Source organism: Aquirufa sp. HETE-40SA, from assembly GCF_054558635.1.
The window spans coordinates 55,556-112,836 of the sequence record NZ_JBPXKN010000002.1 but is presented as its reverse complement, the minus strand read 5'-3'; the positions used below and the strand labels follow the sequence as shown (position 1 = coordinate 112,836).

The following is a 57,281-nucleotide window of genomic DNA, read 5'->3' as shown; positions in this document are numbered from 1 at the left end:
TCACGGAATACATCCGCCATGGCCACTAATTCTATATTTTCTTTTGTGCTCAAAGCTTGTGAAATGGCACCTGTTCCGCGGCCACCACAGCCGATCAAAGCCACTTTGATGGTGTCGTTGACTAAACTTTGGCCTGCAAATGCACTTGCTGCCCAAGGAGCTAAAATCAATCCGCTTGCCGTTAATCCGGTTTGCTTCACAAAATCTCGTCTCGTATTTTTCATATTTTAATGAGGTTTAGTTTAAATATTTTTCAAAGAAGGAGTTAATTTCTGCTGCTGATGGTTGTTTAGCGGGTCGCATAATGCGAAATCCCACAAAAGGAGCATCGGCATTCCACCAGATACTTTTGGGAACTTGTGGATCTCGTCGATTCCATATGGGATCCGCTGCCAGGCGGTAAGTAGAGCGAACTAGATTTGCTGGATCCTGGTAATTTCCTCCGCGTACTACGGCATCCGCATATTTATCGATGAACACGGGGCTAATAGTGGCCGTGGGATCTGCCTCAAAATGATCTAGTACCCATTCTGATACGTTACCTAGCATATCGTGTAATCCCCAAGCATTGGGTTTTTTAAGCCCCACTGGGTGGTATTTTTCATTTGAATTGCCTTGAATCCAGGCATAATCGGGTAGTTTTTCGGAAGGGATTTCGGCGCCAGCCTTGCAGGCATATTCCCATTCAATTTCTGTAGGGAGACGGTAAAAAACGCCTGTTTTCGCATACAACCATTTACAATACATGATAGCTGCATATTGCTGCATGGAATTAGCGGGGAATCCGCCTACTTTCCCCATTCCTAACGTAAAATCAATATAGGGTGGGCTCGGTCTGGTGATCGCATCTGGGCCGTCTTTAGGGGGCTTCGGTTCTGGATCGCGCGATTCTTCGAAGAATAATTGGTATTCATCATATGTCACCTCTGTTTTACCCATCCAGAAAGCAGGAACCTGTACCTTTTTTGTTTGGCCAAAAACAAAATTTCCAGATGGAATAGCCACCATTTGGAATGAAACGCGTGTTTGAGGAATCGTTTGTTCATAGGAACGTAAACCCTGCGCAAAAATCGGATGCGAAAACAGTAAACTAATGAGGACGAGGCGTCTCATGTGGGATCAGTTTATGGTTAAATAGGATTTTAGGCTCACCAGATTCATTTTCGAATACCATCAGCCGAACATTTGTCAATTTTACTAATAATTCTTCAATTTCTTGCATAGTCATCACGGTTGCTGCGGTCGCTAACCAGTCAGCTAGAGTCCCATCTTCCGCGATGGCCGTGGCTGATCGTGAGTGAGTTAACGCCATTCCCGTTCTCGGGTCTATCACATGGGAATAACTCTGGCCCCCTAAACGTACGGATTGATACGTTTTTCCACTGGTCGCTATAGAGACGTTTTTTAGTGCCAAAACCTCCGGCAAAAGCGCTTTAGATACCGGAGATTCTATACCTACTTGCCAAGGCATATCGTTCGGTCCTTGGCTCGTCATCACGATTTTTCCACCGGCATCCACCAGTACATAGGGGAAGCCATCTTGCTTTATTTTTTCCATCACTCTTTGCGCGACAAAGCCCTTACCTAAAGAACCTAAGTCTATCTGACAAGCTGAATTAGTTAAGCGAATGCGTGTAGAATCGGCTGAAAATTCCAAGCACGGTCCTTGTATTTTTTGAGCAATTTGTTGCAAAGCCACTACATCAGGCATTTGCTGAAGCTTTCTAGCCTCTCTCCATAATCTGACCGGTCGACCGACAAATACATTTAAGGCGCCAGCGCTTTGTTTTTGGGCGAGTAAGGACTCTTTCAATATCGCTAGAAACGGTTCGTGAATAGGGTAGAATGTGCCTGTCCCTGCTAGGCGATTGACTTGGCTGAGAGCTGATTGTGGTTGATAATCGCTCAGTTGACTTTCTAGCTGGGTGGCTAGCTGGAATGCCTGTTTTACGGCTTTTGAAATCCCAGTAGAATCTGTACACGAGATGGTGATTCGAAACGGGGAGCCCATTCGCTGGGTTTCGTAGGTATATTTTTTATACTGCGCGTTTACATCGCTAATGAAAAAAAGAACTAGTAGCCCGAGGATAATTTTAGCCATCAGCCTATTCTTTCGATAAATCTAGGAGCTCAATGTTTCGGAAGTCAATCTCTTGTCCTTCGCTTTGGAGGGCAATAAATCCACTCTTTAATAATTTGCCATCGATTTTAAGTGCGGGGTTGTAGCGATTCGCAACGCCGCCACCTATTTGAGGCTGGGTATATTCTAACACCGTTTTTCCGTTGATCTTGTGGGTAACTAAGGAGTCTCCGCGAACAATTAATTCTGCCGTAATCCAACGTTCATTTTCGTAGGTTTCTGAGCTTGAATTGATGCAATGGCGGGGATCAATTCTGCCATTATAAACCACGTCAGTTCCCGGGGAGCACATGTTTCCGGTAGGTCTTGGCTTGCCATCTGCTAACACACCGAGGAACTGCATTTCGACTGAAATAGGCCAATCCTGCTCTTTAGGCATGGTATGTGGGTCTTGTGAATGAAACATTACGCCGGAATTTCTCTCAGTATAGCTAGGCGCATCATTTCGCCAAAGTCCCGTAAAGCGGTATTGCAACCGAAGTATATAATTAGAAAAAGGTTTGTTGAAATACAGGTGCCCATAGCGCTCATTGAACTGGTCGTATTGGTCGTAGCGCACTTTGATTATCCCATCCTCTGCTCGAAAGGTGTTTCCGTAGTTATCGCCCACTTCATGGTGGTGGATTTTAACGGTCCAGTTTTTCAGGTTTTTGCCGTTGAAAAGTGGAATCCATTTTTCTTTTTTTGGTTTTGCATCACATAGGAATGCTAAGCTAAAAAGCGCGATGGTTAGGAATAGTTTCATCTAGAGGTATTTTTATATCACCCATTAAAGTAAGTGAAATACAAGTAAAAATGAAATTAAGTTGCTGAGTTTCTGAACTATTACCTGGACTTGCTAGTTTAGGTCAAATACGTGCTAAACTTATTCTATCATGAAAGCAATTTACGTCGTTGGGGGCATCGCCTTTTTATTCTTATTAGTGCAGTCTTATAAATTAGTGAGCAGCAGTCTGACCACTGAAAGTCAAAAATACAGGCTCGTTCGCACAGAATCTCAATTCGAAATCCGATTTTATCCAGCAGCCACCTTTGCTAAAATTTACAGCAAAGGGACGGATTATAAGTCGGTCGCGAGTAGTGGGTTTAGGAAGTTAGCGGGCTATATTTTTGGAGGAAATGACCAAGGTAAAAGTATTGCCATGACATCGCCAGTACGGATGGAAATGGGTTCTCAGGGTTCCACGATGAGTTTTGTGATGCCGGAGAAATACCAGGAATCAGATTTGCCTAAGCCTAAAGATGCCAGGGTTCATATCGTGAAATCTTGCCCGCAATACGTGGCAGCTATTAGTTTCGGTGGCTATGCAGATGATGAGACAATTAGAGAAAAGCGGAATGTATTGTTGAAGGCATTGCGAGAGAAAGGTATTAAAGTAGTGGGAGAATATACATTTCTAGGTTATAATGCGCCCTATCAATTTTGGAGCAGAAAAAATGAGGTGGTTATTCCCATTGAATGGAAGGAGTAAACTTTAATGCTCCAGTTCTTCCTCTAAAAGCTTGATTAACTCCTTTGCTTTTTGTTGCTGCATTTTAGACATCAGGATATAATAGGAGATGTATCCTTTCATGGTACCAGTCGTGTTTGCATATTCGTAAAAAGCATTTTTATTGGATGATAGAAATGCGTTACCTGTTTGTTTTTTGATTTTGTCTAAACCGACTTTATCATAACCAACTTTTCCGATGGTCTCTTTAGTGGAAAAAACGGTCGTTTGAAGTAAGGCATTTTGAATTCGATGGACATTTGCGCCTCGTTCTAATAATTGATCTAATTGAACCATCATGGTTACTTTTCCTTTTTCGTATTCTGAAATTTTACGAACAATTTCTTCATTTTTAATCAGTCGGAATCCACCTGCATTGCGTAATTGATCGATAGTTCCAGATGAAAAATCGATGTTATAAACTCTGGATACCATGATGAGACTATTTATGTAAATGGAATCGATATCAGCCTCATTCCAAGTAGGTTTAAAGATTACTTCATTGAGTTTATTGGCGGCATTAACCATTTCTCCCATTCTGAATTCTTTTATATCCATTTCACTTAAATCCGCTTTCAGATCTTTATTCATGCTCACTAAATAATCGTGCTCCTTATGTCTCTCCGCTCTGTATTCGAGGTAATATTCAGCCATGAAGCCAAGAAAGACGGCGAAGAATAGCATTAAGAATTCTTGAACGTATTCTTTCCAGGATTTAGGGTGGTGGCTGTGGTGGTGTACTTCCATGGGTAATGTTACAGGATTATATTTCCTTGAAATTATCAGTTTTAAATGATTATGCCAAAGCTAGCCTTTATCATAAAGACTTATAGCAATCTTCTCTTTCGCTTTCAGGTTCGAATTTAATCCTCACCCCGCTCGTTCAAGGCTTTTCTTTGAATTTTCCGGATGGCTTGTTCAATTGATTTTTCGGGTTCGATGATATTGTATTTACCCCAAAAATCAGGGTCCGCTAAACTCTCCACCTTATCCGACATGATTACGTTAGAGGTCAATTCTTGGGTAGTTTGAACCTCTTTGATGTCCTGTTTTTTCAAATCGGTTACGGCCATTTCAATTGTGGAAGTGTAGACGGTGTTGAATATTCTTTTGGCCCAATTCAATTTAAACGTCAAATCCCCACGAGAATAGGCAAAAATCCATTTACCATTTTGTTGTCGGTAGTTAATTTGATAGCTGACCTCAGTAGGGTAAACGTCAAGGCCAGCAGGTTTTTTGCGCGTAAATAGAAGACCTGCCTTGATTTTATCCTCTACATTTAAGGAGAAAGTAGCGCTTACGACCGCTAGGCTTTTTGCATCGATATATAATTTCCCATAATAGAGCGGGTTTTCGTAGCCTGGTTTTTGTTTGAAGGCTAAAACCAACACTTGTTTGTCATTAATTTGGGTGTTTTCCTTTAAACTGAAATCGTAAATTTCTAAGGCATTTTTCGAGAATATGAAGCTGGGATATTTGATTACATCGACATATAAGGCGGAAAAAGGACCTCCCTGTAATTTGAAATTGACGGTATCTAGTTTAGTATAATCCGTGTTTTTTCTACCCTTGAAAAGACTGATTTGGTCTGGCAAATTACCTGCGAAAGGCTGCTTTTGAATACTAAGTATGGATTCAGAAAGGGAGACATAGGTACGTCGTTTGCGAATGGTTTCTCGATAAAATCCTGTCATTTCGATGGGGTCATCTCCATAATTTTGTAAGCGATTATTTAATACCCCTAAAAATAGCGTATTCGCATCTGACGTGTTTACAACCACTTCAGCGAGCATCGTAATGCTGGGTTCTAAATACAGTATATTCTTGTCTGGCTTTAATTCTTTGATGGAAACAACCTTGTTTTTATATCCTAAAAAGGAAATTATCAGGCTAGCGTTCTGCTTTTCTGTAGGAATTTTAATGGAGAATTTACCCTCACTATTACTGATGGTGGAGATGCTTGTTCCTGAAACAGTAATGCTTGCATAGATGAGCTCATTCTTTGTCTTACTATCTAAAATAGACCCTTTGAATTGATCGAATGAACTAGAATCTGGACTAGAGTAGCCGGAGAAATGAGCTTCTACTTGCATTTGTGCAAGCATGATGAAGAATAATCCCAGGATTGCTCGAAAATAGACGTGCAGGTTAGTTTTCATATCTAGGACTCCATTATTTTTCGTGAAGATATCAAATAAAACAGGCTATTGATGGATTTTGTTTAAAAGTAGTAATTAAATAACGCCACTCCAGCTTATAAAAAAAAACCACCTCAAACGAGGTGGTTTCTACGACCGAGGTATAACTTTTTACGATTTTATAATTTAGGCTCCCAACCCTTTTCGTATTCTCTACCCCAAAGTTTCATGCCTTCTTTGTCCAAAATATGGCCATCCGCAGGGTTCACTTGGAATGATTTGCCGATCCGGTATGAAATGTTCGCATAGTGACACATCATTTGGCTGATGGCACCTTCTTCGATAGGGGAGTTTAATTTAGTCTCTGTGCCCCTGATGACATGGAAGAAATTCGCGACATGTGAATCTGTCATGTCACCGCCGCCGCCTAGGGTATTGCCAGCTTCCGTTCCACTCGATTTACTGTCTTTGATTTTTTTACCGTTGCGATCAAAAAGCGTGTAGCCCTCTCTGTTAACAAAAACAGAACCTTCGCTTCCATAAATAATGGTTCCGCGATCGCTACCGTACGTTTTATAGCCTGAACGGCTTTTGCCGTCCCATTGGATCACCTTATTTTCTGGGAAGCGGAAAGTCGCATCCATGGTGTCGTACATTTCCCAGCCGTCATTTTTGAAATGACGTTTAGCCGCTTCTACTTCTACTTTTTCTGGGTATTTTACTTGTAGTGCCCAACGAGCGACGTCTAATTCATGGGTCGCATTGTTGCCAGTCTCTGCTGTTCCCCAGTTCCAACCATACCAGTGCCAGTTATAATCCCAGGTTTCCGACGTGTATTCCTGATGTGGTGCAGGACCTTGCCATAATTCCCAATCTAAACCTTCAGGAACAGGTGCTTTTTTTTGATGTGGAACTTCTCCACGCTGGTTCGAATAAAAGGCAAGGGCTTTGTATACTTCTCCAATGGTACCTTTGTGAATCTCGGAAATGATTTCTTGCGATTCTTTAGAGGAGCGCTGCTGGTTCCCCATTTGGACCACTTTACCATATTTTTTTTGAAATGCTACCAGTAATTCCCCTTCGCGCGGATTTTGACTACAGGGTTTTTCAATGTAAACGTGCTTGCCAGCTTGCATGGCCATCCAAGTACCTGGTGCATGCCAGTGGTCCGGAGTCGCATTAAATATCGCATCGACGCTTTTATCATTCCAAACGTCATGAATATCATTCACTAACGTCGCCTTTCCGCTGACCTTTCCTTGTAAATCACGGCCTACCTTTTCGCGTTGCTTTTTCATCACATCGCAGATATAGGCCACATCCACATTGTTTTTTTTGTCTTTTAAAGCATCATAATAGGCGCTAACTCGACGTCCACATCCCATTAAGGCTACATTTAAACGGTCATTTGCTCCCAAAATTCGGGAATAACTTTTTGCACTGAAGGCATTGTGAATATTGCCAAAACTTATGCCAGCGGCACCTAAGGCAATTTTTTGAATGAATTCTCTACGATTATTTTTCATGGTAGTATAATAGGTTTTAGAAGCACTTAAATTGAAATAGAATCAGTATGCTTTATAAAAACTAAAAATAAGAATATTTTAATTAAAATCTAATGGGGTATCTTTAGTTCGAAAATTTGGAAATAAAACATGAAGCAGCTTCTCTATTCAATTACCCTAATTCTTTCGCTTATTAGCTGCGATCTGCAACCCATCGATTATTCGAAGAAAACGCGGAAATCCTCTTATGCGCGAGCAAGTACTACTCAATCGGGTCAAAGAAGAAAAGCCCACGCCAGATTAGGAGTGAGCTCTTCTAAAAGAGCATTCAAGAATCGCATTAATTCGAGGGGATATTATTACCGAAATAAGAACCGCAGGAAGTTAAGAAAAGGGGATTAATCCCTTAAATCAAATCAAATTCTTGCGGTATATACTTATAATATATACCTTAGCCTCATGAAAATATTATCATTAAAGTTAGACGATGAAATCTTCGACGAGGCTGAAGAAATCACGGGCGCGCTGAAGGTAGCTAGAAATAGGTATATCAATGAAGCTGTCAGCATATACAATCGGGAAAACAAGAAGCGCCTGTTGAAGACGCAACTGGCTAAAGAATCTTCCTTAACAAGACAAGATTCCATGGATATTCTTCATGAGTTCGAAAAGTTGATCGATGAAAATTAATCAATACGACATTTGGCTAGCAGACTTAAATCCTAGTAGAGGGACGGAAGCTGGAAAGACGCGACCTATCGTGGTCATTCAGACGGATTTATTGAATGACACGCACCTTTCGACGATTGTGTGTCCTATTTCTACGAATGTATTTCCTGATGTTGAGATATTGCGGGTTCATTTGCACGAACATCAGCTAGACAAGTTAAGTGATGTTTTAGTGGACCAAATCCGTGCCATCGATAACAAAAGACTCATCACTAAACTGGGAGAGTTGACTAAAGAACAGCGGGAGAAGTTGAAAGAGAATATGAGGGTTGTACTAGATTTGTAGGTTTTGGTCAAAAGTAACTTACCGTGAAAAGTGGTCAATTTTTGTAACATTTCACGGTAAGTTGGTTTAGCGGGAAATGCAAAAATGGACAGTAGTATAAGTCAAATGATTATTGAACTGTTGCATTTAATGCAACAGTTCAATAATTTGTCAATCTCTTGCTACTCTTTAATTCGTTTACTCTCCTGCTTTTTTTTAATCTTGTTTAAGCTGAAAGAGGCTGCCTCTTTTATCCATTTCAAGCTCGAAATTCTAAACATCTACTAAAGTGAATAGGGATATAATTATATACCAAAAGTCTGAAGGAAACATTAAGATCGATGTTCGTTTAGAAGATGAAACAGTTTGGTTGACTTAAGTCCAAATGGCAGAATTGATTGGTAAAGCTAAGTCTACCATAAACGAATATATCAAGAATGTTTTTACGGAAGGTGGATTAGATGAAAAAGTGGTAGTTCTGAAATTCCGAATAACCACTCAAATTTGCGCTATTGTAGGGAAATTCGAAGAAGTTGAGGCGTTGGAAATGAGTTTGATTCAGTATCGTATTAATTTATCAACATATCAAATTGATTAAATCTAGTTTGTTTTTTTATAACTTTAAGAATAATCTTAGTGGAATGTTATATAATCAACAATACTTTTAACCATTAAAATTTGTAGACATGAAATCGAAATTTCATATTTTAATGAAAGCAATGTCACTTATTGTTTTGCTTTTGTCAACTGATTTATCAGCACAAAGGAAATCAAGTTTCGTTAGGCCATATATTACCCGAAAAGGGAAATTTGTTAGTGGTCATTATAGAAAATCCTATAATACGAGACCCGGTGCTTTTAAAAGTAGAATAAGGAGTAAAGTATATTATCATACAAAAGGTAAATATTTAAGGAAATTAAGATGGTAAAGAAAGATTCAAATAATGAAGAGGTTGTATTTGGTGGGCTTAGTTTAATGATTTTGATTTTATCATTTTACGTACTTATCTCCCTAGTTGTTACAACCTTTTTTAGTGTCACTCCTGAAATTCAAAAGATTTTATCCCAAATTGACAACTTTATATGTATCGTCTTTTTAATCGAATTCTTTTACAGATTTTACAAGGCACCTAATAAATTACAGTTTTTAAAATGGGGTTGGATTGATTTAATCTCCAGTATACCTTTTATCGACTTCCTGAGGGTAGGTCGAGTATTAAGGCTTTTAAGGTTACTTAGAATATTGAGGGCTTTTAAATCAATGAAGCATATTGTAGAACATGTTTATAAAGATAAATCCAAAGGATTACTATCAACTGTTGGTGTAATTGCTTTTCTTGTGGTTTTGTTTTCGTCAGTAACTATTCTTCAGGTAGAAACTGCACCTAATAGTAATATAAAAACAGCAGAAGATGCATTATGGTGGTCATATACTACTTTGACCACGGTTGGTTATGGAGATAAATACCCAGTAACCACTGAAGGTAGAATCATAGCCGCCATTTTAATGACCACTGGGGTAGGGCTTTGTGGGACTTTCGCAGGTTATATTGCCTCTATTTTACTGGCTAAAAATGAAAAATAGCTTGATGATTTAGAAGTTGATATCTTCCTTTTCAATCGTAGTAAGTAGCTCTTTTGTGATTTTATCACTTTTAGCAATTCTATTTGATAGGTTTTCTATAGACTTCTCGAATGTGTTTCTAACAAATCTGCCGTTTCCAAAACTTTCATCTCTTGAATTATAAGCTGATTCAAATTGTGATTGGAGATATTGTTCAGCCTCATTACTAATCGTGTAATCAGAACCTTGGCACATTTTATGATAGATACTAATCATGTCTTTAGGTGCAAAATCTTCAAAATGGATGTATCGATTGAATCTTGATTTTAAACCTGGATTCATGTCAATGAAGTCTTTCATTTTATCGGAATATCCGGCTACAATGACTATTAAGTTGTCTCTGTTGTCTTCCATTCTTTTCAATAATGTAGCTATTGCTTCTTTACCGAAATCCTCAGAACTTCCAGTTGATAGGGAATATGCTTCATCAATGAATAAGACTCCTCCCATTGATTCATCTACAAGTTTATCAACTTTTACTGCAGTTTGACCTACATATTCTGCTATCATGCCAGCCCTGTCTGTTTCTACCAATTGCCCTGTATCAATCACATCTAATGACCTAAATATGTTGGCCAAGACCCTTGCAACAGTTGTTTTTCCTGTACCAGGTGAACCAGTAAAAACGCAGTGGTAAGAGATGTCATTTTGTTTTAGACCATGTTTTTCTCGTTCTTTTTGAATCTTTACAAAGTTTATAAGCGAGTTAACTTCTTGTTTAACACCTTCAAGTCCTACCATGTCATTAAGCTCCTTTAAAGCTGCTTCCAATGTAGGCTGATCCATTTTCTTATCCATTTTCTTCTTTCCTGTTTTCTGTGTGCTTTTCGGATTAAGCATCTTGAAAATTCCATTTAAAGCCTTTTCTTCCTCTGGGGTTACCACATTATCAGATTTAGTTAATACTGATGCTACCCTATATAAAAAAGCACTGTACTCGTCACTTTGGCTAAAGTTTGAAAGTCGTAAAATGGATGGTAATGAGAATACCTCTTCTTCCTTTTTATTGTTGATACTAACATTGATTGGATTGCTATTTTTACCAAAGCCCAAACATGATGAATATACTTTAGCGAGTTTACTGTTATTAGAATCTCCTATTAATTTATCATAGGATTGATTATTGATGAAATCAGCATCTTCGCCAAGTAATTCTGCTGAAATTGAAACCAGTACTGCCTTTTGGATCTTATTATCTCCAAATTCTTCAAGAAGTAGATTGTAGACCTTTGAAATATCAAACAACAAACAAATTTGAAGGATTTCTTTATAATCTTGAATTTCACTCTCTTTTGAATGTTTTTTAAGAAACTCATTTACCTCTGAGCTTTCTAATAAAAGGTTATAGAGTTTAGTAATTTGTACTTTAAGGTCACCTATAAGACTCCAGTATTCGTCTTTATTAGTTAATTCTGTTTCAGTGCTGGTCGAATTTATTCTAGGATTTACAATTATTGAATTCGATGACATCAACTTGAAAAGGGAATTCTTGTCATGAATCAATTCATATTTAGAGTACAAACAAATAGGTAAAGCAGGATTATAAGAATGCCTTTGGTCAGCACTTCCATCTTTGTTTGCATATTTATAAGTATAGCTTTCAATGGTCAAGTTTGAGGTATCTTTCTCAGTTTCGATGAAACGAGATTGATTACTTTCTAACACTAAACTTTTGTAGTCAATAAGTTCATATTCTTTTGAATTAACGATTAACAATGCATCGGGGAAAAAGAAGTAACCAATGTTATTGATGTTAAGATTGGGTATCTTAACATTGCAACTTATGTTTGGATAAGGTAAAGAGTCAAATGTAGGTTTAATTTCAACTCTATTTATTGAGTTATCTGCTCCAGAACTCTTTTTTAGATTATGATTTTTTGTCTCTGAGGCAATAACCCACACAAAGTTATTGGTAATAATTTGTTTGAATTCTTCAACTGTCTTTTCGAATGTATTGACTGCTTCCTCCTCATATTCAAGGATTACTTTCCTTAGTTTTGATATGTAAAATCTGAGGACAAAAGTTGATAAAATTAAAATCCCTATTAAAATTGCGAAACCTGTTTTATGGTTTTCTGAATTGAGAGAATACCTTTTGATAATTGTCTCTTTAACTAGAGTTTTGTCTAAAATGCAGTCACTTTTCTTTACGATTCCAATTTTTCCTTTAACTGAAATTTGATACCATTTTGAATCTAATGAGTCAATTAGATCATACTTTTGACCATATTCTAAGGTACTTAATAAGTCTTTTTTATTCAGTTTTCGTTTTGCCGATGCTTTCAATTTGTAAAAGCTGACATCTACTTTATTGATGTTTACAACAGTTTTGAATGATTTTTCAGATTTTATAATCGTGTTCTCATATTTAATTATGAGAACGATTATTCCAATTATTAATAAAATCCAGACTGGTAATACCCATTGAAATTTATTTTTCTTTGCAATGATCTCTTCAATCGAATTACTTAATGTCATCTTAATGTTAAATGAAATTTCATTGAATAATGACTTAAGCTATGCTTTTAAAGCAATAATTGCAAGCATTACTAATTACTTTTTTAAAGTAATGACTGTTTAGATTTAAAGAAAATGTCATCTGAAATCCCCTCTCGTGCTACCCACTTTGCTACTCTTGCCGTAAAATAAAAAAACCACCTCGTTTGAGGTGGTTTCTGTGGTCCCACTAGGATTCGAACCTAGGACCCCCTGCTTGTAAGGCAGGTGCTCTGAACCAGCTGAGCTATAGGACCATTTTCTTGAATTGGTTTGCAAATATCTTATTTTAATTTAAAATATGCAAATGGGGCTTTGAAAAAAAATGATTTTTTCGTGGCCTGAGGCACATTTCGTTGATTATCTGCCTGAAACACACCATCTTTGCGGCAGAAAAATATTTTTATGGAATCATTGCTTACAGTGGATAGTATTGTCAGTTTATTGACATTGACGTTTTTGGAGATCATATTAGGAATTGATAATATCATCTTTATTTCGATTACGGCCTCGCGCTTACCTAAAGAGGATCAAGGCAAGGCACGCAATATCGGTCTTTTGCTAGCGATGGTTTTCCGCATTATCCTGTTGTTCGGTATTTCGATTTTGATTTCCCTCCAAAAACCGTTCATGCACATCGACTCCCCCTGGTTTAAAGCCGCGCCATCAGGTCAGGCCATTATCCTCTTTGTGGGTGGCCTATTCCTACTTTACAAAGCCACAAATGAAATCTTCCACAAACTAGAAGGAGAGGAGCAAGAAATCTCCACCACGAAGAAAGCCGTTAATTCAGTAGGCAAGGTCGTAACACAAATCGCCCTCATTAACCTGGTCTTCTCCATAGACTCCATTCTAACCGCCATAGGCCTAACCAATAACACGCCGGTAATGATTATCGCCGTCGTCGTATCTGCATTGATTATGATGGGATTCTCGGGCCCTGTAGGCCGTTTTGTGAACAATCACCCGTCCTTACAGGTTTTGGGACTATCCTTCTTAATCATGATCGGTTTCATGCTCATCGCAGAAGCGAGCCACGACTCCGAACTATTGATCCTAGGCAACTCCATAGGCAGCATCCCTAAGGGCTACTTATACTTCTCCATCGCATTCTCCCTATTCGTAGAATTCATCAACATCCAGATGCGCAAGCGCAGCACGAAGAAGGTGGCAATAAACGATATGAAGAACCAGGCGGAACGCGAGGGTATCATATAACAAAAAAGCCCCAGATCGGGGCTTTTTCTATTTAATGCTTTTCGCAATTGCTAGCAGCTCTTTCGCGCCACCCTGCGGCAGGCCTAAGACCTTCTTCTTCACCTTGCCAGCGGCATCTAAAAAGAAGATGGTAGGATAACCCTCTAATGGATACATGTTCGCTAAGGCTGGGCCTTCTCCCGCTTCCATGTCCACACCTATGGAAATATAGTTTTCGTTGATGTAAGCGCCTAATTCTTTATTAGGAAATACATTCGTCTTTAATACCTTACAAGGTCCACACCAAGTCGTATACGCATCGAACATGATGCCTTTGTTCTCTTTCTTGGCTTTGGCCATCGCTTGTTTGAATGTTCCTTCGAAGAAACGTACACCAGCGGGTTCGTCTTGTGCGGTGCTAGCAAAAGAAACAAATAACAAGGCAAAAACGAATGATTTCATATTTCAAAATTTAGTCCGAAGGAAATGAGTCCGAAGGATATTTATCTTTACTCTTTTATCTCTACTCTCTACTCTATACTCTCTAATCTATACTCTCTACTCTATTCTTAGTTATAAGAATTCAACATCACCGGCATAACCAAAAGCAACACATCCTCATTCTCATCTTGATCCGAAGGAATAATCAAACCAGCCTTATTCGGCTCGCTTAATTTAATGTCCACGAATTTCGCTGATAAGTTGCTTAACAATTCAGAAACTAATTTCGCATTAAAACCGATCTCCATATCTTTTCCTGCGTAGTCGCAAGCAAGCACCTCGTTCGCCTCGTTAGAGTAATCCAAGTCCTCTGCTGAAAGCGTTAGCTTGTTAGCGGATAGCTTTAAGCGGATTTGGTGGGTTGTTTTGTTTGAGTAGATCGAGATACGTTTTACCGAGCTCAAGAACTCTAAACGGTTGATCGTTAAGATCTCGTTGTTTTCTTTCGGGATCGCGTTCTCGTATTCTGGGAAGCGCTCGTCGATGATGCGGCAGATTAATGAGAAGCTTTGGAAGCTGAAGAAAGCGTTTGATGCGCTGAATTCAACCGTAACGTTGGTGTCATCTGCAGGAAGAGTGGATTTTAATAGGGCCAAAGCCTTCTTTGGCAATATCAAACTACTCTGTGCATCCGGACGAATATCATTACGACGGTAACGCACTAGACGGTGACCGTCAGTGGCTACGAAGTTCGTGTGATCGCCCATCATTTGGATTAAAACACCGGTCATCGCTGGACGCATATCGTCGTTAGAAACCGCTAATAAAGTATTCGCAATCGCTTCTCCTAAAACCATAGAGGTCAAAGAGATCGTTTGATTCTTCGCTACTTCTGGGATACGTGGGAAGTCGATTGGGTTTTCACCTGATAATTTGAAACGACCATTTTGAGTCGAGATCTCAGCGCCAAAAGTCGCCTGATCCGCCGAAATCGTCACCGGTTGTTCTGGTAAGCTACGTAAAGTCTCTAACAATAAACGCGCTGGTAAAGCGATCGATCCATTTTCGAATCCTTCCACTTCTAAACGCGTCGTCATCACCGTTTGTAAGTCTGATGCCGTTAAGATCAAGGTATTGCCCTCTAATTCCACTAAGATGTTCTCTAAGATAGGAATGATAGGATTGCTAGCAACCACACCATTGATGGCTGATAATTGCTTTAATAAGATATTAGAGGCTACAAGAAACTTCATTATAATTTAGCTTTAAGATACGTGTAAAAGGGTTTTCGACAGGCTGTCGTTCAAACCTTGAAGTTAAAATAATTTAGGCTTTCTACCAAAGCTTTTAGCGATTGTATTTGCGCTTTCTGTAAAAGACTACGGCTAAACTGAGCAGTGTGGCAAAAAGAAGCGGCACTGCGATGTTAATCACTTGGTAGAAGGTGCCGTCTGCTTGGATTTTGGCCTTATCCAAAGGACGAAGCTGGATCGATTTAGACCGCGCTAACAGGGGCGAGTTATCATCTAACAAATACGTGAACGCATTTAATAGGAAGTCTTTGTTCGAGAAGGTGTTCTTTAAAAACGGGTCAAAGCCTAAAGGCAAGGCCTGCTTCGCCGCATAATCCACTCCATTCAACGCGATGTCCCCATCGCCCACTAAGATGATCGCACTGGAAGTTTTCCCTTGCGCCACAAAGTTCGTGTCCTGGCTCGTATACGGAAACGCAGACCGGAACATGCCTTCCACCAGGTAGCCTGTCGTCTGAACCCCAGCCGTATAGGCTTCCGGGTCAAAATCCTTGCCCGCTGAATTCACCGATATCATCGACGGCGATTGCGACACCTGGGTGTATTGACTCGTCCGCAACAAGGGTGTTTTATGTAGCGCCACCCCAGCTATGGTGTCGATCGTCGAGGTAAACTTCCCATAGATGGCATCTAGATTCTTCGTTAAAATAAAATCAGGATTGCCCTTCAACAAGGGATAAGAGGGCCATGGCATCAGCTGGATGTTAGGCTTATCTCCCAGGTTCCCCACATTCAAGGGAATCATGCCGGATAGCTGACCATCTTTTACCAGGTTCGTATTTAAGCGCAAGCCGTAATGGAATAACATGTTTTCCAGGCCGTTTCGTTTAGGGCTGATGAATAGTCCCTGCTTTTCAACTGTATCTATTTTCACCCCGTCCATCAGGAAGATGGCCTTACCGCCTTTGACAATAAACTGATCTATTTTATAGGCATCCTCCTCGCTGAATTCGCGGTTAGGTTGTAGCACGCAGATCCCGTCTAGGCCATCTAAGGTCTTAGAGGCGGCCAGGTCTACCGGGAATAGGTCATATTTGCGTTTTAAGCTATTGATGAAATCAATCTGGGCAATCGCCGGGGTGGACGAATATTCGACGAAGAAACCGATCTTCTTGCGCTCCTGCGGTAGCAATTGCTGGATGCCTTGGATGATCTCGTATTCTAATCCTTCGATCGACTGATTAATCGCTTCCTCTGGGCTCGCTAATTTGTTCCCTTTCAGCAATAGAACACCTGTTTTTAAAGCGCCTTTTGAAATCACTAAACCCGGAAATACTACTTGCTGCACCTGCTTGCCATTATCCTTGTGCACCAAGTTCGTGGGCGGGATGCCCAAGGAATCCAGCTGGCGGGTTAAGGCAGCCCGAGCTTCGTCGGTAGGATATTCGTCGTAGACATCAATGAGCTGTACTTCGATAGGGCCTCCGGCACTCGACTGCATGTCAGACAAGAGATCCAATGTTTCCTTTTTCAGCCGCTCAAATCCGCCAGGTAAATCATCGCCGCCTAAATAGACTTGCACTAAAAGGGGGGCATCGATGCTTTCCAGGATGGCCTCACTCGATTCACTCAGCGTATACTTACCATCCTCGCTGAGATCCAAACGCCCGCCCACATAAGGACTCAACGCAATCAGTAAAATACCGATTCCGATCAAGTAATAGGAGCTAAAACGTTTCAGATGTTTCATTATTCTGTTAAACAAGAAAAGCATCCCTTGCAGAATGCTTTTCTAATCGAAATGTATCAATCTTAATAGAACTTGTAACGCTTGTCTACAATGTTCGCATTTTCTTTAATCGCTTCGTTGATGTAGAATGAAGAACGTTGTGTGTTCATCATTTGGATTTGATTCTTGTATCCAGAGTAATCGGCTAAAGCTGGAGCCGGAGCACCGCTTAATTTCTCCGCGATAAACACCCCATTTTCTCCTACGAATACCTTCGAACGCTTACCGTTTTTCAAACCAGCGATGTGACCTAATGCGATCGCATCTGGACCTGCTGTGTTTAACATACCGCTAGCTAACGTAATATCTTGAACGTTTTCAACTAATGCACCCGCACCGTAAGCCTGTGCGATTTGCTCTAATGAACCTTTCTTGTTTGCTAATTTCTTAACTACGAATTCACCTTTCAATTGATTGCGAACTAAAGAGGTTAATTCCTGGCGGAAGTCCTCTACTTTCACGTTATCTTTTTCGGTCTTTCCGATCAAGTAAGCCACAATGTATTGCGAATCTTGCTCAAATACACGCTTAGAACCATCGCCTACCGCTGTTTTGTCATCAAATGCCCAACGTACGATTTCTCGTGCGCTCGTTAAGTTATTCACCGCAGAAGCATTTTCTGTCAAACGATCCGCACGCATCATGATTAAGTTTCTGTCTTTTTTCAAAGCCACTTCGAACGAAGCTAAGTTGCCATTTGCATTCGCAAACGCATCTGCTGTCGTAAATACTTTATCCATTGTCGCTTGAGAAGGAGCGATGGTCTTATTGATGGCCGCTAATTTGTAGCTCGTGTTTGACTTTGCATCAGTCACTTTCACGACGTGGAAACCGAATTCTGTTTCTACAATACCTGGCATTAAACCAGCGCCATTGAAACCGAACAAGGCTTTCTCGAATGATTTAGCCATTCCACCGTTGTTTTTAAAGTAACCTAAGTCACCACCTTGTTGTGCGGTGCCGTCCATTCCATTCATTTGGGCCAAAGTCTCGAAGCTCGCGCCTCCCTTAATTTGTGCCAAAATTCCTTCTGCACGTGTTTTCGCTTGCGCCTTCGCTGAATCCGACTTGTCCGCTGGTGCGATCAAGATGTGGCTAGCACGCATCGTAAACAACGTATCTTTCTTCACTCCACCGTATTTATAGATCGAATAAGTCAAGCCATTCTTAAATGGTCCATAGACACCACCTACTTGGAAAGTACCTAATTGTGCTTTCACATCCTCTGGAATTTCTGCATAAGAAACTAAATAAGGAGTACGTACATCTGAATTCAATACGGCGAAAGCGGAATCATTTTGCGTTATCGCTAAATCCTTCGCTAATTTTTTAATCGAGTTGTAGAACTCTACCGTATCTTGTTTCGTAGGAATCACTGGGAAGGTTGCGTATTGAATCGAACGCGTGTTCGTTCCTTTGAACTCATCCTTGTGCTTCGCTAAATATTCCTCTAATTGAGAATCTTGTACCTTAATGCTTGAATCTGAGACAGAGAAGAAAGGAACAAACAAGAATTTCGCATTAAACTTCGCCGTCTGCGATTGGTATTCTTTCGCTGCATCTGCTTGAGTTACGTAATTAGACATACGCATCAAAGCCTCATATTTCGAACGAACACGATCTTGAGCGATTGATTTCTCAAAACGATCCCATGATTGTTGTTGGTCGATAGGCAAGTTCTTCAAATTCTTTAAGAATTGAACAACGAATGTCTTGTCGAATTGACCAGTTTGAGGATTTGTGAATTGCTGACGAACAGATGGGTGGATATTATTTCCTTGCACCATATCGATTAATTCTTCATCAGAAACCTTGATTCCTAACGCATCGAATTCTTTCTTGTAAGCGATGTCTAAGATTAATTGGTTCCAAACTTGATCCCGAATCATGCTAGCTTCTTGCTCAGATGGACCTTTGCCTGTTTGAGCGGTGTAATTTTGAACCTGCTCTTCTACTTTCTTCTGGAAATCTTGGATCATAATGCTTTCTCCAGCGATTTCACCCACTTCTTGTGAGCTAGACCCGAACAAAGAAGATTGACCTTGGAAAATATCACTTCCCACTAGGAATAAAACTAAACTGATAGCAATCGCTGCCGCCGCTATTCCTGACTTCTCTCTAATTTTTGTAATTAATGCCATTATAAAGGATAAATAATTGTTTTTACTCTATTTTTTGCTCTTGTGTTTTGAACAAAAGAAACGCAAAATAATCACATTTCTAGTTCAAAAGCAAGGGTTAATTTGCTAAAACCGTTTTTAAACTTTGTAAAAATTGATCCGCAATTTTCTGATCGATCGCTAAGCTCGGCAAAAGACGCAAGGTATGCTTTCCTGAATAACCGCAGAAGATGTGCTCTTTAAACAATAAAGCATCTCTCACAGTCCCCACAGGCTGTTCCACCTCGATCCCGATCATCAAACCGCGACCTCTCACTTCCGTTATTCCTTTTAAACCTTTTAGCTCCTGTTGAATATAGTCACCTATCTTCGACGCATTCTCGATCAACTTTTCTTCCTGAATCACATCTAACACCACATTCGCCGCCGTACACGCCAGGTGATTCCCCCCAAAAGTCGTCCCCAGCAAGCCATAACTCGCCTGTATATGCGGCGCGATTAATACGCCACCAATAGGGAAGCCATTGCCCATACCTTTGGCAGTCGTCATCATATCCGGATGAATCCCCGCAAACTGATGCGAAAAGAATTGTCCAGAACGACCATAGCCACACTGCACCGAATCCAAAATCAATTGTGCCCCCGTCTCATCACAACGCTTTCTCAACGCCTTTAAGAACGCATCACTCGCCACCTGAATACCACCCACACCCTGAATGCCTTCCACAATCACCGCCGCCGTTTCTTCCGTAATCCCCGCTTCCAATCCCTCAATGCCATTAAATGGCAAGAAACTCACATGAGACGTGTCATTAATAGGCGCCACAATGCTCGGATTATCCGTCACAGCCACCGCCCCAGCCGTTCTCCCGTGGAATGCCTTCGAGAACGCCACCACCTTCTTACGACCCGTATGAAACGACGCTAATTTCAAGGCGTTCTCGTTCGATTCCGCTCCAGAATTGGTTAAAAACAAGGTATAGTCTTCGTAGCCAGAAACGCGACCCAGCTTCTCAGCTAATTCTTGTTGACCTGAAATGATAATCGAATTCGAGTAGAAGCCAATGTTGTTCAGCTGCTCAGTCATTCTTTTCACATAGGTGGGATGCGAATGCCCGATGGAAATCACGGCGTGACCACCATATAAATCCAGGTATTCCTGGCCGTTTTTGTCCCACACAGTACTTCCTTTGGCTTTTACAAGCTCAATGTCGTAGAGGGGGTATACGTTGAATAGTTGCATTTATTAATTCTTTTTAAACTCATTTAAAGAATAGAGCACAAAGCATAAAGAATAAAGATGGTATCCGCTGCGCGGATGAATTCATGAAGTATTTTTCTGAAACCTAAAAAATAGAGCCGCAGGCTTATTTTTTAACGTACTTTGTTCTTTATGCTTTGTGCTTTTTGCTTTAATTTTATGCTTTACGGAAGATTTAGGATTAAAGCTAAAATCCGATGGATTTAAGCTTTAATCCTAAATCTTCCTGCCACCCCAGCATCAAGTTCATATTCTGAACTGCTTGGCCGGACGCACCTTTGATCAAGTTATCGATCACGGAGCTGATGAGGATTTGGCCCTCATGGACCTGTAAATGAAGAAAACACTTGTTCGTATTCACCACTTGTTTCACATCCACCGCTTGTGGGCTGAGGAAAACGAAGGGCGAATTCGCGTAAAAATCTTCGTATAGTTTTTCGGCCTGTTCCTGCGTCCCGCTGTATGGCGTGTACACATTCGCCATAATCCCGCGCGAGAAATTACCGCGGTAAGGGATAAAATGGATGGCCTTTTTTGTACCTAAAGTCTGTTTAATTTCTGCCAAATGTTGGTGCGTAAACGTCTTATACACACTCACATTGTTATTTCTCCACGAGAAATGGCTGGTAGGGGAAAGCGATTGACCCGCGCCAGTCGAACCAGTGATGGCTGAAACGTGCACGTCTTCTTTGATTAAGCCTGCAGCCGCTAGAGGCAAAAGGGCTAATTCGATCGAAGTGGCGAAGCAACCAGGGTTTGCGATTTTGGTCGCGGATTGGATCTTTTCTTTTTGGAACTCGGCTAAACCATAGACAAAGCCTTCGGATTCATCGCGGAAGTCCGTGCTTAAATCGATGATTTTCGTGTGCCAAGGAATGTCGTTCGCGGCTAAGAATTTCTTCGATTCCCCGTGTCCAGAACATAAGAAGAGGACATCTACGGGTGTTAGGTCTTTGGAAAAACGTAAATGCGTAGAGCCCAATAAATCCGTGTGCACATCCGAGATCAATTTTCCCGCCTGTGAATTCGATAATATACAGGTCAAATGCACATCCGGGTGATTCACTAAGATTCTTAGTAATTCGCCTCCAGTGTAGCCTGCGGCCCCTACGATTCCGATCTTTGCCATCTTATTGTTCGTTAACTTTCCGGTGGATCATCGTTTGGTTCGACGCGATTTTCGAGAATCCTCTCACATCGTCACCCGTCCACGCCTTGTTCATTTCTCCGTACGCCCCAAAAACAGACGACATCAAATCATATTTCGATTCCATTCCCGTCACCATAAATTGGTAAGGAGATAAGGTCACATAAACCGTACCCGTCACGTTGCCTTGCGTATCCGCTAAGAACGTTTCGAAATTACGCATCACGGGCTCTAAGAATTGGCCTTCGTGCAATAGCGTTCCGTACATATCACCGATGTTTTGTTTCCAATACAATTGGTGCTTTGTCAATACGTGTTTCTCTAATAAATGGTGTGCTTTAATGATGATCAAAGGCGCCGGAGCCTCGAAGCCCACACGTCCTTTAATCCCGATGATCGTATCTCCCACGTGGATGTCACGTCCGATTGCGAAAGCACCCGCTCTTTCCGTTAACTCCCGAATTGCAGCCACGGTAGATGGGAATTTCTTGCCATCTAGACCCACTAATTGACCTGCTTCAAATTGCAAGCTGATTTTCTCAGGAGTCGTCTTCGTTAATTGCGTAGGCCAAGCCTCTTCCGGTAAATAGCCGTCTGAAGTCAAGGTCTCTTTTCCACCCACGGATGTGCCCCAAAGGCCTTTATTGATCGAATAAGTCGACTTGTGCCATTCTTGCACGACGCCTTTCGATTTTAAGAATTCGATTTCTGCTTCTCTAGATAATTGCAAGTCACGGATAGGCGTGATCACCTCGCACTCCGGTGCTAAGATTCTGAACACGACATCGAAACGAACTTGATCGTTGCCCGCGCCTGTACTTCCGTGCGCGATGGCTTTGGCACCTAATTTGGCCGCATATTTAGCGACTGCCGTAGCTTGAAAAACGCGCTCTGCAGATACAGAAAGGGGATAGGTATTGTTTTTTAATACATTGCCAAAAACCAAATACTTCAAACAATCCTGGTAGTATTCCTCCACCACATCTAGCGTCACGTGTGAAGTCACGCCTAGCGAATAGGCTTTCTCCTCGATCGTTTTCAACTCCGCCGGAGAGAAACCGCCCGTGTCCACCAAGGCCGAGTGCACCTCCATGCCGCGCTCTTCCGTTAAATATTTCACACAAAAGGAGGTATCTAAACCACCACTAAACGCTAGAATTACTTTAGGCTTGCTCATATATGCTCTATTTTGCCTTCTTTTTGAAAGGCAGTAATAATTTTTCTTTAAACTTCTTTAGACGGGTAAAATCGGCGATATTCTTCAAGAATAGCCATTTTTCGTCTTTTTCTTCGGGTGTTTTCTTGTCCGGATTCTCTGGGTCATAAATCATCCCCGTGCACAAACAGATCTTACGTTCGGTTCTGGTCAGGATGTCAAAATTCACACAGGATTCGCAACCCTTCCAGAAATTATCGTCTACCGGCAATTCCGCAAAAGTCGTAGGCTCATAGCCAAGGTCAGAGTTAATTTTCATCACCGCCAAAGACGTCGTAATACCGATGATTTTGGCTTCCGGATAACGGGTGCGAGACAACTCGAAAGCACGTTCTTTCACCGCTTTTGCCACCCCAAACTGGCGATAACTAGGCTTTACAATCAATCCAGAGTTCGCTACAAACTTGCCATGTTGCCACGTTTCCACGTAACAGAAACCCACAAATGAGCCATCTATGTCATCTGTAGCAATGATGGCCTTTCCTTCGGACATCTTTTCTTGAAGGTATTCAGGAGTACGTTTGGCAATTCCGGTTCCGCGTGCTTTGGCTGATTCAGCCATCTCATTGCAGATGGATTGGGCTAGGTCGAAATGGTGCTCGCTAGCCACTTGAACGGTATATTTATTCATGAAGGGACGAAAATTAAAGAATGAGACAAATTACACACACCTTCAGGGTATCAGACCCGAAAGATGAATCGTCTCCTTCGTCGGAGCATAGATGCGAGGTAATAATTTGAATTAATAAAGGTCATTCCTTAGTTTTGTCAAAAGCAATGTCAACAGTTGTTGACATTTAAGGGTCGAATTTCGGTAAATCTTCGTTTAAATCCCAATAATCAATTAATTATTTCATGGAAGCCTCCACTCCCCTCACCGCCGAAACCCTCGTTTACGCCTATGCGTCAGGGATGTTTCCCATGGCGGAGGAGACCGGAGAGATCTTTTGGTATAGTCCAGACCCACGTGCGATTATTCCGATTCAAAGTTATAAGCCTGCCAAATCCCTCAAGCCGATCATCAACCAAAACCGCTTTGAAATCCGCGTAGACACCAGTTTCGAACAAGTCATGCGCAACTGCGCCTTGCCTCGAGCTACAGAAGATGAAACCTGGATTTCAGAGGAATTAATCGCCGCCTATTCCGAATTGCATCGCATGGGTTTAGCGCATTCAGTGGAGGCATGGCAGGAAGATAAACTAGTAGGGGGTCTATATGGAGTCTCTTTAGGGGCCGCTTTTTTTGGCGAATCCATGTTTTCCCTAGTCTCTAATTCCTCGAAAGTGGCCTTTCATTATTTGATCCAAATCTTGCGCGAACAAAAATACCAACTTCTCGACTCCCAGTTCATGAACGATAACGTTTTGCGTTACGGAGCCATCAATATTCCCCGTTCAGCCTATATAAAAAGACTCGCCAAAGCCTTAAAAAGCACTTGCGACTTTCAAAAACCCGCAATTTAAACTAAATTGCGGCATGTCTAGGCCCATTCTTGTCATCAAATTCGGTTCCTCCTCCATCACCCACAAGAACGGGGAGGTGAATGAGCAGACTTTGGAGAAAATAGCCTCTCAGGTTTCCAGCCTCACAAAAGCGTACGACATCGTCCTGGTTTCCTCCGGAGCCGTGGCCGCAGGTAAGGCATTTTTAAGCAATTACAAAGGCACCCTTTCCGAACGGAAAGCCGCCGCCGCGATCGGAAACCCCATTTTGATCGCAAAATACAACCACTATTTCTCGAAATACGGCATCGCCATCGCCCAATCGCTTTGCGAACGCCACCACTTTTCCCGCCGCGAATCCTTCCTTCAATTGAAGGAAACCTACCAGGAACTTTGGAAAAGCAACGTCATTCCCATCGCAAACGAAAATGACGTGGTCTCAAACACCGAACTTAAATTCTCCGACAACGACGAACTCGCGACCCTAATCGCAACCGGCTTTGGCGCAGAAAAACTTTTAATATCTACCTCAGTAGGTGGCCTTTTAGACGCAAACGGCGAAATCATCCGCCACGTCCCTAAAATCGACGCCTCCACTCTATCCGTCGTTTCCTCCGACACCTCATCAACCGGCTTAGGCGGAATGATCTCGAAACTCACCTTCACCCGCCTTGCCATGCGCTTAGGTATCAAGGTCGTGATTTTCGGGTTAGATAATGCAGGAGGAATCGTGGACGCCCTTCACGAAAAAATAGGTACGGTCTTCGAAGCAGGCAAAGCCAGCCTAACCGCCCGCCAAAAATGGCTCGCCGCCGGCAGCCTCATCACCGGCAAAGTCGTCCTAGACAAAGGCGCCGTCAAAGCCATCAACTCCCGCAAAAGCCTACTTTCCGTAGGTATAACCGAAATCCTAGGCGATTTCATGAAAGGCGAGGTCATCGAATTATTGGATCCCACTAAAACACCATTTGCTATTGCTCGGGCTAGATGCTCGAAGGCGGAGCTGGAGGGGGCCGGAAAAGGGGTGGAGGTCGCTAACGCCGACGACATCGTTCTTATCTAATTTAAAGCATAAAGCACAAAGAATAAAGCATAGAGTTTGTATCCGCTTCGCGGATTCGTATAGAAATGTTTTTTCCATAAAGCAAAAATGGGACCTGAGTCCCATTTTTAACCAACTTTATTCTTTGTGCTTTATGCTCTATGCTTTAATCAAGGCGCGAAGCGACTGTCCACTGACTACTGTCCACTAGCTAAATTTAGATTTATGGCTACTGCCATAAATCTAAATTTATGCTATAACCACCGCTCTCCCATTCTCCACATCCTGTTCCACCGTCTTGTATTTCACATCTTCTTTGATGCTTCCGTCTACGTATTGAACAGTCACGCGTTGGTTGCGGTCTGCAATTTTGATCGCTTGGCGAGGTGCCGCACGCTCCACAGAAGGAGTGGACGGGTCGTGGTATTCCTCTTGTGCGCCGGCTAGGCCACCTAATAAAGAAGAAATGGCATCGTCTTTGCTCATTTGCAATTTAGGTGCTTTCTCTTTGGGTGCTTTGGCAGCGGATTGATTCGTTTGTTGAACCGCTGGAATTTCGGCTTTGATCACGAAGCTGATCGTATCCATGTTCACACGCGCAACGAAGCGTTGGAACAAGTTGACGGATTCGAATTTGTAGATCAATAAGGGATCTTTTTGTTCGAAAACGGCGTTTTGAACGGATTGTTTCAAGTCGTCCATCTCGCGCAAGTGCTCTTTCCACTCTTGGTCGATCAGCGATAAGGTGATGAATTTCTCCATCTCTTTCACTACTTCCTTTCCTTGAGTAGAGATCGTTTTGTCTGCATCTACAATGATTCCGGTCGTCATTTGGCCATTGCTAATAGGCACTTGAATGCCAGAATAGCCGTGTTGTTTCGCTTCTTGAGCCACCTGAATGACTTGAGAGGCGATGACCTCGTTTTTCGACTTGTAATGTTGTTCTGCTGCAATGAATAATTGTTCCGTTCTTTGGTCATTATTCAATTTAGTGAACGCAGACGCATCGAATGGCGGCTCCATTCCTAATAACTCGATCGTTTTCAATTCGAAATCGTCGTAGCTCGTATACTGCGTCGCGATGTCGCGGCATACATCGAACAAGATGTTGATGATATCCAATGATAGACGCTCGCCTAAAAGGGCGTTTTGGCGACGCTTGTAGATGGCGTTACGTTGGTAGTTCATCACGTCATCGTATTCCAATAGACGTTTACGAATGCCAAAGTTATTTTCCTCCACCTTCTTCTGTGCTCGCTCAATCGATGAGGTAATCATCGAGTGTTGAATCACTTCGCCTTCTTCCATTCCCAGACGGTCCATCACTTTCGCGATACGGTCTGATCCGAAAAGACGCATTAAGTTATCTTCTAACGATACGAAGAATTGAGATGACCCCACATCTCCTTGACGACCCGCACGACCACGTAACTGGCGATCGACGCGACGAGATTCGTGGCGTTCGGTACCGATGATCGCTAGACCACCTGCCGCCTTCGACTCAGGGCTTAGTTTAATATCAGTTCCACGACCCGCCATATTGGTAGCGATCGTTACCTTGCCTGACTGACCCGCTTCTGCGACGATTTCTGCCTCGCGAGCGTGTTGTTTGGCATTCAATACATTGTGTTGAATCTTACGAATGGTCAGCAAACGACTTAGTAACTCCGAGTTCTCCACCGAAGTCGTACCGACTAAGACTGGACGTCCGCCAGCTACTAATTCCTGAATTTCTTCAGCTACGGCGTTGTACTTCTCACGCACCGTGCGGTACACTTTATCTTCGTGGTCCTTACGTTGAATGACACGATTGGTAGGGATTGAAACGACATCTAGTTTATAAATTGTCCAAAACTCACCCGCTTCCGTCTCCGCCGTTCCCGTCATACCCCCTAATTTGTGGTACATGCGGAAGTAATTTTGGAGGGTAACGGTGGCATAGGTTTGGGACGCATCCTCTACATTTACGCCTTCTTTCGCCTCAATCGCTTGGTGCAAGCCATCCGAATAACGACGGCCTTCCATCACACGACCCGTCTGCTCATCCACGATCTTCACCTTGCCCTCTACAATGATGTATTCGGTGTCCTTCTCGAATAGGGTATAGGCCTTTAATAATTGGCTAACCGTATGAATACGGGAGGCCTTCTCGTTATAATCTTGGATCAGTTGCTCCTTCGCAGCAAGACGATCAGCGTCAGCTAACTCCTTGTTTTGCTCGATGCGGTTTAAGTCGATCGAAAGATCGGGTAACACGAAGAAGTTCGGATTTTCGGTGTCTCCACTCATGAATTCCAAACCTTTCTCGGTCATCTCCACCTGGTTGTTCTTCTCTTCGATGGTGAACAAAAGAGGTGCTACAGCCTCCGGCATCATCTTTTGGTTATCCGCTAAGAAGGTACTTTCCGTCTCATTCATCAATTGCTTCATCCCGTTTTCGGACAAGAATTTAATTAATGGCTTCGACTTAGGTAAACCTTTGTAGGCACGGTATAGGGCTAAACCACCCTCTTTCTTATCACCTGCAGCGATGAGTTTCTTTGCTTCTACTAAGAAGTTCTGAACGATCTGCTTCTGTGCTTCTACTAATTTATGAATACGGGGTTGGAAAGTTTCGAACTCTTGTTCGTCACCTTTTGGAATCGGTCCAGAGATAATCAATGGCGTTCTCGCGTCATCAATTAATACGGAATCGACTTCATCGACCATCGCGAAATGGTGGGGTCTTTGTACTTGATCTTCTAAACTACGCGCCATGTTATCGCGCAAGTAATCAAAGCCAAATTCATTATTTGTACCATACGTAATATCTGCCCAATAGGCCGCACGACGTTCTTCAGTGTTCGGATCGTGCTTATCGATACAATCTACTTTCAATCCGTGGAATTCAAATAAAGGGGCATTCCACTCAGAGTCACGTTTCGCAAGATAATCATTCACCGTTACTAAGTGAACCCCACGACCCGCTAAGGCATTTAAATACGTAGGAAGGGTAGAAACGAGTGTCTTTCCTTCACCCGTACCCATTTCAGAAATCTTTCCTTGGTGTAATACAATACCCCCGATTAGCTGTACATCGTAGTGCACCATGTCCCAGGTTATCTCATTTCCAGCAGCTAACCATTGGTTTTTCCAAATCGCTTTATCGCCCTCAATCACCACATTTTTCTTCTTAGAGGCGATGAATTTATCCTCTACGGTGGCTGAAACGACTAGTTGTTTGTTTTCTGTAAAACGACGTGCTGTTTCCTTCACCACTGCGAAGGCTTCAGGTAATATTTCCATTAACACGACCTCTAAACGCGCATTGCGCTCTAGTTGTAAGGCATCGATTTCTTGGAAAAAACGATCCTTCGCATCCACATCTTCTGTTTCTTCTGCAGAGGTATGTAGGGAAGTAATTTGATTATCTATATCTGCTACAAAATCGCCAATTCTTAATTTGAATTCCGCCGTTTTAGCGCGCAATTCGTCATCTGACAAGGAATTAAGCTTGGAGTATTCGTTTTTTATGCTCTCAACGATAGGCATCAACGCTTTAATGTCGCGCTCTGATTTCGTGCCAAATATTTTCGTTACCGATTTACTGATGAATGAAATCATTATAATAATCTGTGCTTTCTAGGCGTTTGGAAAAAATGAACAGGCAATTTACCAATTTGAATTTTTATCCTTACTATAAACGATAAATTAATCCAAAAAAAGGTAAGAATTCACCCAAAATTAGTTGATTTGTAAATTAATCTCCTTAACAAAATGTCCAACGTTCCAGTTCCACCGCGCCGAGTTCCTCGCAAAAAATTAAAAATGCCTCTTTTCGGAGGTATGGGTGGTGGCGCATCGGCGAATAAGGAAGATTTTTTTGGCAAAAACTTCGGCTCTATTCTGATCGCTATGACTGGGATAGCCTTCGCCGCACAGATATTTCTACCCAATATTTGGTCGCAAAAAGTATACAATGATGCGGATGAAATCACAGAAATGGCCTGGGATGGATCTATTCGAAAGAAATATACGGATGCAAAATTCAAGAGTGAAATTCATTATTACTTAGTCATAAAAGGAAAGAAGGGTAAAAAACAAATAGTCGACCTAGTCGATGCGGATCCTGTTTTCTTCGATCAACTAGCCGTCCCGCAAAGAGTTACAAAAGCCGCCAATTCACTAGATGTCCGTGTTCAACGTTTTTCAAAGCCGGATACGACTTTGCGAATTAAATTCTTAGAATGAGATGCCAGTTTGGAATTCCACCCATGTCGGTCATTTGTTAGCTAGGACACTCTTCGGTTATTCTAAGATTGACCTATCTGTAGCCCAAGGCTATGGTACTTTTTCGGATTTAATCGATTTAGCCCTTCTAAAGGATACACCGATACCAGCTGCTCCCAATACCTGGGTAAGCACGGTCCCAGCTGCCGCACAAAATTCATCCGGCCAAACAGGAACTTGGTACCGCGAATTCAACTATTGGTGGTTTAATCTGATGTACAAAGAGGGCTTGAACATGCGGGAGAAAATGGTGCTGTTCTTTCATAATCATTTTGCAAACGAGCGGGATAAAGTTCAATATCCCCAACACATGTATGCCCAAAATGCTTTGTTTAGAAAATATGCGTTTGGCAATTTCAAGCAGTTAGTGAAAGAGGTTGCGATTGATCCCTCGATGCTCATCTACTTAGACGGAAATAATTCCCGGGGTGCCACACCTAATGAAAATTTTGCCCGCGAGCTACTCGAGTTATTTACGATGGGCATCGGAAATTATTCAGAAACAGACGTAAAGCAAGCTGCTAAGGTACTTTCTGGATGGCAGGTCAATGGATTAACGGCAAATTTTGTAGCCACTCGCTGGTATACAGAGGCCTCCGTAACGATTTTAGGCAAAACGGCGAAATTTGATGTCAATAGTTTGATTGACCACATCTTCGAGCAGAAAGCGACTGCCGAATTCATCTGTCGAAAACTCTACAAGGAATTTGTGTATTACAAACCTAATGAGGCTTTTGTCCTACAAATGGCTGCGGTTTTACGGTCAAACAAGTATGAAATGAAGCCTTTGTTGAGGTTTTTATTTAACTCAGAGGAGTTCTTTAAAGCCACATACATAGGAAGTAAGATTAAAAATCCGATTGAATTGATGATGGGCAGTTCGAAATTATTGGAGCTTCCCATTCCGGATTATATCAATATGTACGAGTTATCCAAAGTGTTACAGATGCAGCTTTTTCAGCCACCGGATGTGGCAGGCTGGCCTGGGCAACGGGATTGGATTTCCTCGACCACTTATTCCTATAGGGGTGGATTTACGGATTCCTTGCTGACCGGTAAACGCTATAATGGTGTGAATGTCACTGGAAAACTAGTGCCTGTAGCCTATGCACAAACATTCACAAATTCTGAGAAAGCTGTAGAATTCGTAGAGGATGTCCTAGCCTTGTTTTTGCAATTTCCGGTTACGCCTAAAAAGAAAGCTTTTCTTTTAGAAACTTTATTAAGTGGGACCATTGTAAAGAATTGGTCTACTTACACTCCAGGTGCAAATGTGAGTTTGCAGCAGTTCTTTAAAGCAGTGATGAGTTTGCCAGAATTTCAACTTTGTTAAGGATGAAAAAGGATTTGACACGTTCAGCGTTTTTACGTCAGATGGCGCTTCTTTCGGGAGGGGTTGGATTAGGAATTTCAGGAATGCCCGCCCAAGCTTATGCGCAAATGCCTGCAGGTTTAGTCAATTCAGTTCCCACGGGCAATGCCTTAGTTATCATACAATTAGTAGGTGGAAATGATGGATTGAATACGGTAATTCCGGCAGAAAATGATATCTATTTTGCCAAAAGACCGGATATCGCCATCAAAAAGGAAAATGCGATCGCCTTGAAAAATGGGATGTATTTGCATCCATCCATGGCCCCCATAAAATCCTTATATGATCAAGGAAATGTTTCGATCATACAAAATGTAGGATATTCGAATCCAAATCGTTCTCATTTCCGTGCCACTGATATTTGGAACACTGGATCAGATGAGAACGTAGTTTGGGAGGAAGGATGGGCTGCACGTTATTTGGCAGACAGATACCCTAATTATCCAATTACGATGCCATCTCAGCCCATGGCTATTCAATTAGGCTCCGTTGAATCACTTTTATTTCAATCAGATTTAGGTCGATTCGGAACCGTTTTCGAGGACCCAAATCTCTTCTACCAGCTGGTTTCAGGTACCTTAGCTGACGATGAAATACCGCCGGCTACATTAGCAGGGGATGAATTAGCCTTTTTAAAACAAATTTCAAGTACTTCTATTCAGTACTCGAAAGTGATTCGGGATGGGGCCTTAAAAGGAGCTAATAGGGTCACTTATCCCAATACTAACTTGTCAAAACAGTTAGGCATTGTTGCCAGACTAATCTCGGGTGGGTTAGAAACGCCAGTCTATCTCTGTACCATCGGAGGATTTGATACCCATGCGAATCAATTAACACAACATGCGAACCTTTGGAAACAAATATCAGAGGCCGTAGCTGCCTTTCAAAAGGACTTGAAAGCCCAAAATATTTCAGAGAAAGTTACTTTAATGACTTTTTCAGAATTCGGTCGCCGGGTAAATCAAAACGGCACAGCCGGAACGGATCACGGAACCGCCGCTCCCCTTTTTGTGATTGGGGATACCGTTAGAGGAGGAATGATAGGGGAGAACCCTAGTTTAACAAACGTAGATGCTAGCGGAGACATCAAAGCTATGTTTGATTATCGTCAAATATATACCACCGTACTAAGAGATCATTTAGGTTTAAACGCTACTAGCACCACGGAGATATTTAAAAAATCTTTTGAACGTTTACCTATTTTCTTGAGCTCACCACTTTTACCAGAAGCAGGCGCAAGAATACGACTATTAGATCCTGCACCAAATCCTGCAATAGGCCTAGTCAGAATTCAATACGCCGTTTTTGCATCGATGAATATAGAAGTAGCGCTATACAATATGGTAGGAGAAAAAGTAGGGTCCCTATTTTCAGGTGATGTTGTTAGTGGAACCTACACCCAAATTTTAGATACGAGCGCCTTCCCAGCAGGAACCTACCTAGTCAGTTTAGCTTCGTCCGTAGGAGAACGAATTACGAAACGATTAATCATCATAAATTAAATCTAGATGCTTATCTTTGCAGATTAATGAAAAGAATTTCCAATAGTTTATTGCTTGTTCTCCTATTTTGTATCTCCATGAAGGCACAACAATGGACGTATGGTGCAGGTCTAGGCGGATCTTTATACCATGGAAATTATGCTAATTGGAATTTAGTTCCTAACACGAAGGAATTAGCTACCATCAAGCCTAGCATTAATTTTCAGGTGATGTATCAAAGAAAATCCTATGTAGATTTTCGAGTTCAAGCGGCTTATTCTGGATTAAGTGGAAATATAGAAAATAGGATTTCTCCTTCTGTGGGTGGTTTAGCAGCTACTAACTTTTCAACGTCCATTTTGCAATTAGATGGCTTAGTAGATTATAACTTTTTGGATTATCAGTCTAATCGGAAAATTGTTAATTGGACTCCTTATGTGTATGTGGGTCTATCGGGCGTACTGGCTAAAGTATCGGGTGTTAATAATGGACTAGATTTTAATTCTTCCTTATTTCCGGTTCTTGCCTTTCCTTATGGGCTAGGCATAAAATACCAAGTGAACCCTAAGGTTGGTTTGCAATTTGAAGCAGGTTCGAGAAAAACCTTTTCTTCTGCTCTAGATAGCCCAAGAGATAGCAATGTTTCTAATTACAAATTATTTGATGGGGATCAGTATTTATTTACGTCGATTAGCGTTACCTATACGATACAGTCCATTTTTTGTCCCACGGATTAACATTTTTTAATTGGATAAAGCCGTCTTAATAACTACATTTGCCACCTTATTACCTATGGGTAATTATTTAGAATAAAGAATTGAAAGAGTCGATTGATCTTACGAATGTTCCCGTTCACATCGCTGTTATCATGGATGGTAATGGTCGATGGGCTAAGCAGCAAGGAGTGATGGATCGTGTTTTTGGACATAGATCAGCCTTGAAAGCGGTTCGGGAAACGATTGAAGGTTGTGGTGAATTGGGGGTGCGATTTTTGACTTTGTATGCTTTTTCTACGGAGAATTGGAATCGACCTAAAGCAGAAGTGACCGCTTTAATGAGTCTCTTAGTGAGTGCAATCAAGGATGAATTGCCGGGGATGATGAAGAAAGATATTCGCTTACAAGCGATCGGGGATTTAAGTAAATTGCCAGCCTCTTCTAGAGCTGAACTAGAGAAAGCGATGGCAAAAACGGCTGAAAATAAGGGTTTAACCTTAGTTCTAGCTTTGTCTTATTCCGGTAAATGGGATTTAGTACAGGCTACTCAGCGGATTTCAGCAAAAGTGCAAACGGGGGAAATAGCGGCAGATTCCATTGATGCAGATACCATACAATCTCATCTGTCAACGGCTGAAATGCCTGATCCAGATTTGATGATTAGAACAGGTGGAGATCACCGGATTAGCAATTTTATGCTGTGGCAGTTAGCCTATGCAGAGTTATATATTTTTGAAGATTTATTTTGGCCTGATTTTAGAAAAGAACATCTAAATGAAGCGATTATCGATTTTCAAATGCGTGAAAGAAGATTTGGGAAGATTAGTGAACAGTTAAATTAGGGGCTGAGGCTCATTTATGAAAAAATCAATTGCCATTCAATTACTAAATAAACGTAGCGCCTTGCTAGGTGTTTTACTTTATATGTTAGGTTCTTATTCTGTTTCTGCTCAGATACTAGGTAGGACGAGAACCATATCAGCTGCACTTCCAGAAACGAGCTTTTCTTATGCTGATCCTAAGGAGTATACCATCGCAGATATTCAAGTAACGGGTTCAAAGTACTATGATGGGACTTCCATGATTAATATTTCAGGACTTCAGGTAGGGGATAAAATTAAGATTCCGGGGGATGCAATTGGAGCAGCGATTCGGAAGATTATGAATCAGGGTATTTTAGATGAGGTGCAAATACTTTCAACAAAAGTAGAAGAGGGTAAAGTCTGGTTAACGATCGAGTTAAAAGAGCGACCTCGTTTGTATTCAATTCAGTATACGGGAATTCGTAAAGGAGAAACTGAGACTTTGAATGAGAAGATGAAGACCTATAAAGGTAAGATCATCACAGAGACACTTCGTAAGAATTTAGAATTGACGATTCGTAAATATTACCAAGAGAAAGGTAAATTAAATGTCAAAACAAAATCAGTCATTAAAGTAGATTCAGTGCGGGGTAATAACGCCATTTTACAAGTGGCTGTTACGAAGGGGGAGAAAGTTAAAGTAAATAAAATAGTATTAAATGGCATCGATCCTGAGTTTCGTTCTTTAATCTTAAGAAAGATTAAAAATACCAAGCAAATTCGATTTGGGCGTGTATTTAAGCCTTCTAAATTTGTTCCTAAGAAATGGGATGAAGATAAAGAAAAGTTGCTAGCTGCCATGAACAAGCTAGGATACCGGGATTTTCAATTGCAATCAGATTCGGTCATTCGTTTCAATGATAAATCTGTCAATTTAATATTAAGCTTAGTTCAAGGTAAGAAATATTATTACCGTAGTGTGCGATTTGAGGGCAATTATATCTATCCTGATTCTCTTTTGCGTGAAGTGTTAGGGGTGAAAAAAGGAGATGTGTACAACACGGAAGAATTAGATAAAAAAATGAACGCGAACCCAGGCGAGGATTTGAGTTCTGTTTACATGGATAATGGGTATTTATTCTATCACGCAGAACCAGTAGAGTCGGCTATCGAAGGGGATTCAATTGACTTGACCATACGTATTTCAGAAGGGAAACAAGCGATAATTAACAAAGTGTCCTTGAACGGAAATACAAAGACATCAGATCACGTGGTCATGCGCGAGATACGTACGTTGCCTGGTCAAAAATTCAATAAATCAGCTATCATTCGTACCGTGCGTGAACTTTCAACCATTGGCTATTTTAACCCGGAGAAGATAAACCCTAATCCAGTTCCCCGTCCTGATGGAACCGTGGATATCGAGTATAATGTGGAAGAAAAACCTTCAGATCAAATTGAGCTCTCAGGTGGCTGGGGAGGTTACATTGGTTTTGTGGGTACGCTAGGTGTTGTGTTTAACAATTTCTCGGCTAAAAATATTTTAAATCTTAAGTCTTACCGGCCATTGCCTGCTGGAGATGGCCAAAAGGTAGCCATCCGTTTTCAAGCAAATGGAGCCTCCTTTCAAAACTATAGCCTTACCTTTACAGAGCCTTGGTTAGGTGGTAAGAGACCTAATTCCCTATCTATATCCCTGAATAGTAGCATTTCCTATCCTTATTTACTTCCCCAAGCAGGATATAATAACTATAGCAACGGTGGTTTTGGCGGTGGCGGTTTTGGTGGTTTCGGCGGTTATGGTGGTGGTGGTTTTGGTACAGGGGGTTTATATGGCGGTTTGAATAGTTATTCTGTTCCTGACTCATTGACAGATGCTCACTTTAACGTAACCAGCTTGTCTGTAAGTTTAGGAAAACGCTTAAAATGGCCGGATGATTATTTCTCATTAAGTCATTCGATTGCTTTTTCTCGTTTTGATGTGGACAGATATATGACATGGGCATACCCGCAGGGAATCTCTACGTCAGTGACTTTTATGACGAACTTTTCGAGAAATAGTATTGACAATCCTACTTTTCCGCGTTCAGGATCTAGCTTCTCTTTATCAGGAACACTCACACCTCCATTCGGGTTGTTAGGTATGAATAAGGACAATTTGTTGATTGAGTACCACAAATGGATGTTGGATGCGAGTTGGTTTAGTCCATTAGTGGGTAAATTTATCCTACATACACGTGCACACATGGGTTTCCTAGGATCTTACGGAGGCAAAGAAACCACCCGATTTGAACGTTTTGATTTAGGTGGTTCTGGAATGGTGCAAGGTTTCTCTTTCAATCGGGATATCGTAGGTCTAAGAGGATATAAAGACCGTGTGATTGGGCCTTCAGGTTCTTATGGTAATGGAGGGGTTGCCTACAACAAGTTCGTAATGGAAGTTCGTTATCCTGTTTCATTAAATCCATCTGCAACGATTTTCGCCTTGGCATTTGCTGAGGGAGGGAATAACTTTTCTTCTTTGAGCGAATATAGTCCGTTCAAATTGTATAAATCAGCAGGAGTTGGCGCACGTATATTCATGCCTGCTTTTGGTATGATCGGTATAGATTATGGTTTTGGCTTTGATAAGCCACGTCCAGGAGATTCTGATTTTGGTCAACAAGCATTCACGTTCTCGATTGGACAACAAATTAGATAAGCATGATGCGGTTTTGGTTGACAGGTATTGTTATTTTATTGTTTCTGAGCCCTTCCAATGCTCAGAAATTCGGATATGTCGACACGGAATTCATCACATCTAAAATGCCCGAGTATGCTAAAGTTCAACAACAAATTGAACAGAATACAAAGACTTGGTTAAGCGATGTAGAAAAGAAAAAGCAAGAGCTGGAGAAGTTAGAAAAAGAATATAAGTTAGAAGAACTTTTGCTAACGGAAGATTTAAAGCAGCAACGATTAGCGGCTATTCAATCAAAAAGTAAAGAATCGAAGGCTTTCGAAAATCAAGTTTTTGGTGTGGAGGGGGATTTATTCAAATTAAAGCAAACGGCTTATAAATCCATTTTAGATCAAATCTCTAAAGCAATTGAAAAAGTAGTCAGAGCAAAGCGCTTAGATTTTATATTTGATAAGGCAAATGATGGGTTGGTATTATTGTATACAAATCCTATTCATGACTATTCAGATTATGTTTTAGAAGAATTAGGGGTGGAGTTAGATCCTAATTTGGTAGAAAAAACAAAGAAAGAGGAGGCGCAAGAGCAGAAAAGTCCTAAAAAGAATTAATTTTACCCTAAATAAAAAAGAGAACACAAACAAATTATTAATACACATGAAAAATAAGTTTATTTTGGCCGCAGGCCTACTTTTCGGATTAGCTGCGTTGCCTGCTACGGCTCAAGTAAAAATCGGATTCATCTACCAAGAAAAAATCTACAGCCAAATGCCAGAGGCTAAGCAAGTAGAGGAAGATTTGAAAAACACAGAGAAGCAATACCAAACATTGATTCAAGGAAAAATCAAAGATTTCCAAGATAAAGCAGCGGTGTACGAGAAGTTACCAGCTAACACTTCTGATATCATAAAGCAAGACAAAGAAAAGGAATTACAAAACTTACAAACTTCGATTCAAGAGTTCCAGCAAAATGCGCAAACTTCGATCCAAAAGAAGCAAGCTCAATTATTGCAACCTATCGTTAAGAAGATTGAAGAAAACATGCACGCAGTAGCGAACGAGAATGCCTATACATTCGTGTTTAACAACTACGAGCCAGGAACAGGTGCTAATCCTGTACTATTACACTTCCCTGCGGAGGCTGATATCTCAGACTTAGTATTGAAGAAAATGGGAATTACACCTCGTCCAGCAGGTGCTCCAGCTCCAGCGGCAGCGGCTCCAGCAGCAGCGCCAGCAGCTAAGCCAGCAGCTCCTAAGAAGTAATTCTTACCGTTTTTATAAGGAAACCTGATCGGAAACGGTCAGGTTTTTTTTATGCCCTATCTATTTTATTGGTCCTGTAAAATAAACTTGTTTTGAAATAACAAAATAGACATTACACCACAAAAGATAGCGGCATCTGCAAAATTAAAGATAGGTGTGGAGTAATAAGAACCGCCCCAAAGTGGAATCCAGGAAGGCAAAGGCCCCTCGTAAAAATCTGCAAAAAACATATCGATTACTTGACCGTGAAACCATCTCATCGGTGCTCCAGCCGGGGCATTTTGGAATATAACGCCATAAAATACGGAGTCAATTAAATTGCCAATGGCGCCCCCTAAAATCAATGCAACTGAAACCAAAAGTCCCGTCGGGCTCTTTTTTACAGTCAAAGAGTACAAGTAATACCCAATGGCAAGCATGGCTAAAATCCGGAAGCTTGTTAAGATTAACTTTCCCCAAATAGATCCAATTTGAATCCCAAATGCCATACCCGGATTTAAGGTATAATGTAGTTTGAAGAAATCCCCAATAATTGGAATTTGGCCAAAATAACCTGGTTCCATCCAGGTATGAACAGCTATTTTAATTCCCTGATCTAGGGCAATAATCAATAAACTTAAAAGGAAATAGCGGTAATTTTTCATGCGTCGTTTCGGCGGTTTACTTCTTTTTGTAATAGGGCAAATTCGCGAGAAGTTTGTCCAGCAATAGAACTATTTTCCTCTGCGCGTCTAAATAGGTAGGGCATTACGGCATCCACTGGCCCATATGGCACGTATTTCGCAACATTATAACCTGATGCGGCTAAATTGTAGGAGATATTGTCTGACATGCCTAGTAATTGTGCGAAGTAGATATTCGGGTGATTGGATGAAATTTGTAATTCATTCATGGCATCGCACAGTAGCAAACAGCTTGCTTCGTTATGGGTCCCCATGCAAAAATGCACGTTCTCCACATGAGCAAGGCATAATTTAACGCCTAAATCGTAGTCGCGATCCGTATCTTCTTTACATACGTGTAGAGGCTCTGAATATTCATCTTCGTGCGCTTTTTGACGTTCTTTTTCTAAATAGGCCCCGCGCACTAACTTCACTCCTAAGTAATACTTGTTTGCCTCAGCCGCCGCGATGGCACCCTCTAAATTCGCCAGCATGTCATGGCGGTACATCTGAAAGGTATTGTAGATGATAGCTGTTTTTTGGTTGTATTTAGCCATCATTTCATAGGTTAAACGGTCGATAGTCGTTTGTATCCAACTCTCCTCTGCATCGATGAAAAGTCTCACCTGTAAAACGTGTGCTAGATCGCATATCTCGATTAGCAACTCTTTACTGTGATCGAATAATTCCTTTTCTTCCTCCGTTAATTCTGCCTCGGTTTGTGCTTTTTCCAAAAGCTCTGATTGAAAGATTCCCGTTAACTTAAAAACGGCAAATGGAATGGCAGGATTTTCCGCAGATTTACGGATCGTTTTAAGGATTTCATCCTTGGTTTTTTGGAATGATTTTTCACTTTCTTCTCCCTCAACAGAGTAGTCTAGAATTGTTCCAATTTTTGCCTTTTCAAGTTCTTGAATCGTTGATTCACAGCCATCTATGGTTTCTCCACCACAAAATTGGGCAAAAATCGTGCTTTTTATGACTTTTTTGACCGGAAAATGCAGGAAAAGAAATAATTTGATGAAAAAAGTGCCTAAATTTACCAACCAATTTTGGTTCATTGCAGCAAAAATCCAATAGGACTTCTTCAACTGAAAATCGTCTTTCGAAGCAAAGGCTATTTTAGTATTCTCAAATGATAAAGTAACTGAGGGAATTGTTGATGATTTTTTTGTCATTTGTGCTAAAAATTGATGCAAATATAATTGAAATATTACCGATTGCTTAAGAAAAAAATAAACAAATAAATAGGGGGCGTAAGTCCTCGTTAACCGTCAGAATATTATGAATGCCAATTTAGACATTGTACCAATGCAAGACTGGATTCAGACAAACGGAAAACCCTTAATTATTGCGGGTCCATGTTCAGCTGAAACAGAAGAGCAAGTATTAGAAACCGCTCGCCGTATCAAAGCGGAGGGTTATGCTCACATCATGAGAGCAGGTGTTTGGAAACCTCGTACACGTCCAGGCAGTTTTGAAGGGATGGGAGAACCAGCTTTAAAATGGTTAGTAGAAGCGAAGAAAGAAACAGGATTACCACTAGCTATTGAAGTAGCTACTCCAGAGCACATCGAATTAGCCTTGAAATACGGCGTTGATGTTTTATGGATCGGTGCTCGTACCACGGTTAACCCGTTTAACGTACAAGATTTAGCGGATGCTTTGAAAGGAGTAGACGTTCCTGTACTTGTAAAGAATCCAGTAAATCCAGACCTAGCTCTTTGGGTAGGTGCTTTCGAGCGTCTTCAAGGATCAGGTATCAAGAAATTAGGAGCGATCCACCGTGGTTTCTCTAACGCACAAGAAACGAAATACCGTAACTCACCTATGTGGGCTATGGCCGTTGAATTAAAGCGTTTGTTCCCTCAAATGCCATTAATCGGTGACCCATCTCACATGGCTGGAAAGCGTGCGTTATTGATGGAGTTGTCTCAACGTATTTTGGATTTGAACTACGATGGTATGATCATCGAAACTCACCGCGATCCAGATGCAGCTTGGTCAGATGCTTCACAACAAGTTACTCCTGAGAAATTAGGCGAAATGTTACGTGACCTAGAAGTTCGCAATGCGAGCTACGGCGCAGACTTCTCTGATGAATTAGCGAGTCTTCGTGAGAAAATCGACAACATCGACCGCGAACTATTAGAAGTTATTGCAGCTCGTATGTCAGTTGTAGAGAAATTAGGCGAATACAAGCGCGATAATAACGTAGCGGTATTGCAATTAGATCGTTGGAAGCAATTACATAACGACCGTGCGAACCAAGCGAAAGGTTTAGCTTTATATCCAGAATTCGTAGAAGAACTATTCAAATTAGTTCACTTAGAATCTATCCGTAAGCAAACGGAAGTGATGAATAATGCAACAGCATAATTAGTCCGAAGTCCGGAGGAAATGAGTCCGGAGGATTTTATTAAAAATGGGGCCCTTAAAAGGTCCCATTTTTTGTTTAAAGCATAATTTATTTAAAGTATAAAGCATAAAGAATAAAGCATAAAGATTGAATCCGCGAATCGGATGCAATCATGAAATGTCCCTCCGGACTCAATCCCTCCGGACTAAAGACTAGCGACTAATCTTATACCCCGCCCACACAATCAACCCCATCCCCACTAACGTAATGAAGTCAGGGAATCCGTGGCCTAGAACGACCTCGATGATAATGGAGAAGATAACCGCGCTATTTCCCACCACACCTACTACACTCGCCTTCTCATTTAAGAGAGCCTGCGTGGTGTAATATTGAACCCCTAAGGCCAATAGGCCCATGATCAGTGCTGAAATCCATTCGGCGATGGATGGCTGCACCCAAACGCCCGTCAAGAAGCTATTTTCAAACCCGCCTAAGGTTCCGGTTAAAAGGGAAATCACAGACGCAATAAGTCCGGCGCCCATGAAGGAAACGACAACCCAGCGGGAATCATAATATTTTTGGGCCTCTTTGATGGCTAAATAGCCTAAAGCCGTTCCCATGGCGTAGATGATTCCGGTGCTATGATGCCAAAGAGAACCATCACTGCTTGGTTGAAAAATCAGTAAGATGCCGAAAAAGCCAATCAGTAGGAATAAAACTTGTTTGCTGGAAAGACCCTCATTTGGCAATAAAAAGAAGCTAAAGACTGCGATGAAGAGCGGGAAAGCTTGTCCATAGGTGTTCGTTAGAGAAAGGCCTAAATGTTCTAGTGTGTAGAAGAGGCAATAGAGGGTGAAGGCCCCCAAAAGTCCGCGCAGGATGATGAAATAGAGTTTTCCGCCCACTTGAACGGCGGGTTTTCGGTACAGGCTGGTTAATAAAAAGGGAAGTCCTACGGCGCTGCGGAAAAAGACAAGTTGTATAGAGTTGAAGGTGTGGCTCATTTCTTTTGCGATCGCGGACATGATCGCGAAGCAAAGAGAGGAGAGCAGCATGAAAAAGACTCCTTTGTTGGAATAAATTCGTTTCAACATACGATATAAACTTCGAGGATTAGCTCAAATTTTCTAACTTGCATTTCTTTTCAAAGGTATGACAAAAAAAATTATTTTATCCCCTGATGCACCCGCTCCCATTGGGCCTTATTCCCAGGCAGTTGAGGTTAATAACACGCTTTATGTGTCTGGCCAGATTGCTTTATCGGTTTTTGAGGCGGGTGGAAGTATTGAGGAGGAGACGAATCAAGTCATGTTGAATTTGCAACATATTTTGACGGCGGCGGTTTATTCGTTCGATAACGTAGTGAAGTGTTCGATTTTCGTGAAGGATATGGGTCATTTTGCTGCGATCAATGAAGTTTATGGTCGTTATTTTGTCCAAAATCCTCCCGCTAGAGAGACGGTTGAGGTCGCTCGCCTTCCTAAAGATGTGCGCGTAGAGATTTCTTGTATTGCCTATAAATAACAACTATGTCTGATTCAGTACGTGTTCGCTTTGCACCTAGTCCTACGGGACCGCTCCATATCGGAGGGGTGAGAACCGCTTTATATAATTACCTGTTTGCCCGCAAAATGGGGGGTAAATTTTTGTTGCGTATCGAAGATACCGACCAGGCGCGTTTTGTGCCGGGTGCGGAAAACTATATTTTAGAGAGCTTAGCTTGGTTAGGCATCAGCCCTGACGAGGGCGTAGGCGTGGGTGGACCACATGAACCCTACCGCCAAAGCGAACGTAAAGACCTCTATAAAGCCTATGCAGACCAATTATTAGCCAATGGCAAGGCTTATTACGCTTTTGACTCATCAGAAGAATTAGACGCGATGCGTGCTAGCTTCGAGAGCCAAGGCTCTGCCTTTCAATACAATTCATTAACCCGTGTGAAGTTGAAAAATTCGATTGCTTTGGCTCCGGCTGAGGTGGATGAATTGATTGCTTCCGGAACACCTTACGTCATTCGCTTGAAAGTTCCAGCGAAAGGGGAGGTGCGTTTCCAAGACAGCATTCGCGATTGGGTTCACGTGCACACGTCTAGTATCGATGACAAAGTCTTGATGAAGTCGGACGGGATGCCTACCTATCATTTGGCGAATGTAGTCGATGATCACATTATGGAAATTACCCACGTGATCCGTGGAGAAGAATGGTTGCCATCAGCGCCATTGCATATTTTATTGTACCAAGCTTTCGGTTGGAAAGCGCCTCAGTTTGCCCATTTGCCTCTTTTGTTAAAGCCAGAGGGCAATGGTAAGTTGTCCAAAAGAGACGCAGATTTAGGCGGTTTCCCCGTATTCCCCATGGAATGGACGGATCCAGCAACGGGTGCGATTTCTAAAGGGTTTAAGCAAGAAGGCTACCTAAAAGAGGCAACCTTAAACTTCTTAGCTTTCTTAGGCTGGAACCCAGGAACGGAGCAAGAGATGTTCAGCTTGACGGAATTAGCAGATGCCTTCTCTTTAGAACGCATTAACAAAGCGGGTGCAAAGTTCGATGTGAAAAAGGCCCAATGGTTTAATGAGCAATACATTAAGCAACAAGATCCAGCGGCTTTAGCGGCAGATTATTTGCCTAACTTGTCTGCTGATCAAGCCCTGGCTTTCGTGCACTTATTCTTAGATCGTATTACGTTCCCACAAGAATTAGCGGTGAAAGTGGCCGAGTTTCAAGCGCGTCCAGCCATTTATGATGAGGCTGTTATGGCTTCGAAGTGGAATGCTGATGCTGCGTCTGGTTTGCAATTTATCGCTCAAGCTTTACCTGGTGTAGATTCGTGGGAGCCGGAAGGTATCAAACACGCGATTCACGAAGTATTAGAGGCGAATGGAATTAAGATGGGCAAGGTGATGCAGATTTTGCGCGTGGCCTTAAGTGGAAATGGAGCAGGTCCAGATTTGATGATTTCGATGCAATTATGGGGTAAAGCGGAGGTGATCGAGCGGTTGTCTACGGCTTTGGCCAAATTCCCAGCACTATAAAAGAAGATGGCGAAAAAGGATAAGAAGAAGGATTTACCCACGGTACATCCAGAATTAGCGGGATTTGAAATGAATATCGATTCATTAGGAACCATCACGTCCAGCCTTGACCGCGATCGTTTGAATGCGTTTTTGGACAAGCATATGCCCGAGGATAAAAAATTAAAACCGAAAGAAAATGAAGGTTAGTCAAGAGGATGTGAAGAAAATCGCGCATTTAGCTCGATTAGAAATGCCCCAATCGAAACTAGGGGAGATGCAGGATTCGATTAACAAGGTGTTAGTCTGGATGGAAGCCTTAAATTCGGTGGATACAACGTCCGTGGAGCCTTTGGTCCACATGACTCCTGCCTTAAATCATTTCCGTGAGGACGAGGGTAAATTGACTCTGGATCGTGCCCAAGCCCTTGCTTTAGGCCCTGACACAAATGATACCTACTTCAAAGTTCCGCAAGTAATCGAATAATTAGCCTATATAGTACTCAATAGCTTTCTTCATTTCCGCTTTACTGACTGGAATATCGTAGCCACAATCTCCAATACCCGTTAACAGGGAGAATCTCACTTCCCCGCCCTTGTTCTTCTTATCCTGAAGCGTTAGCGCAATAATCGCAGGAATTTCAGACGCCTTTAGTGACACCTTTCCGTAGGTCTCGAACAAGTAAACTTCGATATCACCCAGTTCTTCCGCACTAATCAATCCGCGTTGAAACGCCAAAAAAGCCTCCATAATCATCCCCACCGCAATGGCTTCGCCATGCAAAATCTTCCGCTTTCCTTGATCTAATAAGAATGTCTCCACGGCATGGCCCAGCGTATGTCCCCAGTTCAAGATCTTACGCAACCCTTTTTCCGTAGGATCTTCTGCCACTACCGCTTTTTTAATCTCAACAGAATGCTGAATTAGACTCGCAAAATCTACCTCTGAGAAATCGGTATGGCTGATTTGCTCCCACTTCTCTGCGTCGCGAATCAGGCAATGCTTGATAATTTCGGCATATCCAGAAAGCTTCTGTGATTGTGGTAACGTTTGAATAAAGTTTGGATCAATCAGAACCGTCTTGGGCAAGTTGAAAACTCCAATATGGTTCTTCAAACCCTGAAAGTCTACTCCTAATTTCCCGCCCACACTTGCATCCACTTGTGCTAATAAGGTCGTAGGAATCTGAATAAAGTCTATACCACGTTTGTAGGTAGAAGCACAAAACCCACCCAAATCCCCGATCACCCCACCGCCCAAATTAATTAACAATCCGTGGCGATCCATGTTTGCTTTGGTCATCACTTCCCACACCTTTTCACAAGTTCCCAGATGTTTATTATTCTCGCCTGATTTGATTTGAATCTTGATAAAACCCTTCGGCAAATAGGCTTCAATTAGCGGAAGGCAATGCTTCGATGTTTGCTCGTCCACGAGAACCGCTATTTGCAAATAGGAATTTTGGCCTAAAAAAGCCGGTAAAGAATTTGAAATAGGTGCGATTTCGACTGACATGGGATTTTTTCTTCAATGGACTCCTCAAAATTACCACGATTTTGTGAAAATGGACTATTTTTTGCCTAATTTTGTACCCGCTTGTTAATCCCACAAGATTTACATTTTTTTATGAGAGAAATTCAGTTTAGAGAAGCCTTACGTGAGGCGATGACAGAGGAAATGCGTCGTGATTCATCTGTTTTTTTAATGGGTGAGGAAGTGGCGGAATACAATGGAGCCTACAAAGTTTCCCAGGGAATGTTGGATGAATTCGGTCCGGAGCGCGTAATTGATACGCCGATTGCTGAATTGGGTTTTGGTGGAATTGCCGTAGGAGCATCAGCGAATGGTCTTCGTCCCATCGTTGAATTCATGACCTTTAACTTCTCTTTAGTAGCGATTGATCAACTGATTAACTCAGCTGCTAAAATGATGTCTATGTCTGGTGGACAATATTCTTGCCCTATCGTCTTCCGTGGACCGACTGGAAATGCGGGACAATTATCATCTCAACACTCATCTAACTTCGAGAATTGGTTTGCAAACACACCCGGCTTAAAAGTGGTGGTTCCTTCGAACCCAGCAGATGCAAAGGGTTTGTTAAAAGCATCGATTCGTGATAATGATCCCGTGATTTTCATGGAATCAGAAGTGATGTACGGTGACAAAGGCTTAGTACCAGATGGCGAATACTTAATCCCTATTGGTAAAGCCAATGTGGTTAAACCAGGTTCACAAGTTACCATCGTTACTTTCGGTAAAATGCTTTCTCGCGTGGTAATGCCAGCGGTAGAGGAATTAGAGAAGCAAGGAATCTCTTGCGAAGTAATCGACTTACGTTCCGTACGTCCAATTGATTATATCACCGTGGTAGAATCAGTGAAGAAAACGAACCGTTGCGTGGTAGTAGAAGAAGCGAATCCATTATCTGCAATTTCATCTGAGATTGCTTACCACTTACAACGTTGGGCATTTGATTACTTAGATGCACCCGTAGTTCGTGTGAACTCGCGTGACTTACCTCTTCCTTACGCACCTACCTTGATCGAAGAAATTCTTCCAAGCATCGAGCGTACGATCCAAGCGGTTAAAACAGTAACATACAAGAAGTAATCTTCTTCAGTGCATAAAAAAAGCCGAAGTTTCGTGAGAAGCTTCGGCTTTTTTGTTGTAGCTACTGATTAAAGCATAAAGAATAAAGCACAAAGTATAAAGTTGGTATCCGCTTCGCGGATGAATTCGTGAAAAATCCTTCACAAACGTATCGCCACCGGCGATTCCACCTCTATGCTTTATTCTTTGTGCTTTATGCTTTAATCTATACTCTATAATCTACTCTCTAAAGCACGTAGATGAAGCGTGAACCATCCACATCCACACCTTCCAGCTTGATGCGTCCTTTTCTGGATTCTAAAGCCTCAACTGCCTCCTTAGGAGAATTGATTACCTTGTCGTTGATCTTAGTGATCACAGAACCTTTTGCAAGTCCGTACATTTCAAGACGGCCATCCGGTAATACCTCGGCGATCTTTACACCTGAACTTACTCCGAATTTCTTCATCTCAGCTGGAGTCAAGCTAGCAAATTTAGCGCCTAAGAACTCTGATTTCGCTGATTCAGTAGAGTTGTCTCCTTTTACGATTTCGGTGTTGCCGTCTTTGTTCTTTAAGGTCACCTTGAATTCCTTTGTAGCGCCATCGCGGTTAACTGTTACTTGAAGTGGCTCACCTGGACGCTTTCTGCTCACGATTTCCATTAACTTCGAAGTTGATTTAGTCTCTACTCCGTCTACCTTTGTGATTACGTCATTTATTTTGATACCTGCATCTTTAGCTGCTGAGTTTTCAGAGAAGCCTCCTACATATACACCAGCGCTAGTTTTAAGGTCTTTTTCGTCTGCTAATTTGGCATTTACTTCAGAGATCTGAACGCCTAAGAAGCCACGCTGAACGTTACCGTATTTAATTAGATCACCAGATACCTTCTTCACGATGCTCACAGGAACGGCGAAGGAGTAACCCGCAAACTGACCTGTACGAGAATAAATAGCGGTGTTAATACCGATTAATTCCCCTTTTAAGTTCACCAAAGCTCCACCTGAGTTGCCTGGATTTACCGCGGCATCCGTTTGGATGAAGGATTCAAGTGGATTCATGTCTGGGCTATCGCGGTCGATGATGTTTTGACGGCCTTTGGCAGAAACGATACCTGCTGTAACTGTTGACTCTAGATTAAATGGATTACCCACGGCTAATACCCACTCACCTACGCGAAGTGCGTCAGAATCGCCAAAAGTTAAGAAAGGTAAATTTGTTTCCTTGATTTGGATCACCGCTAAATCCGAAGATGGATCTGTTGAGATGACCTTCGCTTTGTATTCACGCTTGTCATTTAGGATAACGGTAACTTCAGATGCCTCTGCTACTACGTGGTTATTCGTCACAATATAACCGTCAGCGGAGATGATTACTCCAGAACCTGACGCTTCTTGTGGTTGTTGCTGTTGTCTACGGCCGCCGCCACCGAATGGATCTCCAAAACCAAAGAAATCATCAAAAGGGCTCGAGAATTGTTGTTGTCTTTGACGTGTTTCCATTTTCGTCTTGATGTGAACGACCGCAGGGGTTGTTTTTTCTGCCGCATAGGTGAATTCACCTGGGTTTCCTGGAACGATTTGATTGGATACGGAGGTGGTAAAGGCGGAGGGCGCATCCGAGAATCCGGATGTATTATTACCTAAATTAAAGAGCGAATAGGCGCCTAAAGTGACTCCACTTGACATTAATGCAATGATCGCATACGACTTAAGCTGATTATTCATTTTTATTTGGCTTTTATAAATTTAAAATTTGTACTGCGAATTTAAATGAAAATTAGGCTTGCACAACCTCATTAACAAGTTTTAAGAGTTTTAAATCCCAAAGGAAATGGCTAATTTTGTGGTTCATTCGTAAAAACACGTTCAAATGATTTTAAGTGAGCAAGAATTATTGAGGAGACAAAAGCGCCAGGAGTTATTGGCCATGGGAATTGATCCTTATCCTGCACAGGAATACCCGGTGAATGTTTATTCTGATCAGATTTTGGCAGAATTCAAACCGGAGTCTGGAAACTTCCAGGACGTGGTATTAGCAGGTCGCTTAATGGGCTTCCGTATCATGGGAAATGCCTCTTTTGCTGAGCTTCAGGACGCGAATGGCCGTATTCAATTGTACTTCCGCCGCGACAACTTATGTCCGGGCGAGGATAAAACCTTGTACAATACGGTATTTAAAAAGTTACTAGACATCGGTGACATCATCGGTGTAAAAGGATATGTGTTCACGACGCAGATGGGTGAAATTTCCGTTCACGTACGTGAGTTTACGATTCTCTCCAAAGCCTTAAAGCCACTTCCTGTCGTTAAAGAAGCAGATGGCCAAACCTACGACGCCTTTTCTGATCCAGAAATGCGTTACAGACAGCGCTACGTAGATTTAATTGTTAACCCTTCTGTGAAAGACATCTTCATCAAGCGTGCGAAGATCATCTCGACGATGCGTGCGATGTTTGATGAACGCGGTTGGTTAGAGGTGGAAACACCGGTTTTGCAAGCGGTTCACGGTGGAGCCTCGGCTCGTCCCTTCAAGACCCACCACAACACCTTAGATATGCCTCTTTATTTGCGTATCGCGAATGAATTATATCTGAAGCGTCTAATCGTAGGTGGTTTTGATGGCGTATATGAGTTTGGGAAAATGTTCCGTAATGAAGGAATGGACCGTACGCACAACCCTGAATTTACCTCGTTGGAATTCTATGTAGCCTACAAGGATTATAACTGGATGATGAATTTGACGGAGTTAATCTTCGAAACAGTTGCCTCTCGTTTACATGGGAAAACCAAAATCGCGGTAGGGGAGAACGAAATCGAATTTGCAGGACCTTACCCTCGTTTAACGATCTCAGGCGCTATTTTGCAGTATTCTGGAGTTGATGTAGATGCCTTGTCTGAAGAGGAATTGCGCGCTAAGTGTGTGGAATTCGGCATGGATGTAGATAAAGGAATGGGGAAAGGAAAGTTAATCGACGAGTTATTCGGCGAGAAAGTAGAAGCAAACTTGATTCAGCCTACCTTCATCACAGATTATCCAGTCGAGATGTCGCCCTTAACGAAGAAGCACCGTTCGAAAGAGGGTTTAGTGGAGCGTTTCGAGCTATTTGTAAATGGAAAAGAAATCGCGAATGCCTACTCTGAATTGAATGATCCAATCGACCAAAAAGAGCGTTTCGAAGATCAATTAGCCTTAGCAGAGCGCGGAGACGATGAGGCGATGGCGATGGATCACGATTTCATTCGCTCACTTGAATATGCGATGCCTCCTACCTCTGGTATTGGTATCGGTATTGACCGATTGACCATGTTGATGACAAATCAATCGTCTATTCAGGAGGTATTGTTCTTCCCTCAAATGCGTGCAGAAGTAGTGAAGGAAGTAGATTCTGAATCAGCTTTCGGAGAAAGAGGTATTTCTGAAGTGTGGATTCCAGCTTTACAAAAGATGGGTATCCTAACATTAGAAGCATTAGATGCCGTTAACCCTAATAAAGTGTTCAACGATTTAGGTGGGATGCGCAAGAAATTGAAGATAGATGCGGCTATGCCCACGAAGGAGGAGGTTACAGCTTGGATTCAAGGTTAATCGTTCACTGATATACATAAAAAAAGCCTTCCGAAAGAAGGCTTTTTTTATTTCTCTTTAACTAGAGATCAATGTTGCAATTTTCTAGGTAAACCTATATATATATTGTAAATAAAGATTTTCTCTAATCAAAAAAACGAAAGAAAAATTAGATTTTCTTTACGTTGATAGCGTTTGCACCACGCTTTCCATCAGTAACTTCATAAGATACTGAATCATTTTCGCGGATAGTAACACCTGAAAGGCCAGTTACGTGTACGAAAATGTCTTCACCTGTTTGATCGTCAACGATGAATCCGAAACCTTTCGTCTCGTTGAAAAATTTTACTTTACCAGTTTGCATAAAAAAAATGTTAAAAATATTAATGCCATCCAGACGAAAGTCTTTCAAGCTCTCAAATGTAGAAAGAAAACAATTGCATGCAAGACTTTTTAAATAAATTTCCGATTAATTTAAAATATATTATAATAATACATATATTTTATAGCACTATTTGTAGTTAATGTTATTTGCTACTAAATTTGCTTAAATTTGAACTTTCAAATAACACCCTATGGAAAAACTGAAATTTTTTGTTGAGAATCAGGCATTTGGCGTCTGTACTCGCTTAGGAGAGAAGTTAAATATTTCCACCAGTAGCATTCGATTATACTTTATTTACACCTCGTTTATTACGATGGGTTCCCCGGTTATCATTTATTTGATTTTAGCTTTTTGGATGAATATCCGTCGCTATTTACGTCAAAGAAATAACCCAAGTGTCTGGGATATCTAAAATTTGATCTGATAGAATTTCTTTTTGCCTTGTAAGAAATATTCTTTCAAGATGTTACCGTCAAAACTTCTCACCCAGCTTTTTTGCAAAGCTGGAGATAAATTCTGTTTGTCTTTAACAAAGAAGAGGTAGCTGTAGAATCCATAATGAGCTTTCAGGACAGCCATAAATGAACCAAATTTCCCCTCAGTCAAGAATTTAAGACCTGCGATTCCATCCAAGATCATTCGCATAAAAAGGGTAGAAAAACGCTGCGACGGTTCTAGATTTTTATATAATAAAATTAGGTTGTTGCGGAAGTTCAGGTAGGTTTTGAAGGGGTTCTCTTTGTTCAAGGTACCTCCACCCACGTGCATGACTTCGCTTTCGGCCACTGCTGCGATGGTATATCCAGCCCTTTGCATTCTCCAGCACAAGTCGATTTCTTCCATATGGGCAAATAGGTAGGGGTCTAAACCGCCTACTTTATGAAAAGCTTCGGAACGAACCATCAAACAAGCGCCTGTGGCCCAGTTGACGATGGAGGTTGCATACTGTCCTTCATTTTTTTCTAGAGTATCGAAAAGTCGCCCTCTACAGAATGGGTATCCATAGGAATCCCAAAATCCACCTGCTGCCCCAGCGTATTCAAAATAATCAGGTTTGTGATAATCTAATAGAAAAGGTTGAGCTGCGGCGACCAGTGGATGCGCTTCGAAATAGGATACTAATGGGGATAACCAATTCTTTCGCGGAGCGATATCCGAATTCATTAAAACAAAATAGTCGGCATTTATTTGGCCTAATGCAAAATTATATCCTCCAGCATAGCCTAAATTTTCTGCCCAGGATAATACAGAAATGCTAGGAAAATCGGAGGCTAAAAGCGCCAAAGAGTCGTCAGATGAGCCATTATCTGCCACGTAAATCGTTGCGTCCGGTGTGTTTTCTAGCACGATCGGTAGGAAGTCGGCTAAGAATTTCCGACCATTGAAATTTAATATGACAACTGCGACAGACATGCCACAAAGGTAATCTAAATCAATCAAATTAGAATTTCTTTCAGAAAGATGTATTTTTGTCCCTTCAATAACAATCCAAAACCGTATGTGGTCAAGTTTTTTTCGAAAGAAATCCATTGATAAAATAATTTCAGATCAATTAGAAATCGAGAGTTTAGAGGGGAATTCGATGGACCGAAACCTAGGGGTTCGCGATTTGACCTTTATGGGGGTAGCTGCTATCATTGGTGCCAGTATATTTTCAGCGATTGGACAAGCTTCAGCCAATGGTGGCCCTGCCGTATCGATGCTGTTTGTATTTACAGCGATGGCCTGTATGTTTACCGCCTTCTGCTATGCACGTTTTGCAGCCACTGTGCCTATTTCTGGTAGTGCTTATACCTATGCTTATACGAGTTTAGGGGAGATTGTGGCTTGGATTTTGGGCTGGAATTTACTGTTAGAATATGCCATTTCGAACGTAGCTGTTGCGATTTCGTGGTCTAAATACTTCGTTGATTTATTAGAAGGTTTAGGTGTACATGTGCCGGAGTTTATGACGATGGATTATTTGTCTGCCAAAAGAGCCTTCACCGAAGCCTCTTCCGCACTCGCTAGCGGCGAGAAATTTGAAACTTTATCTGTTAACCTACGTGAAGGCTATACTGCCTATCAGTCTGCTCCGCTTCTTTTTGGCTGGCATTTTGTTGCGAACATTCCAGCGCTTTTAATTACGGTGGCTATAACCTATTTGGTCTACATTGGTATAAAGGAGTCAAAAAACACGAACAACATTCTGGTAATTTTGAAGCTTTTAGTCATTGTGATCGTGGTGGGAGTGGGTGCTTTTTATGTGCAGGTAGAGAACTGGACGCCTTTTGCGCCTAATGGAATTTCGGGAGTTTTAAAGAGTGTAGCCGCTGTTTGTTTTGCTTATATCGGATTTGATTCGATTTCTACTACGGCAGAGGAGTGCAAGAATCCGCAGCGGGATATTCCCAAAGCCATGATGTATGCCTTGATCATCTGCACGGTACTTTATGTATTAGTTACCTTGGTTTTAACGGGTATTGTACCATCTCAAAATTTAGCTGGAATTGAGGATCCTTTGGCCTTCATGTTTATGCAAGTCGGCTTACCCGGAGTAGCCGGAATCGTTGCAGCCAGTGCGGTAATCGCCTTAACATCAGCGCTTTTAGTTTATCAATTAGGTCAGCCACGTATCTGGATGACAATGTCCCGCGATGGTTTATTGCCAAAAGCCTTCTCCCGCATTCACCCTAAATACCGCACTCCTTCTTTCTCCACTATTATGACAGGGGTTTTAGTAGGCGTTCCGGCCTTGTTTGCAAATCTAGAGGAGGTGATTAATTTAAGTAGTATCGGAACGCTGTTCGCATTCGTATTAGTTTGTGGTGGTGTTTTAGTGTTAGATCTTGATCCAGAGAATCAAAAGAAATCTAAATTCAAGATTCCTTACATCAACTCAAGTTATTATGTAGGCCTATCGCTGATTTTAGCTATTGGATTAATGTCCTATTCTGGCGTAAATCTAGTTGAGTGGTTAAAAGGTTTGTATTCAGGCGAAACGAAAGTGGATCACTTCATTATGTTTGGCTTCTTTGTTATCTGGGCAGTCATGGCCTTCTTCAGCGTAACCAAGAAATTATCATTAATTCCTGTCTTGGGATTATTAGTTAACCTGTATTTAATGACCCAAATGGGCTCCACGAACTGGGAACGGTTTATGTACTGGTGCTTGGCGGGGGTATTGATTTATTTTGGGTATAGCTACAGGAAGTCGAAGTTGAACGTAAATAATAGAGTATAGATTATAGATTATAGAGTAGAGAGTAGAGATATGGATGGTTTTACTTCGGACTCTTTTCCTTCGGACTTAAACAAAAAAGGGAGCATTTGCTCCCTTTTTTGTTACCATATCTCTACTCTATACTCTATAATCTCTACTCTAGTCATTTCGTCTTCCACCCAACAAATTCAAATAATAAAGCAACTGCGCTAACATACCCAGCGCGGCAACGACATACGTCATCGCAGCCCACCAAAGTGCATCCTTCGACATCGCGTATTCTGTGGGTGTTACGATTCCTTTTTCTTTGATCCAATTCAGCGCTCTATTCGAAGCATCGAATTCGACAGGTAGAGTTACGAAGCTAAATAGGGTAGCCATAGCGAAAAGGGCAACCCCAATCGCTAATAAGGTGGTGCTTCCTGTTGAATACAAGACCATCATTCCGATCATTAATAGAATGGGCATAAATCCGTTTGCGATACTAAGCATAGGAACCATCGAGCTGCGGAACTGTAAGAACGAATAGGCTTTGGCATGTTGTACAGCGTGACCACATTCGTGCGCAGAAACAGCGGCGGCAGCAGCGTTGCGGCCGTGGAATACATCATTACTTAAATTAACGGTTTTGTCTGCGGGATTGTAGTGGTCCGTTAATTGACCTTCCACAGAGATAACTCGAACGTCTGTAATACCGTGATCGGCAAGCATTTGCTCGGCGATTTCGTAGCCAGATAGATTACTTTGTAAAGGTGTTTGAGAATAGGTTTTGAATTTGGATTTTAGTCGCCAAGAGATAAGCATACCTGCGACTCCGAAAATGATGGCAATGAAATACATGGTTTTATTGTTTAAGTTTTTGAATGAGTTGTGTAGTTGAATAATTGGGTACTAACGCGATGGTTTTTACTTCTCCGCCAGCTGCGATGACTTCTTGGGCCCCCACAATCGTCTCGATGGTATAATCATCACCCTTTACGAGAACGTCTGGGCTGAGGGAATTTATGAGTTCTAAAGGCGTGGGCTCCCCGAAAACAATCACCAGGGAAACAAATCCTAAAGCCGCAATCAATCTTGCTCTAGCATATTCTGAATTCACCGGTCTTTCGACGCCCTTTTCTAGTGTACGAACGGAAGCATCCGAGTTAACTGCTACGATCATCTTTGTGCCAAATTCACTGGATTTTTCTAGATAATCGACGTGGCCTAAATGCAAAATATCGAAGCATCCGTTCGTGAAAACGACTTTGTCTCCATTCGTTTTCCATTGTTTACGAATGTCGATTCCTTGAGCTAAGGTGACAATTTTATGTTCAGTTCTATTGGACACGTGAGGTGATTTTGGGTAAAAACAAAGTTAAAATAAAACTTAATCCACCCAATAACAAAAGGGTAATCATTTGAGTTCCGTGGAAAAAGGTAGCCAGCATAAATCCATCTTTGTAGCTCAAAGAATAGAAGACAAAGGCGGAGGCAACTAAACTGTGGTAGGCCCCAATTCCTCCTTGTGTAGGGGTAGCCATTCCAAAAGTTCCCATAACTAAAACGGTTAATGCCGCGCTCATTCCCAGGTTTTCACTGATAGGGAAGGCGAGAAATAGCGTGTACGTACTTAAGTAATAACACAACCAAATTCCGATGCTGTATCCGATGAATTTCCCCGGTTGAGCTAAGTGGCGAATACTATTTATGCCGGCAACCCAACCTAGAAGCATCCTTCCTACTTTCGTACCTGCGCCCAAATTTTGGAGAAAATCTTTAAATTTCCATAAGAATCCTAAGCCAATCAGTCCGAGGATGGAGGCGGTGATAATTAACGTTCCAGAAGGTAATTGCATCGTAGGGAAGAGGCTTTTTTGCAAAGGTTCCCATTCGAATAGAAAGGTAATGCCTACCAGCACTAGAAGGCTAATTAAGTCCACAATTCTTTCGGTGATAACGGTTCCAAAAGATTCCTCAAAGGGTATATCGGCCGTCTTATTCAAAGATCCGCAGCGGGAAACTTCGCCCAGACGAGGCACTAAAAAATTCGCAAAATAACCAATTAATACAGCTGAAAAGGTGCGTAAAGTACCCGGTTGATGGTGCATTGCTTCCAATAATTGTTCCCAACGCAGCGCACGCAACAAATGAGAGAGTATGGCAATGATAATCGATACTGTGACCCAGTTATAGTCAGCTTGTTGAAAGGTGCTCAGGATGTCATTCCAATGCAATTGGCTTTTAGAAATGGCCCAATAAAGGAGGCCTGCAGCTAGTAAACTAGAAATAAGGTATTTTACTATCGACTTTAGCATAAGGTTCCTGAATCAAAAGGCAAATTAAAGACCTTTCCTTGTATAATGATGGTGATAATCCGATTATTTTTTTGTACTTTTGTAATGTTTTTTGGGGTAATTTTCCCCTAGTAATCAATTTAGAATGGCCAAATTACGTATTCTTTACGTTTCAAGTGAGGTAGATCCTTTTCAAAACACATCAAAAATTGCAGATTTCGTACGTGCTCTTCCTACTGCTATGCAGGAAAGAGGAATGGAAATCAGAATTTTAGTGCCTAGATTTGGTTCGATCAATGAACGTAAAAACCGATTGCACGAAGTGGTTCGTCTTTCAGGTATTACCATTCCAATGGGAGAGGAAGAAAAGCCTTTGACCATTAAAGTAGCTAGTATTCCAGCTGCGAAATTACAAGTCTACTTCATCGATAACGAGGATTATTACCAACGTAAATATGTATTAACTGATAAAGAAGGTGCATTTTACCCAGACAATCACGAGCGTGCTATTTTCTTCTGTAAAGGAGCATTAGAAACGGTGGTGAAATTAGGTTGGGCTCCAGATATTATTCACTGCAATGATTGGATGTCAAGTTTAGTGCCTTTGTATATTTCGACACATTACCAGAATCACCCAATCTACAAAGATTCGAAAACTATTTTCTCGCCACACAATTCTGCCTTTGATTTTACGTTTGAATCAGACGATTTGATGGAAAAAGTAAAAATTGGTGATTTGGATGAAGCGCATTTAGGTAGCTTATCCGGTGGAAATTACGAAGCATTTATCAAGATAGGTGCGGAGTACGCAGACAAAATAGTTTCTTTAGTAAATGCGGATAATAGCCGTATTCAATCGATTATTGATGAATATCAACATAAAACTTCTCAAAATATTGCCGACAATGACCTCGATTTCTTCGAAAAAACGTACTTGGAAATGTCCGGCAATTAAATGGGTAGGAATTCTTTCCTTATTCCTTGCATCCTGTGATACACCTAAAGAAATCGGCGACGATTTGTTTAGCGTGGAAGTGGGTTTGAATTATTCGGATACGATCACGGTTAAATCCTCGACTGTATTGATTGATTCAATCTATACAGGTTCGCCTGGTACTTTATTATTGGGTAGCTTTAGTCACCCTGTTTTAGGTATTACTGAATCCTCTTTTTATACCCAAGTAGCTAATATTGATACGTTATTTGCGAAATCAACTTCGGTTTATGATTCTTTGAATTTGCGACTTGTTTATGCTGGATTTCAAGGAGATACCACTAAATCTCAAACGATAAGTGTCTATCGTTTACTGGATAGTTTGAGTTTAAAGACGAATTATTTTGCTAATT

At 41.6% G+C, this 57,281-nt stretch carries 55 protein-coding genes and 1 tRNA gene (2 of these 56 running past the window's edge); 28 read left to right on the top strand and 28 right to left on the bottom strand.

Features of this window, described 5'->3' with window-relative positions:
- The 4 genes in view from ACRZ9O_RS05800 to ACRZ9O_RS05785 are tightly spaced (at most 13 nt apart) and all read right to left on the bottom strand, a layout consistent with a single transcriptional unit that may run on beyond the window.
- Positions 1-224: the start of a Gfo/Idh/MocA family protein gene (locus tag ACRZ9O_RS05800; protein WP_459457260.1), read on the bottom strand. 1,114 nt of this gene lie to the left of the window's left edge; the window shows 224 of its 1,338 coding nt (coding positions 1-224); its start codon is at positions 222-224; its stop codon lies off the left edge, out of view.
- A 13-nt stretch (positions 225-237) separates the two neighbouring features.
- A complete protein-coding gene (locus ACRZ9O_RS05795) occupies positions 238-1,113 on the bottom strand; it encodes a formylglycine-generating enzyme family protein (protein ID WP_459457258.1) in 876 nt (291 codons plus the stop codon).
- Positions 1,091-2,101, bottom strand: coding sequence for an FAD:protein FMN transferase (locus ACRZ9O_RS05790; protein ID WP_459457256.1), 1,011 nt, complete (start codon positions 2,099-2,101; stop codon positions 1,091-1,093). The genes ACRZ9O_RS05795 and ACRZ9O_RS05790 overlap by 23 nt, the downstream gene beginning before the upstream one ends.
- A gap of 4 nt (positions 2,102-2,105) precedes the next feature.
- Positions 2,106-2,885 (bottom strand): 3-keto-disaccharide hydrolase, encoded by a 780-nt coding sequence (locus ACRZ9O_RS05785; protein WP_459457254.1) that lies wholly within the window; start codon positions 2,883-2,885, stop codon positions 2,106-2,108.
- Between the two features lie 130 nt (positions 2,886-3,015).
- Here ACRZ9O_RS05785 and ACRZ9O_RS05780 point away from each other — a divergent pair, with 130 nt between their 5' ends.
- The gene (locus ACRZ9O_RS05780) at positions 3,016-3,612 is read left to right on the top strand and encodes an SOUL family heme-binding protein (RefSeq protein ID WP_459457253.1); all 597 of its coding nucleotides are present in this window, start codon (positions 3,016-3,018) and stop codon (positions 3,610-3,612) included.
- A 3-nt stretch (positions 3,613-3,615) separates the two neighbouring features.
- On the opposite strand, the gene ACRZ9O_RS05775 is transcribed toward ACRZ9O_RS05780, so the two are convergent.
- The 3 genes from ACRZ9O_RS05775 to ACRZ9O_RS05765 form a co-directional block, all read right to left on the bottom strand.
- Entirely contained in the window at positions 3,616-4,377 is a 762-nt protein-coding gene (locus tag ACRZ9O_RS05775) for a hypothetical protein (RefSeq protein WP_459457251.1), read from the bottom strand.
- 116 nt (positions 4,378-4,493) lie between these two features.
- Positions 4,494-5,789 carry a carboxypeptidase-like regulatory domain-containing protein gene (locus ACRZ9O_RS05770; RefSeq protein WP_459457249.1) on the bottom strand — a complete coding sequence of 432 codons (1,296 nt, stop codon included), beginning with the start codon at positions 5,787-5,789 and terminating at the stop codon, positions 4,494-4,496.
- A 158-nt stretch (positions 5,790-5,947) separates the two neighbouring features.
- Entirely contained in the window at positions 5,948-7,294 is a 1,347-nt protein-coding gene (locus ACRZ9O_RS05765; RefSeq protein ID WP_459457247.1) for a Gfo/Idh/MocA family protein, read from the bottom strand.
- 129 nt (positions 7,295-7,423) lie between these two features.
- Here ACRZ9O_RS05765 and ACRZ9O_RS05760 point away from each other — a divergent pair, with 129 nt between their 5' ends.
- The 5 genes from ACRZ9O_RS05760 to ACRZ9O_RS05740 all read left to right on the top strand — a co-directional run bounded on the left by ACRZ9O_RS05760 (position 7,424) and on the right by ACRZ9O_RS05740 (position 9,852).
- Positions 7,424-7,675: a hypothetical protein gene (locus ACRZ9O_RS05760; RefSeq protein ID WP_459457245.1), complete on the top strand. Its 252-nt coding sequence runs from the start codon at positions 7,424-7,426 to the stop codon at positions 7,673-7,675.
- A 57-nt stretch (positions 7,676-7,732) separates the two neighbouring features.
- The gene (locus ACRZ9O_RS05755; RefSeq protein WP_459457243.1) at positions 7,733-7,963 is read left to right on the top strand and encodes a hypothetical protein; all 231 of its coding nucleotides are present in this window, start codon (positions 7,733-7,735) and stop codon (positions 7,961-7,963) included.
- Entirely contained in the window at positions 7,953-8,288 is a 336-nt protein-coding gene (locus ACRZ9O_RS05750; protein WP_459457241.1) for a type II toxin-antitoxin system PemK/MazF family toxin, read from the top strand. Before ACRZ9O_RS05755 ends, ACRZ9O_RS05750 begins: the two co-directional genes overlap by 11 nt.
- A 364-nt stretch (positions 8,289-8,652) precedes the next feature.
- The gene (locus tag ACRZ9O_RS05745) at positions 8,653-8,865 is read left to right on the top strand and encodes a hypothetical protein (RefSeq protein ID WP_459457239.1); all 213 of its coding nucleotides are present in this window, start codon (positions 8,653-8,655) and stop codon (positions 8,863-8,865) included.
- 324 nt (positions 8,866-9,189) lie between these two features.
- The gene (locus ACRZ9O_RS05740; RefSeq protein ID WP_459457237.1) at positions 9,190-9,852 is read left to right on the top strand and encodes a potassium channel family protein; all 663 of its coding nucleotides are present in this window, start codon (positions 9,190-9,192) and stop codon (positions 9,850-9,852) included.
- A 9-nt stretch (positions 9,853-9,861) separates the two neighbouring features.
- Here the strand turns inward: ACRZ9O_RS05740 and ACRZ9O_RS05735 are convergent, their stop codons facing one another.
- Both ACRZ9O_RS05735 and ACRZ9O_RS05730 read right to left on the bottom strand, forming a co-directional pair.
- Positions 9,862-12,369 (bottom strand): AAA family ATPase, encoded by a 2,508-nt coding sequence (locus tag ACRZ9O_RS05735; RefSeq protein ID WP_459457235.1) that lies wholly within the window; start codon positions 12,367-12,369, stop codon positions 9,862-9,864.
- 200 nt (positions 12,370-12,569) lie between these two features.
- Positions 12,570-12,644, bottom strand: a tRNA-Val gene (locus ACRZ9O_RS05730).
- A gap of 148 nt (positions 12,645-12,792) precedes the next feature.
- Between ACRZ9O_RS05730 and ACRZ9O_RS05725 the strand changes: the two genes are divergently transcribed.
- On the top strand, positions 12,793-13,605 hold the full coding sequence (locus ACRZ9O_RS05725; protein WP_459457233.1) for a TerC family protein: 813 nt from the start codon (positions 12,793-12,795) through the stop codon (positions 13,603-13,605).
- Positions 13,606-13,632: 27 nt separating this feature from the next.
- On the opposite strand, the gene ACRZ9O_RS05720 is transcribed toward ACRZ9O_RS05725, so the two are convergent.
- From ACRZ9O_RS05720 to ACRZ9O_RS05685, 8 genes are all read right to left on the bottom strand, one after another.
- On the bottom strand, positions 13,633-14,046 hold the full coding sequence (locus ACRZ9O_RS05720) for a thioredoxin family protein (RefSeq protein WP_459457231.1): 414 nt from the start codon (positions 14,044-14,046) through the stop codon (positions 13,633-13,635).
- 107 nt (positions 14,047-14,153) lie between these two features.
- Positions 14,154-15,278, bottom strand: coding sequence for a DNA polymerase III subunit beta (gene dnaN / locus ACRZ9O_RS05715; protein ID WP_459457229.1), 1,125 nt, complete (start codon positions 15,276-15,278; stop codon positions 14,154-14,156).
- Between the two features lie 94 nt (positions 15,279-15,372).
- A complete protein-coding gene (gene gldG / locus ACRZ9O_RS05710) occupies positions 15,373-17,028 on the bottom strand; it encodes a gliding motility-associated ABC transporter substrate-binding protein GldG (protein ID WP_459457227.1) in 1,656 nt (551 codons plus the stop codon).
- 62 nt (positions 17,029-17,090) lie between these two features.
- Positions 17,091-19,208 (bottom strand): peptidylprolyl isomerase, encoded by a 2,118-nt coding sequence (locus ACRZ9O_RS05705; protein WP_459457225.1) that lies wholly within the window; start codon positions 19,206-19,208, stop codon positions 17,091-17,093.
- A gap of 97 nt (positions 19,209-19,305) precedes the next feature.
- On the bottom strand, positions 19,306-20,430 hold the full coding sequence (locus tag ACRZ9O_RS05700; protein ID WP_459457223.1) for an aspartate aminotransferase family protein: 1,125 nt from the start codon (positions 20,428-20,430) through the stop codon (positions 19,306-19,308).
- 205 nt (positions 20,431-20,635) lie between these two features.
- On the bottom strand, positions 20,636-21,577 hold the full coding sequence (gene argC / locus ACRZ9O_RS05695) for an N-acetyl-gamma-glutamyl-phosphate reductase (RefSeq protein WP_459457221.1): 942 nt from the start codon (positions 21,575-21,577) through the stop codon (positions 20,636-20,638).
- 1 nt (position 21,578) lies between these two features.
- Positions 21,579-22,772 carry an argininosuccinate synthase gene (gene argG / locus ACRZ9O_RS05690; protein ID WP_459457219.1) on the bottom strand — a complete coding sequence of 398 codons (1,194 nt, stop codon included), beginning with the start codon at positions 22,770-22,772 and terminating at the stop codon, positions 21,579-21,581.
- Between the two features lie 7 nt (positions 22,773-22,779).
- Positions 22,780-23,442, bottom strand: coding sequence for a GNAT family N-acetyltransferase (locus ACRZ9O_RS05685; RefSeq protein ID WP_459457217.1), 663 nt, complete (start codon positions 23,440-23,442; stop codon positions 22,780-22,782).
- A 224-nt stretch (positions 23,443-23,666) separates the two neighbouring features.
- On the opposite strand from ACRZ9O_RS05685, the gene aat reads away from it, so the two are divergent.
- Together aat and proB are read left to right on the top strand one after the other, a co-directional pair.
- Entirely contained in the window at positions 23,667-24,275 is a 609-nt protein-coding gene (aat, locus tag ACRZ9O_RS05680) for a leucyl/phenylalanyl-tRNA--protein transferase (protein WP_459457215.1), read from the top strand.
- 13 nt (positions 24,276-24,288) lie between these two features.
- Positions 24,289-25,317 (top strand): glutamate 5-kinase, encoded by a 1,029-nt coding sequence (proB, locus tag ACRZ9O_RS05675; protein WP_459457213.1) that lies wholly within the window; start codon positions 24,289-24,291, stop codon positions 25,315-25,317.
- Between the two features lie 228 nt (positions 25,318-25,545).
- Here the strand turns inward: proB and secA are convergent, their stop codons facing one another.
- A complete protein-coding gene (secA, locus tag ACRZ9O_RS05670; RefSeq protein WP_459457211.1) occupies positions 25,546-28,899 on the bottom strand; it encodes a preprotein translocase subunit SecA in 3,354 nt (1,117 codons plus the stop codon).
- Positions 28,900-29,052: 153 nt separating this feature from the next.
- Here secA and ACRZ9O_RS05665 point away from each other — a divergent pair, with 153 nt between their 5' ends.
- The 8 genes from ACRZ9O_RS05665 to ACRZ9O_RS05630 all read left to right on the top strand — a co-directional run bounded on the left by ACRZ9O_RS05665 (position 29,053) and on the right by ACRZ9O_RS05630 (position 37,880).
- A complete protein-coding gene (locus ACRZ9O_RS05665) occupies positions 29,053-29,526 on the top strand; it encodes a hypothetical protein (RefSeq protein WP_459457209.1) in 474 nt (157 codons plus the stop codon).
- 1 nt (position 29,527) lies between these two features.
- Complete coding sequence (locus ACRZ9O_RS05660; protein WP_459457207.1) at positions 29,528-30,898, top strand: DUF1800 domain-containing protein; 1,371 nt, start codon at positions 29,528-29,530, stop codon at positions 30,896-30,898.
- 2 nt (positions 30,899-30,900) lie between these two features.
- Entirely contained in the window at positions 30,901-32,439 is a 1,539-nt protein-coding gene (locus ACRZ9O_RS05655) for a DUF1501 domain-containing protein (RefSeq protein ID WP_459457205.1), read from the top strand.
- 26 nt (positions 32,440-32,465) lie between these two features.
- Positions 32,466-33,155 (top strand): DUF6089 family protein, encoded by a 690-nt coding sequence (locus ACRZ9O_RS05650; protein ID WP_459457203.1) that lies wholly within the window; start codon positions 32,466-32,468, stop codon positions 33,153-33,155.
- 80 nt (positions 33,156-33,235) lie between these two features.
- Complete coding sequence (locus tag ACRZ9O_RS05645; protein ID WP_459457201.1) at positions 33,236-33,976, top strand: isoprenyl transferase; 741 nt, start codon at positions 33,236-33,238, stop codon at positions 33,974-33,976.
- A gap of 16 nt (positions 33,977-33,992) precedes the next feature.
- Complete coding sequence (gene bamA, locus ACRZ9O_RS05640) at positions 33,993-36,638, top strand: outer membrane protein assembly factor BamA (RefSeq protein WP_459457199.1); 2,646 nt, start codon at positions 33,993-33,995, stop codon at positions 36,636-36,638.
- Positions 36,639-36,640: 2 nt separating this feature from the next.
- Positions 36,641-37,225, top strand: coding sequence for an OmpH/Skp family outer membrane protein (locus ACRZ9O_RS05635; RefSeq protein ID WP_459457197.1), 585 nt, complete (start codon positions 36,641-36,643; stop codon positions 37,223-37,225).
- 46 nt (positions 37,226-37,271) lie between these two features.
- Entirely contained in the window at positions 37,272-37,880 is a 609-nt protein-coding gene (locus ACRZ9O_RS05630; RefSeq protein WP_459457195.1) for an OmpH/Skp family outer membrane protein, read from the top strand.
- 65 nt (positions 37,881-37,945) lie between these two features.
- Here the strand turns inward: ACRZ9O_RS05630 and ACRZ9O_RS05625 are convergent, their stop codons facing one another.
- Positions 37,946-38,524: a lipoprotein signal peptidase gene (locus tag ACRZ9O_RS05625; protein ID WP_459457193.1), complete on the bottom strand. Its 579-nt coding sequence runs from the start codon at positions 38,522-38,524 to the stop codon at positions 37,946-37,948.
- Entirely contained in the window at positions 38,521-39,720 is a 1,200-nt protein-coding gene (locus tag ACRZ9O_RS05620) for a proline dehydrogenase family protein (protein ID WP_459457191.1), read from the bottom strand. The genes ACRZ9O_RS05625 and ACRZ9O_RS05620 overlap by 4 nt, the downstream gene beginning before the upstream one ends.
- Positions 39,721-39,826: 106 nt before the next feature.
- Here ACRZ9O_RS05620 and ACRZ9O_RS05615 point away from each other — a divergent pair, with 106 nt between their 5' ends.
- Positions 39,827-40,921 carry a chorismate mutase gene (locus ACRZ9O_RS05615; protein ID WP_459457189.1) on the top strand — a complete coding sequence of 365 codons (1,095 nt, stop codon included), beginning with the start codon at positions 39,827-39,829 and terminating at the stop codon, positions 40,919-40,921.
- 192 nt (positions 40,922-41,113) lie between these two features.
- On the opposite strand, the gene ACRZ9O_RS05610 is transcribed toward ACRZ9O_RS05615, so the two are convergent.
- Entirely contained in the window at positions 41,114-41,995 is an 882-nt protein-coding gene (locus tag ACRZ9O_RS05610) for a DMT family transporter (protein WP_459457187.1), read from the bottom strand.
- A 58-nt stretch (positions 41,996-42,053) separates the two neighbouring features.
- Here ACRZ9O_RS05610 and ACRZ9O_RS05605 point away from each other — a divergent pair, with 58 nt between their 5' ends.
- Genes ACRZ9O_RS05605 through gatC form a run of 4 tightly spaced genes read left to right on the top strand, consistent with a single transcriptional unit; the run spans position 42,054 to position 44,399 of the window.
- Complete coding sequence (locus ACRZ9O_RS05605) at positions 42,054-42,425, top strand: RidA family protein (RefSeq protein WP_459457185.1); 372 nt, start codon at positions 42,054-42,056, stop codon at positions 42,423-42,425.
- A 5-nt stretch (positions 42,426-42,430) separates the two neighbouring features.
- Positions 42,431-43,933 (top strand): glutamate--tRNA ligase, encoded by a 1,503-nt coding sequence (gene gltX / locus ACRZ9O_RS05600; protein ID WP_459457183.1) that lies wholly within the window; start codon positions 42,431-42,433, stop codon positions 43,931-43,933.
- Positions 43,934-43,939: 6 nt separating this feature from the next.
- The gene (locus ACRZ9O_RS05595; protein WP_459457181.1) at positions 43,940-44,122 is read left to right on the top strand and encodes a hypothetical protein; all 183 of its coding nucleotides are present in this window, start codon (positions 43,940-43,942) and stop codon (positions 44,120-44,122) included.
- Entirely contained in the window at positions 44,112-44,399 is a 288-nt protein-coding gene (gene gatC, locus ACRZ9O_RS05590) for an Asp-tRNA(Asn)/Glu-tRNA(Gln) amidotransferase subunit GatC (RefSeq protein WP_459457179.1), read from the top strand. Before ACRZ9O_RS05595 ends, gatC begins: the two co-directional genes overlap by 11 nt.
- Here gatC and aroB read toward each other — a convergent pair whose 3' ends face one another.
- Positions 44,400-45,428 (bottom strand): 3-dehydroquinate synthase, encoded by a 1,029-nt coding sequence (aroB, locus tag ACRZ9O_RS05585; RefSeq protein ID WP_459457177.1) that lies wholly within the window; start codon positions 45,426-45,428, stop codon positions 44,400-44,402.
- Positions 45,429-45,539: 111 nt separating this feature from the next.
- Here aroB and ACRZ9O_RS05580 point away from each other — a divergent pair, with 111 nt between their 5' ends.
- On the top strand, positions 45,540-46,523 hold the full coding sequence (locus ACRZ9O_RS05580; RefSeq protein ID WP_459457175.1) for a pyruvate dehydrogenase complex E1 component subunit beta: 984 nt from the start codon (positions 45,540-45,542) through the stop codon (positions 46,521-46,523).
- A gap of 226 nt (positions 46,524-46,749) precedes the next feature.
- Here ACRZ9O_RS05580 and ACRZ9O_RS05575 read toward each other — a convergent pair whose 3' ends face one another.
- The gene (locus tag ACRZ9O_RS05575) at positions 46,750-48,231 is read right to left on the bottom strand and encodes a Do family serine endopeptidase (protein ID WP_459457173.1); all 1,482 of its coding nucleotides are present in this window, start codon (positions 48,229-48,231) and stop codon (positions 46,750-46,752) included.
- Between the two features lie 145 nt (positions 48,232-48,376).
- Here ACRZ9O_RS05575 and lysS point away from each other — a divergent pair, with 145 nt between their 5' ends.
- Positions 48,377-50,092 (top strand): lysine--tRNA ligase, encoded by a 1,716-nt coding sequence (gene lysS, locus ACRZ9O_RS05570; protein ID WP_459457171.1) that lies wholly within the window; start codon positions 48,377-48,379, stop codon positions 50,090-50,092.
- Between the two features lie 148 nt (positions 50,093-50,240).
- Here lysS and ACRZ9O_RS05565 read toward each other — a convergent pair whose 3' ends face one another.
- The gene (locus ACRZ9O_RS05565) at positions 50,241-50,435 is read right to left on the bottom strand and encodes a cold-shock protein (protein ID WP_130895221.1); all 195 of its coding nucleotides are present in this window, start codon (positions 50,433-50,435) and stop codon (positions 50,241-50,243) included.
- Positions 50,436-50,646: 211 nt separating this feature from the next.
- Between ACRZ9O_RS05565 and ACRZ9O_RS05560 the strand changes: the two genes are divergently transcribed.
- Positions 50,647-50,868: a PspC domain-containing protein gene (locus tag ACRZ9O_RS05560; RefSeq protein ID WP_223131421.1), complete on the top strand. Its 222-nt coding sequence runs from the start codon at positions 50,647-50,649 to the stop codon at positions 50,866-50,868.
- Here ACRZ9O_RS05560 and ACRZ9O_RS05555 read toward each other — a convergent pair.
- On the bottom strand, positions 50,865-51,869 hold the full coding sequence (locus tag ACRZ9O_RS05555) for a glycosyltransferase family 2 protein (RefSeq protein ID WP_459457168.1): 1,005 nt from the start codon (positions 51,867-51,869) through the stop codon (positions 50,865-50,867). The genes ACRZ9O_RS05560 and ACRZ9O_RS05555 overlap by 4 nt on opposite strands.
- 85 nt (positions 51,870-51,954) lie before the next feature.
- On the opposite strand from ACRZ9O_RS05555, the gene ACRZ9O_RS05550 reads away from it, so the two are divergent.
- Positions 51,955-53,679 (top strand): amino acid permease, encoded by a 1,725-nt coding sequence (locus tag ACRZ9O_RS05550; RefSeq protein ID WP_459457166.1) that lies wholly within the window; start codon positions 51,955-51,957, stop codon positions 53,677-53,679.
- Between the two features lie 138 nt (positions 53,680-53,817).
- Here the strand turns inward: ACRZ9O_RS05550 and ACRZ9O_RS05545 are convergent, their stop codons facing one another.
- Genes ACRZ9O_RS05545 through ACRZ9O_RS05535 form a run of 3 tightly spaced genes read right to left on the bottom strand, consistent with a single transcriptional unit; the run spans position 53,818 to position 55,955 of the window.
- Positions 53,818-54,498, bottom strand: a complete 681-nt coding sequence (locus ACRZ9O_RS05545; RefSeq protein WP_459457164.1) for a zinc metallopeptidase — start codon at positions 54,496-54,498, stop codon at positions 53,818-53,820.
- 4 nt (positions 54,499-54,502) lie between these two features.
- On the bottom strand, positions 54,503-54,988 hold the full coding sequence (locus ACRZ9O_RS05540; protein ID WP_459457162.1) for an adenylyltransferase/cytidyltransferase family protein: 486 nt from the start codon (positions 54,986-54,988) through the stop codon (positions 54,503-54,505).
- Positions 54,978-55,955 (bottom strand): lysylphosphatidylglycerol synthase transmembrane domain-containing protein, encoded by a 978-nt coding sequence (locus ACRZ9O_RS05535; protein WP_459457160.1) that lies wholly within the window; start codon positions 55,953-55,955, stop codon positions 54,978-54,980. Before ACRZ9O_RS05535 ends, ACRZ9O_RS05540 begins: the two co-directional genes overlap by 11 nt.
- 124 nt (positions 55,956-56,079) lie before the next feature.
- Here ACRZ9O_RS05535 and ACRZ9O_RS05530 point away from each other — a divergent pair, with 124 nt between their 5' ends.
- Entirely contained in the window at positions 56,080-56,889 is an 810-nt protein-coding gene (locus tag ACRZ9O_RS05530) for a glycogen/starch synthase (RefSeq protein ID WP_459457158.1), read from the top strand.
- Positions 56,840-57,281: the start of a DUF4270 family protein gene (locus tag ACRZ9O_RS05525; protein WP_459457156.1), read on the top strand. 929 nt of this gene lie beyond the right edge of the window; 442 of the gene's 1,371 nt are visible here — the first part of the coding sequence; the start codon lies at positions 56,840-56,842; the stop codon falls past the right edge of the window. The genes ACRZ9O_RS05530 and ACRZ9O_RS05525 overlap by 50 nt, the downstream gene beginning before the upstream one ends.

Bases quoted from the DNA above. Each gene is read 5' to 3' on its own strand.
- ACRZ9O_RS05625 (WP_459457193.1), bottom strand. From the start codon at position 38,524: ATGAAAAATTACCGCTATTTCCTTTTAAGTTTATTGATTATTGCCCTA.
- secA (WP_459457211.1), bottom strand. From the start codon at position 28,899: ATGATTTCATTCATCAGTAAATCGGTAACGAAAATATTTGGCACGAAA.
- ACRZ9O_RS05665 (WP_459457209.1), top strand. From the start codon at position 29,053: ATGTCCAACGTTCCAGTTCCACCGCGCCGAGTTCCTCGCAAAAAATTA.
- ACRZ9O_RS05575 (WP_459457173.1), bottom strand. From the start codon at position 48,231: ATGAATAATCAGCTTAAGTCGTATGCGATCATTGCATTAATGTCAAGT.
- ACRZ9O_RS05605 (WP_459457185.1), top strand. From the start codon at position 42,054: ATGACAAAAAAAATTATTTTATCCCCTGATGCACCCGCTCCCATTGGG.
- ACRZ9O_RS05790 (WP_459457256.1), bottom strand. From the start codon at position 2,101: ATGGCTAAAATTATCCTCGGGCTACTAGTTCTTTTTTTCATTAGCGAT.
- ACRZ9O_RS05755 (WP_459457243.1), top strand. From the start codon at position 7,733: ATGAAAATATTATCATTAAAGTTAGACGATGAAATCTTCGACGAGGCT.
- proB (WP_459457213.1), top strand. From the start codon at position 24,289: ATGTCTAGGCCCATTCTTGTCATCAAATTCGGTTCCTCCTCCATCACC.
- ACRZ9O_RS05705 (WP_459457225.1), bottom strand. From the start codon at position 19,208: ATGGCATTAATTACAAAAATTAGAGAGAAGTCAGGAATAGCGGCGGCA.
- ACRZ9O_RS05650 (WP_459457203.1), top strand. From the start codon at position 32,466: ATGAAAAGAATTTCCAATAGTTTATTGCTTGTTCTCCTATTTTGTATC.
- ACRZ9O_RS05760 (WP_459457245.1), top strand. From the start codon at position 7,424: ATGAAGCAGCTTCTCTATTCAATTACCCTAATTCTTTCGCTTATTAGC.
- lysS (WP_459457171.1), top strand. From the start codon at position 48,377: ATGATTTTAAGTGAGCAAGAATTATTGAGGAGACAAAAGCGCCAGGAG.
- ACRZ9O_RS05620 (WP_459457191.1), bottom strand. From the start codon at position 39,720: ATGACAAAAAAATCATCAACAATTCCCTCAGTTACTTTATCATTTGAG.
- ACRZ9O_RS05560 (WP_223131421.1), top strand. From the start codon at position 50,647: ATGGAAAAACTGAAATTTTTTGTTGAGAATCAGGCATTTGGCGTCTGT.
- dnaN (WP_459457229.1), bottom strand. From the start codon at position 15,278: ATGAAGTTTCTTGTAGCCTCTAATATCTTATTAAAGCAATTATCAGCC.
- ACRZ9O_RS05635 (WP_459457197.1), top strand. From the start codon at position 36,641: ATGATGCGGTTTTGGTTGACAGGTATTGTTATTTTATTGTTTCTGAGC.
- ACRZ9O_RS05785 (WP_459457254.1), bottom strand. From the start codon at position 2,885: ATGAAACTATTCCTAACCATCGCGCTTTTTAGCTTAGCATTCCTATGT.
- argC (WP_459457221.1), bottom strand. From the start codon at position 21,577: ATGGCAAAGATCGGAATCGTAGGGGCCGCAGGCTACACTGGAGGCGAA.
- ACRZ9O_RS05720 (WP_459457231.1), bottom strand. From the start codon at position 14,046: ATGAAATCATTCGTTTTTGCCTTGTTATTTGTTTCTTTTGCTAGCACC.
- ACRZ9O_RS05775 (WP_459457251.1), bottom strand. From the start codon at position 4,377: ATGGAAGTACACCACCACAGCCACCACCCTAAATCCTGGAAAGAATAC.
- ACRZ9O_RS05765 (WP_459457247.1), bottom strand. From the start codon at position 7,294: ATGAAAAATAATCGTAGAGAATTCATTCAAAAAATTGCCTTAGGTGCC.
- bamA (WP_459457199.1), top strand. From the start codon at position 33,993: ATGAAAAAATCAATTGCCATTCAATTACTAAATAAACGTAGCGCCTTG.
- ACRZ9O_RS05545 (WP_459457164.1), bottom strand. From the start codon at position 54,498: ATGTATTTCATTGCCATCATTTTCGGAGTCGCAGGTATGCTTATCTCT.
- ACRZ9O_RS05735 (WP_459457235.1), bottom strand. From the start codon at position 12,369: ATGACATTAAGTAATTCGATTGAAGAGATCATTGCAAAGAAAAATAAA.
- ACRZ9O_RS05750 (WP_459457241.1), top strand. From the start codon at position 7,953: ATGAAAATTAATCAATACGACATTTGGCTAGCAGACTTAAATCCTAGT.
- ACRZ9O_RS05795 (WP_459457258.1), bottom strand. From the start codon at position 1,113: ATGAGACGCCTCGTCCTCATTAGTTTACTGTTTTCGCATCCGATTTTT.
- ACRZ9O_RS05780 (WP_459457253.1), top strand. From the start codon at position 3,016: ATGAAAGCAATTTACGTCGTTGGGGGCATCGCCTTTTTATTCTTATTA.
- ACRZ9O_RS05660 (WP_459457207.1), top strand. From the start codon at position 29,528: ATGCCAGTTTGGAATTCCACCCATGTCGGTCATTTGTTAGCTAGGACA.
- ACRZ9O_RS05555 (WP_459457168.1), bottom strand. From the start codon at position 51,869: ATGTCTGTCGCAGTTGTCATATTAAATTTCAATGGTCGGAAATTCTTA.
- ACRZ9O_RS05740 (WP_459457237.1), top strand. From the start codon at position 9,190: ATGGTAAAGAAAGATTCAAATAATGAAGAGGTTGTATTTGGTGGGCTT.
- ACRZ9O_RS05595 (WP_459457181.1), top strand. From the start codon at position 43,940: ATGGCGAAAAAGGATAAGAAGAAGGATTTACCCACGGTACATCCAGAA.
- ACRZ9O_RS05580 (WP_459457175.1), top strand. From the start codon at position 45,540: ATGAGAGAAATTCAGTTTAGAGAAGCCTTACGTGAGGCGATGACAGAG.
- argG (WP_459457219.1), bottom strand. From the start codon at position 22,772: ATGAGCAAGCCTAAAGTAATTCTAGCGTTTAGTGGTGGTTTAGATACC.
- ACRZ9O_RS05550 (WP_459457166.1), top strand. From the start codon at position 51,955: ATGTGGTCAAGTTTTTTTCGAAAGAAATCCATTGATAAAATAATTTCA.
- aat (WP_459457215.1), top strand. From the start codon at position 23,667: ATGGAAGCCTCCACTCCCCTCACCGCCGAAACCCTCGTTTACGCCTAT.
- ACRZ9O_RS05745 (WP_459457239.1), top strand. From the start codon at position 8,653: ATGGCAGAATTGATTGGTAAAGCTAAGTCTACCATAAACGAATATATC.
- ACRZ9O_RS05725 (WP_459457233.1), top strand. From the start codon at position 12,793: ATGGAATCATTGCTTACAGTGGATAGTATTGTCAGTTTATTGACATTG.
- gatC (WP_459457179.1), top strand. From the start codon at position 44,112: ATGAAGGTTAGTCAAGAGGATGTGAAGAAAATCGCGCATTTAGCTCGA.
- ACRZ9O_RS05630 (WP_459457195.1), top strand. From the start codon at position 37,272: ATGAAAAATAAGTTTATTTTGGCCGCAGGCCTACTTTTCGGATTAGCT.
- ACRZ9O_RS05530 (WP_459457158.1), top strand. From the start codon at position 56,080: ATGGCCAAATTACGTATTCTTTACGTTTCAAGTGAGGTAGATCCTTTT.
- ACRZ9O_RS05685 (WP_459457217.1), bottom strand. From the start codon at position 23,442: ATGAATAAATATACCGTTCAAGTGGCTAGCGAGCACCATTTCGACCTA.
- ACRZ9O_RS05615 (WP_459457189.1), top strand. From the start codon at position 39,827: ATGAATGCCAATTTAGACATTGTACCAATGCAAGACTGGATTCAGACA.
- ACRZ9O_RS05770 (WP_459457249.1), bottom strand. From the start codon at position 5,789: ATGAAAACTAACCTGCACGTCTATTTTCGAGCAATCCTGGGATTATTC.
- ACRZ9O_RS05610 (WP_459457187.1), bottom strand. From the start codon at position 41,995: ATGTTGAAACGAATTTATTCCAACAAAGGAGTCTTTTTCATGCTGCTC.
- ACRZ9O_RS05535 (WP_459457160.1), bottom strand. From the start codon at position 55,955: ATGCTAAAGTCGATAGTAAAATACCTTATTTCTAGTTTACTAGCTGCA.
- ACRZ9O_RS05655 (WP_459457205.1), top strand. From the start codon at position 30,901: ATGAAAAAGGATTTGACACGTTCAGCGTTTTTACGTCAGATGGCGCTT.
- ACRZ9O_RS05565 (WP_130895221.1), bottom strand. From the start codon at position 50,435: ATGCAAACTGGTAAAGTAAAATTTTTCAACGAGACGAAAGGTTTCGGA.
- gltX (WP_459457183.1), top strand. From the start codon at position 42,431: ATGTCTGATTCAGTACGTGTTCGCTTTGCACCTAGTCCTACGGGACCG.
- ACRZ9O_RS05700 (WP_459457223.1), bottom strand. From the start codon at position 20,430: ATGCAACTATTCAACGTATACCCCCTCTACGACATTGAGCTTGTAAAA.
- aroB (WP_459457177.1), bottom strand. From the start codon at position 45,428: ATGTCAGTCGAAATCGCACCTATTTCAAATTCTTTACCGGCTTTTTTA.
- gldG (WP_459457227.1), bottom strand. From the start codon at position 17,028: ATGAAACATCTGAAACGTTTTAGCTCCTATTACTTGATCGGAATCGGT.